At 45.6% G+C, this 57,104-nt stretch carries 55 protein-coding genes (2 of these 55 cut by a window edge); 34 read left to right on the plus strand and 21 right to left on the minus strand.

Annotation, left to right across the window (positions count from 1 at the left end; genetic code table 11):
• The 7 genes from LEP1GSC052_RS03480 to groES form a co-directional block, all read right to left on the minus strand.
• Positions 1-243: the start of a class I SAM-dependent methyltransferase gene (locus LEP1GSC052_RS03480; protein WP_010574446.1), read on the minus strand. 414 nt of this gene lie to the left of the window's left edge; 243 of the gene's 657 nt are visible here — the first part of the coding sequence; it begins with the start codon at positions 241-243; its stop codon lies beyond the left edge, outside the window.
• A complete protein-coding gene (locus tag LEP1GSC052_RS03485) occupies positions 230-1,489 on the minus strand; it encodes an ATP-grasp domain-containing protein (protein ID WP_020986794.1) in 1,260 nt (419 codons plus the stop codon). Before LEP1GSC052_RS03485 ends, LEP1GSC052_RS03480 begins: the two co-directional genes overlap by 14 nt.
• A gap of 45 nt (positions 1,490-1,534) precedes the next feature.
• Positions 1,535-1,996, minus strand: coding sequence for a hypothetical protein (locus LEP1GSC052_RS03490; protein WP_010574447.1), 462 nt, complete (start codon positions 1,994-1,996; stop codon positions 1,535-1,537).
• 127 nt (positions 1,997-2,123) lie between these two features.
• Entirely contained in the window at positions 2,124-2,621 is a 498-nt protein-coding gene (locus tag LEP1GSC052_RS03495; protein ID WP_010574448.1) for a DUF1579 family protein, read from the minus strand.
• An 88-nt stretch (positions 2,622-2,709) separates the two neighbouring features.
• Complete coding sequence (locus LEP1GSC052_RS03500; RefSeq protein WP_010574449.1) at positions 2,710-3,381, minus strand: SIMPL domain-containing protein; 672 nt, start codon at positions 3,379-3,381, stop codon at positions 2,710-2,712.
• A gap of 103 nt (positions 3,382-3,484) precedes the next feature.
• Complete coding sequence (gene groL / locus LEP1GSC052_RS03505; RefSeq protein ID WP_010574450.1) at positions 3,485-5,122, minus strand: chaperonin GroEL; 1,638 nt, start codon at positions 5,120-5,122, stop codon at positions 3,485-3,487.
• Between the two features lie 14 nt (positions 5,123-5,136).
• On the minus strand, positions 5,137-5,427 hold the full coding sequence (groES, locus tag LEP1GSC052_RS03510; protein WP_010574451.1) for a co-chaperone GroES: 291 nt from the start codon (positions 5,425-5,427) through the stop codon (positions 5,137-5,139).
• Positions 5,428-5,635: 208 nt separating this feature from the next.
• Here groES and LEP1GSC052_RS03515 point away from each other — a divergent pair, with 208 nt between their 5' ends.
• From LEP1GSC052_RS03515 to LEP1GSC052_RS03525, 3 genes are all read left to right on the plus strand, one after another.
• Complete coding sequence (locus tag LEP1GSC052_RS03515) at positions 5,636-7,171, plus strand: cryptochrome/DNA photolyase family protein (protein ID WP_010574452.1); 1,536 nt, start codon at positions 5,636-5,638, stop codon at positions 7,169-7,171.
• 124 nt (positions 7,172-7,295) lie between these two features.
• Positions 7,296-9,020 carry a TPR end-of-group domain-containing protein gene (locus LEP1GSC052_RS21185; RefSeq protein ID WP_020985793.1) on the plus strand — a complete coding sequence of 575 codons (1,725 nt, stop codon included), beginning with the start codon at positions 7,296-7,298 and terminating at the stop codon, positions 9,018-9,020.
• An 81-nt stretch (positions 9,021-9,101) separates the two neighbouring features.
• Positions 9,102-9,446 carry an Mpo1-like protein gene (locus LEP1GSC052_RS03525; RefSeq protein WP_010574454.1) on the plus strand — a complete coding sequence of 115 codons (345 nt, stop codon included), beginning with the start codon at positions 9,102-9,104 and terminating at the stop codon, positions 9,444-9,446.
• 891 nt (positions 9,447-10,337) lie between these two features.
• On the opposite strand, the gene LEP1GSC052_RS03535 is transcribed toward LEP1GSC052_RS03525, so the two are convergent.
• Positions 10,338-11,675: an adenylate/guanylate cyclase domain-containing protein gene (locus tag LEP1GSC052_RS03535; RefSeq protein WP_010574456.1), complete on the minus strand. Its 1,338-nt coding sequence runs from the start codon at positions 11,673-11,675 to the stop codon at positions 10,338-10,340.
• 132 nt (positions 11,676-11,807) lie between these two features.
• On the opposite strand from LEP1GSC052_RS03535, the gene LEP1GSC052_RS03540 reads away from it, so the two are divergent.
• Entirely contained in the window at positions 11,808-12,467 is a 660-nt protein-coding gene (locus tag LEP1GSC052_RS03540) for an oxidoreductase (RefSeq protein ID WP_010574457.1), read from the plus strand.
• Here LEP1GSC052_RS03540 and LEP1GSC052_RS03545 read toward each other — a convergent pair.
• From LEP1GSC052_RS03545 to LEP1GSC052_RS03560, 4 genes are all read right to left on the minus strand, one after another.
• The gene (locus tag LEP1GSC052_RS03545) at positions 12,435-14,753 is read right to left on the minus strand and encodes a SpoIIE family protein phosphatase (protein ID WP_020986812.1); all 2,319 of its coding nucleotides are present in this window, start codon (positions 14,751-14,753) and stop codon (positions 12,435-12,437) included. The two genes, LEP1GSC052_RS03540 and LEP1GSC052_RS03545, sit on opposite strands and share 33 nt — an antisense overlap.
• Positions 14,754-15,023: 270 nt before the next feature.
• Entirely contained in the window at positions 15,024-16,784 is a 1,761-nt protein-coding gene (locus LEP1GSC052_RS03550) for an acyl-CoA dehydrogenase family protein (RefSeq protein WP_010574458.1), read from the minus strand.
• Positions 16,785-17,197: 413 nt separating this feature from the next.
• Positions 17,198-18,016: a major surface lipoprotein LipL32 gene (gene lipL32, locus LEP1GSC052_RS03555; RefSeq protein WP_010574460.1), complete on the minus strand. Its 819-nt coding sequence runs from the start codon at positions 18,014-18,016 to the stop codon at positions 17,198-17,200.
• 222 nt (positions 18,017-18,238) lie between these two features.
• Entirely contained in the window at positions 18,239-18,637 is a 399-nt protein-coding gene (locus tag LEP1GSC052_RS03560) for a ParB N-terminal domain-containing protein (protein WP_010574461.1), read from the minus strand.
• A 188-nt stretch (positions 18,638-18,825) separates the two neighbouring features.
• On the opposite strand from LEP1GSC052_RS03560, the gene metK reads away from it, so the two are divergent.
• From metK to LEP1GSC052_RS03575, 3 genes are all read left to right on the plus strand, one after another.
• Complete coding sequence (metK, locus tag LEP1GSC052_RS03565; protein WP_010574462.1) at positions 18,826-19,986, plus strand: methionine adenosyltransferase; 1,161 nt, start codon at positions 18,826-18,828, stop codon at positions 19,984-19,986.
• Positions 19,987-19,993: 7 nt separating this feature from the next.
• A complete protein-coding gene (locus tag LEP1GSC052_RS03570) occupies positions 19,994-20,956 on the plus strand; it encodes a transketolase family protein (protein ID WP_010574463.1) in 963 nt (320 codons plus the stop codon).
• A 116-nt stretch (positions 20,957-21,072) separates the two neighbouring features.
• The gene (locus LEP1GSC052_RS03575) at positions 21,073-21,393 is read left to right on the plus strand and encodes an ATP-dependent Clp protease adaptor ClpS (RefSeq protein WP_020986708.1); all 321 of its coding nucleotides are present in this window, start codon (positions 21,073-21,075) and stop codon (positions 21,391-21,393) included.
• Between the two features lie 208 nt (positions 21,394-21,601).
• Here the strand turns inward: LEP1GSC052_RS03575 and LEP1GSC052_RS21190 are convergent, their stop codons facing one another.
• The 3 genes from LEP1GSC052_RS21190 to LEP1GSC052_RS03595 form a co-directional block, all read right to left on the minus strand.
• Positions 21,602-21,898, minus strand: coding sequence for a hypothetical protein (locus LEP1GSC052_RS21190; protein WP_135653279.1), 297 nt, complete (start codon positions 21,896-21,898; stop codon positions 21,602-21,604).
• 826 nt (positions 21,899-22,724) lie between these two features.
• Positions 22,725-23,753, minus strand: a complete 1,029-nt coding sequence (locus LEP1GSC052_RS03590) for a zinc-dependent alcohol dehydrogenase (RefSeq protein WP_010574467.1) — start codon at positions 23,751-23,753, stop codon at positions 22,725-22,727.
• 94 nt (positions 23,754-23,847) lie between these two features.
• Positions 23,848-24,630 carry a crotonase/enoyl-CoA hydratase family protein gene (locus tag LEP1GSC052_RS03595; protein WP_020986488.1) on the minus strand — a complete coding sequence of 261 codons (783 nt, stop codon included), beginning with the start codon at positions 24,628-24,630 and terminating at the stop codon, positions 23,848-23,850.
• A gap of 121 nt (positions 24,631-24,751) precedes the next feature.
• Between LEP1GSC052_RS03595 and LEP1GSC052_RS03600 the strand changes: the two genes are divergently transcribed.
• Positions 24,752-25,351 carry a TetR/AcrR family transcriptional regulator gene (locus LEP1GSC052_RS03600; RefSeq protein WP_020986228.1) on the plus strand — a complete coding sequence of 200 codons (600 nt, stop codon included), beginning with the start codon at positions 24,752-24,754 and terminating at the stop codon, positions 25,349-25,351.
• Positions 25,352-25,587: 236 nt separating this feature from the next.
• Here LEP1GSC052_RS03600 and LEP1GSC052_RS03605 read toward each other — a convergent pair whose 3' ends face one another.
• Positions 25,588-26,766 (minus strand): MaoC family dehydratase, encoded by a 1,179-nt coding sequence (locus LEP1GSC052_RS03605; protein WP_010572101.1) that lies wholly within the window; start codon positions 26,764-26,766, stop codon positions 25,588-25,590.
• Between the two features lie 62 nt (positions 26,767-26,828).
• On the minus strand, positions 26,829-27,542 hold the full coding sequence (gene lsa23, locus LEP1GSC052_RS03610) for a surface adhesion protein Lsa23 (RefSeq protein WP_040912811.1): 714 nt from the start codon (positions 27,540-27,542) through the stop codon (positions 26,829-26,831).
• Here lsa23 and LEP1GSC052_RS03615 point away from each other — a divergent pair.
• Entirely contained in the window at positions 27,526-29,481 is a 1,956-nt protein-coding gene (locus LEP1GSC052_RS03615; RefSeq protein ID WP_040912813.1) for a M3 family metallopeptidase, read from the plus strand. The two genes, lsa23 and LEP1GSC052_RS03615, sit on opposite strands and share 17 nt — an antisense overlap.
• A gap of 11 nt (positions 29,482-29,492) precedes the next feature.
• Here LEP1GSC052_RS03615 and LEP1GSC052_RS03620 read toward each other — a convergent pair whose 3' ends face one another.
• Positions 29,493-29,729 carry a hypothetical protein gene (locus tag LEP1GSC052_RS03620; protein ID WP_010572103.1) on the minus strand — a complete coding sequence of 79 codons (237 nt, stop codon included), beginning with the start codon at positions 29,727-29,729 and terminating at the stop codon, positions 29,493-29,495.
• 76 nt (positions 29,730-29,805) lie between these two features.
• Positions 29,806-30,471: a glutathione S-transferase family protein gene (locus LEP1GSC052_RS03625; protein ID WP_010572104.1), complete on the minus strand. Its 666-nt coding sequence runs from the start codon at positions 30,469-30,471 to the stop codon at positions 29,806-29,808.
• Between the two features lie 263 nt (positions 30,472-30,734).
• Between LEP1GSC052_RS03625 and LEP1GSC052_RS03630 the strand changes: the two genes are divergently transcribed.
• From LEP1GSC052_RS03630 to LEP1GSC052_RS03655, 6 genes are all read left to right on the plus strand, one after another.
• The gene (locus LEP1GSC052_RS03630) at positions 30,735-31,376 is read left to right on the plus strand and encodes a hypothetical protein (protein WP_040913265.1); all 642 of its coding nucleotides are present in this window, start codon (positions 30,735-30,737) and stop codon (positions 31,374-31,376) included.
• A 1-nt stretch (position 31,377) separates the two neighbouring features.
• Positions 31,378-32,139, plus strand: a complete 762-nt coding sequence (locus LEP1GSC052_RS03635) for a hypothetical protein (protein WP_020986467.1) — start codon at positions 31,378-31,380, stop codon at positions 32,137-32,139.
• 1 nt (position 32,140) lies between these two features.
• Positions 32,141-32,941 carry a hypothetical protein gene (locus LEP1GSC052_RS03640; protein ID WP_010574472.1) on the plus strand — a complete coding sequence of 267 codons (801 nt, stop codon included), beginning with the start codon at positions 32,141-32,143 and terminating at the stop codon, positions 32,939-32,941.
• Between the two features lie 166 nt (positions 32,942-33,107).
• Positions 33,108-33,893, plus strand: coding sequence for an SDR family NAD(P)-dependent oxidoreductase (locus LEP1GSC052_RS03645; protein ID WP_020986013.1), 786 nt, complete (start codon positions 33,108-33,110; stop codon positions 33,891-33,893).
• A gap of 6 nt (positions 33,894-33,899) precedes the next feature.
• Positions 33,900-35,096 carry a sterol desaturase family protein gene (locus LEP1GSC052_RS03650; protein ID WP_020986198.1) on the plus strand — a complete coding sequence of 399 codons (1,197 nt, stop codon included), beginning with the start codon at positions 33,900-33,902 and terminating at the stop codon, positions 35,094-35,096.
• Between the two features lie 62 nt (positions 35,097-35,158).
• Positions 35,159-37,303, plus strand: coding sequence for a 7TM diverse intracellular signaling domain-containing protein (locus tag LEP1GSC052_RS03655; RefSeq protein WP_010574475.1), 2,145 nt, complete (start codon positions 35,159-35,161; stop codon positions 37,301-37,303).
• Positions 37,304-37,379: 76 nt separating this feature from the next.
• Here the strand turns inward: LEP1GSC052_RS03655 and LEP1GSC052_RS03660 are convergent, their stop codons facing one another.
• Positions 37,380-38,261 (minus strand): LIC_11366 family protein, encoded by an 882-nt coding sequence (locus LEP1GSC052_RS03660; RefSeq protein ID WP_010574476.1) that lies wholly within the window; start codon positions 38,259-38,261, stop codon positions 37,380-37,382.
• A 63-nt stretch (positions 38,262-38,324) separates the two neighbouring features.
• On the opposite strand from LEP1GSC052_RS03660, the gene asd reads away from it, so the two are divergent.
• The 19 genes from asd to LEP1GSC052_RS20850 all read left to right on the plus strand — a co-directional run bounded on the left by asd (position 38,325) and on the right by LEP1GSC052_RS20850 (position 56,915).
• Positions 38,325-40,556, plus strand: a complete 2,232-nt coding sequence (gene asd, locus LEP1GSC052_RS03665; RefSeq protein WP_010574477.1) for an archaetidylserine decarboxylase — start codon at positions 38,325-38,327, stop codon at positions 40,554-40,556.
• 102 nt (positions 40,557-40,658) lie between these two features.
• Positions 40,659-40,988 (plus strand): DUF971 domain-containing protein, encoded by a 330-nt coding sequence (locus LEP1GSC052_RS03670; protein ID WP_010574478.1) that lies wholly within the window; start codon positions 40,659-40,661, stop codon positions 40,986-40,988.
• Between the two features lie 158 nt (positions 40,989-41,146).
• On the plus strand, positions 41,147-41,290 hold the full coding sequence (locus LEP1GSC052_RS21195; protein WP_020986120.1) for a hypothetical protein: 144 nt from the start codon (positions 41,147-41,149) through the stop codon (positions 41,288-41,290).
• A 262-nt stretch (positions 41,291-41,552) separates the two neighbouring features.
• The gene (gene fliN / locus LEP1GSC052_RS03675) at positions 41,553-42,617 is read left to right on the plus strand and encodes a flagellar motor switch protein FliN (protein WP_020986134.1); all 1,065 of its coding nucleotides are present in this window, start codon (positions 41,553-41,555) and stop codon (positions 42,615-42,617) included.
• A 2-nt stretch (positions 42,618-42,619) separates the two neighbouring features.
• Entirely contained in the window at positions 42,620-43,432 is an 813-nt protein-coding gene (gene fliO / locus LEP1GSC052_RS03680) for a flagellar biosynthetic protein FliO (RefSeq protein ID WP_423789954.1), read from the plus strand.
• Positions 43,433-43,471: 39 nt separating this feature from the next.
• Complete coding sequence (gene fliP / locus LEP1GSC052_RS03685; protein WP_207764992.1) at positions 43,472-44,269, plus strand: flagellar type III secretion system pore protein FliP; 798 nt, start codon at positions 43,472-43,474, stop codon at positions 44,267-44,269.
• On the plus strand, positions 44,266-44,529 hold the full coding sequence (gene fliQ / locus LEP1GSC052_RS03690; protein ID WP_010574483.1) for a flagellar biosynthesis protein FliQ: 264 nt from the start codon (positions 44,266-44,268) through the stop codon (positions 44,527-44,529). The genes fliP and fliQ overlap by 4 nt, the downstream gene beginning before the upstream one ends.
• A gap of 6 nt (positions 44,530-44,535) precedes the next feature.
• Complete coding sequence (gene fliR, locus LEP1GSC052_RS03695) at positions 44,536-45,315, plus strand: flagellar biosynthetic protein FliR (protein ID WP_020985928.1); 780 nt, start codon at positions 44,536-44,538, stop codon at positions 45,313-45,315.
• A complete protein-coding gene (locus LEP1GSC052_RS03700; protein WP_020986314.1) occupies positions 45,312-46,619 on the plus strand; it encodes an EscU/YscU/HrcU family type III secretion system export apparatus switch protein in 1,308 nt (435 codons plus the stop codon). The genes fliR and LEP1GSC052_RS03700 overlap by 4 nt, the downstream gene beginning before the upstream one ends.
• 9 nt (positions 46,620-46,628) lie before the next feature.
• On the plus strand, positions 46,629-48,752 hold the full coding sequence (gene flhA, locus LEP1GSC052_RS03705; protein ID WP_010574485.1) for a flagellar biosynthesis protein FlhA: 2,124 nt from the start codon (positions 46,629-46,631) through the stop codon (positions 48,750-48,752).
• A gap of 51 nt (positions 48,753-48,803) precedes the next feature.
• Positions 48,804-50,105, plus strand: coding sequence for a flagellar biosynthesis GTPase FlhF (flhF, locus tag LEP1GSC052_RS03710; protein ID WP_010574486.1), 1,302 nt, complete (start codon positions 48,804-48,806; stop codon positions 50,103-50,105).
• A gap of 28 nt (positions 50,106-50,133) precedes the next feature.
• Complete coding sequence (locus tag LEP1GSC052_RS03715) at positions 50,134-51,045, plus strand: MinD/ParA family protein (protein ID WP_010574487.1); 912 nt, start codon at positions 50,134-50,136, stop codon at positions 51,043-51,045.
• Between the two features lie 3 nt (positions 51,046-51,048).
• The gene (locus tag LEP1GSC052_RS03720; RefSeq protein WP_010574488.1) at positions 51,049-51,528 is read left to right on the plus strand and encodes a hypothetical protein; all 480 of its coding nucleotides are present in this window, start codon (positions 51,049-51,051) and stop codon (positions 51,526-51,528) included.
• A 156-nt stretch (positions 51,529-51,684) separates the two neighbouring features.
• Complete coding sequence (whiG, locus tag LEP1GSC052_RS03725; protein ID WP_010574489.1) at positions 51,685-52,485, plus strand: RNA polymerase sigma factor WhiG; 801 nt, start codon at positions 51,685-51,687, stop codon at positions 52,483-52,485.
• A gap of 32 nt (positions 52,486-52,517) precedes the next feature.
• On the plus strand, positions 52,518-54,503 hold the full coding sequence (locus LEP1GSC052_RS03730; RefSeq protein ID WP_010574490.1) for a FapA family protein: 1,986 nt from the start codon (positions 52,518-52,520) through the stop codon (positions 54,501-54,503).
• An 8-nt stretch (positions 54,504-54,511) separates the two neighbouring features.
• Positions 54,512-54,871, plus strand: a complete 360-nt coding sequence (locus tag LEP1GSC052_RS03735) for a hypothetical protein (RefSeq protein WP_010574491.1) — start codon at positions 54,512-54,514, stop codon at positions 54,869-54,871.
• 45 nt (positions 54,872-54,916) lie between these two features.
• Complete coding sequence (locus tag LEP1GSC052_RS03740) at positions 54,917-56,056, plus strand: hypothetical protein (RefSeq protein ID WP_020985899.1); 1,140 nt, start codon at positions 54,917-54,919, stop codon at positions 56,054-56,056.
• The gene (locus LEP1GSC052_RS03745; RefSeq protein ID WP_004458206.1) at positions 56,056-56,337 is read left to right on the plus strand and encodes a DUF370 domain-containing protein; all 282 of its coding nucleotides are present in this window, start codon (positions 56,056-56,058) and stop codon (positions 56,335-56,337) included. The genes LEP1GSC052_RS03740 and LEP1GSC052_RS03745 overlap by 1 nt, the downstream gene beginning before the upstream one ends.
• Complete coding sequence (locus tag LEP1GSC052_RS20850; protein ID WP_084492192.1) at positions 56,334-56,915, plus strand: guanylate kinase; 582 nt, start codon at positions 56,334-56,336, stop codon at positions 56,913-56,915. Before LEP1GSC052_RS03745 ends, LEP1GSC052_RS20850 begins: the two co-directional genes overlap by 4 nt.
• Before the next feature lie 163 nt (positions 56,916-57,078).
• On the opposite strand, the gene LEP1GSC052_RS03755 is transcribed toward LEP1GSC052_RS20850, so the two are convergent.
• On the minus strand, positions 57,079-57,104 hold the 3' portion of the coding sequence (locus tag LEP1GSC052_RS03755) for a TOBE domain-containing protein (protein ID WP_010574494.1). Its footprint extends 367 nt past the window's final position; the window shows 26 of its 393 coding nt (coding positions 368-393); its start codon lies beyond the right edge, outside the window; its stop codon occupies positions 57,079-57,081.

Here is a 57,104-nt window from a genome sequence, read left to right on the forward strand (position 1 = left end):
TTCGGTGTAATCGGTCGCGTAGGTTTGATAACCGAATTCGTTTAACAAAATGCAGTGTCTTCCCGAACCCGCTCCGAAGTCCAAGGCTCTACGTTCGTTCGTATTTGGAGATTGTTCGGAGAATACGTTTCCGATCTTGGAAAGCATCCGCACCAGATTCTCGTCCGGATATCCGAGTCTGGATTTGTTTCTCGTATAATGAACGTTCCAGGCGGATTGAGAGGAAGGTTCAGACGGATTCAAACGTACCTTCCATTCTTTGAAGGACCGATTCTTTCCATTGTTCCAAGGTCTGATTGTTTTGTTCGGGTCCAAGGATTCCGACGCTGCGAGCGCGAACTCCGTTTCCTTCGTTCGTTTTTAAAACCTCTCCGTGTTGTTTCAGCTTACGATCGAAAAGAATTTTTTCCTTTCCGATAGGAACGAACTCGGAGTGATTCGCGAGTTTGGATTTTCCTTCGGGCGGCGCCGTGAAAAAAATTCCCGCGTATTTTTTGGGAACGGAAGAATAGTTTGCGAACGGTTTGATCGTTTCGCCTACGAGAAGTTTGACTAAGTTTTCGAAGTAAGACGAGCCGAAGTAATTCGGAATTAGAGTGTCCGCCAAAAATTCTCCGCCGACTTCGGGAACCGCTTCGATGAGATAAATTTCGCCTTCGGGATTGATTCTGAATTCAGCGACGAACGGGCAGTCGTTCATCCGGGTTGCGGCGATTAAGGCCCTGCAATTCAGAAGAATTTCTCCGATCAATTCGGAATGTAAAAAGGGAAGCGTATGAGCGATTTCTAAATAAGGCGCGTATTTCGTAACGTCCTTGTGCGAGATGGACGCGGGGAAAAATTCTCGATTTTGAACCAGACCGCAAACCGTGATCTCGAAACCGGGAATATATTCCTCGGCGATCCATTCTTCCCGTTCCGCGTTATGCGCGCTTGTCTTTTTTTTCGCGGAAGAAGTTTTGGGTTTTACGGTTTTCTTTTTGGATTTTAGGAACTGTTCCCATTCTTCCGGATCGTGAAAGGTTCTGATTCCTTCCTTTCCGTTTCCTCGGGACGGTTTATACACGAACGGAAATTGGTTTTTGGCGATCGGGGATTTTGGATCGTAACTTTCGGGCGTGAGGATTCCGACCTTGTTGGCTATTTCTTTGAGTAGATTCTTATCCGAACAGATTTCCACACAGTCAAGACTAGCATAACGTAGTTTTAATTTTTCGGCGATATAGGACGCGGTGTAAGTCGCTTTTCCGTAGGAGCGGGTGCCGACTCCGAGGATTCTTCCTTGAAGAGGGATTTCGGAAACGGTCTTTAGAATTTTACGATATTCTGTTACGGATTCCATGATTCGGAGCGCGGCGATGCCCAGACCCGGCGCGCGATCGTTTTGATCCACCGCGATCACGGAATAACCCAAATCGATCGCGGCGGAAATCAAAGGAACCTGATTGGTTCCCGCGCCGATGGAAAGAAAATATCCCTTTTGTTTCATCCTCCGTAGATTTCTTTTCGGAGGGCCTTGAAAGTCAAAGGATTTTTAAGAGGTGATCTGATACGATTCGATCCATTCCGAGGCACGGGCCGGATCGGTGTAAAAGTGTTCGTTTTCCTTTCCGAATTTTTCCTCGTAAGAATCGATCTTAGTCGCGTCTTGATGAACGTGAACCGCCGCCACACAACGAATGCCTCTTCGATTTTGAAAGCTCATCTGTTTGGATTCTTCGAAGAGATCCACGTAACCGACCTTCCATCCGTAATCGGAAAGGGTCCGGGGAATGATCGTACGAAATCGTTTGTGCGCGTTTAAGTCCGCGGCTTCGAATCCGTGCAGGTTTACGAATATCTTAAACGCTCCGTTGTCCTCTATCTTCGCCAAAGAATCCATCAAGGATTTTTCCCAAATCTCGACGTCTTCGGTTTCCACTTTGCCGCCGATTCTCGTGGAAATTAATTTTTGCTCGGGGAACCATTCGGTTTTCGTAATTTTTACGGTTTCCATCCGTCTCCTTTTGCGCTCATTGCGCGTGTGAGTTTGACGGAAAACGGATGGACGAAGGTCTTCAAAAATCAAGATCGGGAAAGAATTTGTTTCTCTCTTTTATAAAGAGGAACCGCGTTTGTGAAAGTTACGAAACGCGTTCGTAAAGGATTCGAACGCCGCCGGCCTTTTCTCCGTTCGGTCTGAGGTTTTGGGAAAAGATGATCAACTTATCGTCTCCGTCTTTTTCCAAACTCGTTCTCCAACCCCAACTCGTTTCCGGAGTTTCTCCACCGTAGTGTCCCGTAACGGACCATTCTTTCGCGCCGGGAACGCCTTCGGAAAATAAAATTCCGCTTCCCATTCCGAAACTTTCTACCCACGCGGATTCGTATCTTCGTTTGTCGATATGATATCCGTAGATCGCGATTCCTTCGAAAGGTTCTCCGCCGTAACTTCCCTTGTATTCGTGGAGAAGAAATCTTCCACCTAATATGAGTTTGATGGTTCCCGCAATCGGAGATTCGTCGGTGACCTCTCCCTCTTTGAACATCATCTGGTTGACGCCTTTCCAATTCCCCGTATAGGATTCGAATTCTTTGTGGACGCCTTCTCGTTTTGAAGTTTCAAACTTTTCTTTACTCATGGCGAAAGAGTGGGACCGATTTCGGGAAAACGGTCAAGAAGAATTGAGCGAAAAATTTCCGGATATTTGCCCGAAAGAGTCTTAGGATTTATTTCACTTCGAATTCCACCGTGACGCGGGCCTGGATCTTCCGTTCTCCCACGGAGATCGGGGAAGAATCTTCGACTCTGCCTTTCATCTGATACACTACCGTCGGGTTTACGGAAGAATCGGATTCTACGATCTTGACGGCGCCGACTTCTTTTTTGCCGAGGGAATTTGCGAGAATCAAAGCCTTCTCCCTTGCGTCCTGATAAGCGGCGACTAACGCTTCTTGTTCCTGTTTGGTTGTCGAGTCCGATTTGAATTCGATTCCGCTGACGTTGTTGACTCCCAGCTTTTGAATTTCCAAAAGCAGATCCTTATAGAGTTTGAGGTTTCTCAACTTCAAAAGAATTCCGGAAGATGCGAGATACGGTCTTTGTTTTCCTTCCTCCAAATATTGTCTTTGCAACGTGTAATCGGTGGTATAAATGTCCTTGGAGGCGATCTTAAATTCTTTGGAAAGAGTTTGGATCACGTTAGCCGCTCTTTGAAGGTTTTTTTCCTGCGCGGTTTTCGCTTCCTTGTCTTCGACCTCGACGGCGAAACTCATTTGTAAGTAATCGGTTTCCACAAGCGCGATTCCGCTTCCGGAAACGGTTATGGTTTGTTTGGATTCTGAAAAAATTCCCAGCACGGGAAAGAAAAGAAGTAGGGTTGCTATTTTGGTTCGGATCATGGGAGAAAGGTTTTCCGCGATCCGCGCGTTTGAAAACAAAAAAAGGCGGAAGAGGAGAACCTCTACCGCCTTCTTCGATTTGAAAAAGAATCGGAAGAATGAATTACATCATTCCGCCCATTCCTCCCATACCGCCGCCCATTCCCGCCATCGGGTTTGGAGCGTCTTTGTCAGGCTTATCGGTGATCGTAACTTCGGTAGTCAGGATCATGGAACCGATGGAAGCCGCGTTTTGGAGAGCGGAACGAACCACTTTCGCGGGGTCAACGACTCCGGCTTGGATCATATCTTCCCAAACCATCGTAAGAGCGTTGAAACCTTCGTTTCCTTTTTTCGCCTTCGCGTGTTCTACGATTACGGAACCTTCCAGACCTGCGTTGGAAGTGATCATACGAATCGGTTCTTCCAAAGCTCTGAAGATGATTTTCGCACCGGTAGCTTCGTCGCCTTCGAGTTTCAGACCGCCGACCGCTTCTTGCGCTTTGAGAAGAGTCAAGCCGCCGCCGGGAACGATTCCTTCTTCCACCGCCGCGCGAGTTGCGGAAAGAGCGTCTTCCACACGGGCTTTTTTCTCTTTCATTTCGACTTCGGTAGCCGCACCGACGTGAATCACCGCAACACCGCCCGCGAGTTTCGCGAGTCTTTCTTGAAGTTTTTCTCTGTCGTATTCGGAAGTAGTGTCTTCGATTTGTTTTTTGATCTGACCGATTCTTCCTTGAATGTCTTTTGTTTGGCCTTTGCCTTCGATGATCGTAGTGTTTTCTTTGTCTACGGTCACTTTGTTAGCGCGTCCCAACATTTGAAGAGTGGTGTTCTCGAGTTTCATTCCGAGGTCTTCGGAGATCACTTGACCGCCGGTAAGAATCGCGATGTCTTCGAGCATGGACTTTCTTCTATCGCCGAAACCCGGAGCCTTAACGGCAACACAGGAGATGGTTTTTCTAAGAGTGTTTACCACGATCGTAGCGAGCGCTTCGCCTTCCACTTCTTCGGAGATGATCACGAGGGGTTTGCCCGCTTGCGCCACTTTTTCAAGAACGTGGATCAGGTCTTTCATAGAAGCGATCTTTTTGTCGTAGATCAGGATGAAAGGATCGTTCAGAGTCGCAGTCATCGCTTCCGGATCGGTCACCATGTAAGGAGAAATGTATCCTCTATCGAACTGCATCCCTTCCACGACGTCTAAAGTCGTTTCGATGGACTTCGCTTCTTCCACGGTGATAACGCCGTCTTTACCGACTTTGTCCATCGCGTCCGCGATCAGGTTACCGATCGTAGTATCGTTGTTCGCGGAGATCGTCGCAACGTTTGCGATGTCTTTTTTGTTTTCGATCTTAACCGCTCTTTTTTGAATGCTTTCGACCGCTGCGGAAACCGCTTTGTCGATTCCTCTTTTGAGGGACATAGGGTTTGCGCCCGCGGTTACGTTTTTCAAACCTTCGTTAATGATGGATTGAGCAAGAATGGTTGCAGTGGTGGTTCCGTCTCCTGCGACGTCGTTCGTCTTAGTGGAAACTTCTTTTACCATTTGCGCGCCCATGTTTTCCAATGGATCCTCGAGTTCGATTTCTTTCGCAACGGTAACGCCGTCTTTTGTGATGGTCGGCGCGCCGAATTTTTTATCGATCACTACGTTACGACCCTTAGGCCCGAGGGTAACTTTCACCGCGTTTGCGAGTTTGTTAACGCCTTCGAGGAGCTTACGTCTTGCTGTTTCGTTGTATTCTATATCTTTAGCCATGATTCACTCCCAAATTATTTTTTAACAACGGCGAGAATATCGCTCTCACGGATGATGAGGTATTCTTTGCCTTCGGATTTAATTTCAGTTCCGGAATATTTTCCGTAAAGGACGGTATCGCCTACTTTCACTTCGAGAGGAACGAGTTTCCCGTCTTCATATTTGCCGCTTCCGACTTCGACGACTTTTCCTTCTTGAGGTTTTTCTTTTGCCGTATCAGGAACGAAAATGCTACCGATCTTTTCCTCGGCTTCCTGTCTTGGTTCTACGAGGACTCTGTCACCCAGAGGTTTAATCGATGCCATAGACTAACTCCTTGCAATAATGTGATTTAGCACTTTGTGAGGAAGAGTGCTTGTATAGTTTTTCATTAGAAAAATTCGGTTCCAAAGCGTCAAGCACTTTGCTGGCGAGAGTGCTAAAATCCAAGCCTCAGAAAAAACGGAAAACGGAAGAATTTTCAAAACCGATCGTATTCGAACGCGTCTAAGAAAAATTCGTCCCTAGGAAAACATGTTTTCGAAAGAAAATCTCATTCGAGTCAAAGACCTCAATCAAAAGCCGATTCTCGAGGAAAAACCGTATCTTCTCTACTGGATGTCCATGGCGAGAAGGCTCGCCTGGAATCATTCTTTGGATTATGCGATTCATCTTTCTAAAAAATACAAAAAAGAACTTCTGATCTACGAACCCGTAAAGATGGATTATCCCTGGAGTTCTCCGAGGTTTCACAAGTTCATCTTGGAAGGAATGGCTTCCAATGCGAAGGAAGCGAAAAAGCTCGGGCTGATCTACCGCGCCTTTGTCGAAACGCCGGACAATCCGATTTCGGAAGTTTTGGGAAAAATCGCGTCGAACGCATCGTTGATCGTTACGGACGATTATCCGGCCTATATCATTCCCGAAATGTTGGAACGCGTATCGGAAATCGTAGAATGTAAACTTCTCGCGGTCGATTCCAATTCCATCATACCGCTTTCGCTTTACGGAGAATTCGCGTCCGCGGCGAGAATCTTAAGACCGAGAGTTCATAAACTTTTTCCCGAGGCTTGGAAGTTCAGATCCTCTTCAAAACCCGAAAAGCCGCATCGGGAAAAGGAGAATTCCTGGCTTCTGGAGAATCCGAATTCTCCCTTGAAAAAAATTTCCTGGTTCGACGGGAATCCGGATTCGATCGATCCTATATGCAAAAAATGTAATTTTATTTTTTCGGATGTTCTTCCCGTCGAGGGAAAGATCGGAGGAAGGGAAGAGGGTCTCAAACTTCTCGGAAATTTTTTGAAACGCGGGCTTGCGGGTTACGCGGAACTGAGAAGCCAACCGAAATCTCCAAAGGATTCGTATTCTTCCCTTTTATCTCCGTATTTGCATTTCGGTCATATTTCTCAAGAAGAAGTCGTAAGCGCGGTTTTGGATTGGGAATTGGAGGAACCTTGGAATCCGGGTGTGATCGTTCCCGAAAACAAAAACAGAAAGGAAGGTTATTTCCATCCGAACGATAACGTGAATTCTTTTTTGGACGAGCTCGTCACTTGGAGGGACGTGGGATTTTTGATGTTTTGGAAGAATCCTTCGTTTCGCAAGGATTTGCGGATTCTTCCGGATTGGATTCAAAAGAATTTGGATTTTCACGGAAGAGATTCTCGTCCGTATCTTTACACAAAGGATCAACTGGAGAATGCGGTGACGCATGACGCGGTTTGGAACGCGGCTCAAAAGGAACTCGTTTTGACCGGTTCCATGCACAATTATTTAAGAATGCTCTGGGGAAAAAAAGTGATCGAGTGGAGCGCCGATTACGAAACCGCGTTTGAAATTCTCGAGGACTTCAACAACAAATACGCATACGACGGAAGAGATCCGAATTCGTATACGGGAATTTTATGGTGTTTCGGTTTGTTTGATCGGCCTTGGTTTCCGGAGCGCGCAGTATTCGGAAACATCCGTTATATGTCTTCGGATTCCACGAAGAAAAAATTCAAACTGCAATCCTACTTTGATTATATAAAATCCTTGGAGGAACCGAACCTCGGATCGATTCAGAAATAAAACGAAAGAATCATCTTATAGTATGATTGCTTGTTTCCCTCCACAAATTCACATTCAAGATCGATAATTCTTTTAAGACGTCGCCGAACGTTTTTTAACCTCGGGCCGTTTCAAGGAAATATCTATGTCCCCCTTTACGGCCGAAGAACTGAAAAGTCGATTTCAACTTCCCGAGGACGCGATCAAAGGGCTTCTTACCGAGACGTTCTTCGATTCTAAGATTGCCGGTCGTCTGCGTCTGGGCGGAGAAAGTCTTTGTCCGATTCAACTTACCTTTTTAAACGAAACGAAAGATCGCGAAAAATTAAGGAAGGAACCGAAACAGAAACACAGAGGAAGATATGTTTGCGAGGCCTTGAGTTTGGCCGATTGCGATTACAACGATGAAGGAATTTTCGACGGACAAATTTTTGTATGGATTCCTTCGCTTCGATCTTTTGCAAGTTGGGACGCCGAGCACGAACAATCGTTTCTTTTTCCCGGAATCGGTTGGGCGGAAATTTCCAAAGATCCGGTTCGATATTTATGTTCTCAATGGCAACCGATCGAAGAAGGAAAAAATATTTGGGACTTGTTTGAGTTGTGGAACGAGTTCCCTTATGTGATCTACGCGAACGAATTTTTTGGGGAAAGATTGCCGCATATAAAAAAGAATTTCGAATCCGCTCGTTATGGGGAAGTTGTTCGATTGAGCGCGGAGACTTTGCGCGACGCCGAACGTCCGTTACTCGATTCCTATTCCGTGATTTGCGGAAAGATAGAATGTCTGTCTTATAAAAGTGTGAGCGGGTTTTTGTTAAACGAAGTGGAATCCTTTCTCGTCGATTTTGAAACTCTGATCTCCATCGCCAAACAAGGCGATACGCAGGAACAAGTCTCCGCAAATCATCCGAATTGGTATTTGGAACACGCGCGGCAAATTTTTTCGGTCGTTTCCTCTTCTTCGAAAGAAGGAAACTTTGAATTGTTGAAGGTTTTGATTTCCGGTTTGATCCGAAGAAACAACGAAGAATCGTTTCACTGGATCGAATCTTTTTGTACTTCGTATCCTTCGAGGTTAAAGGATCTTTTGAAGATTCTTCATTCTTCCCTGGAACTTGAAAATAAAGGCAACGAAGAAGGTGAGGGAGACAACAAAGGAAACGGAGATACGAGAGCCAACCGCTACAAAGCGGGTGAAGAAGATCACAATTTCAATTCTCAGGTTCGATCCAAAATCGTTTCGATCGAAGAAAGATTGGAAGCGTTAGTCGACTTTCAACACACGATCGAACGTATGAAGACCGCGATCGCATCCGATGACTTTCATCGTTTTCATCTTGAATTTCAAAAGATCCACAAAGCAGGTTACGCGTTGGATACTTATAAAAGTAATATTCTCGCGGTGATGAACGACGCGCTTCTCGCCTTGTTGAAAAAAAGAGAAATCGAATCGGGCAGGGCGTTGATTCACGTTTATTCCGAACGATTGGATCTGCTCAAACCTTCTTGGGGTTACCTGGATCGCAAAGCCTACGAGGAATTATTCGCGAACGCTCTTTGTTTGATTCATTCGGACGATGAGATCAATCGTGAATTTTTAAAACTTCTCGAGAAAAAATTTCTTCCGATTGTTCGAGAGAACGGGGCCGTTCGGATTCTGGCCGAACGATTGGCTCGAAATCTCGCGTGTATCTATACAACGATGCATAACTTTGAATCCGCTTATTTTTTTCTCAAACTCGCGATGGAAAGAGGCGCGAAAAAAGAAGACATCCTAAACGAAACCGATTTTGATCCGCTTCGAAGGGAAGAACGGTTCGTTGCCTTGTTCCAAAAATATTACCGAGAGAGTCCTAATCGAGGTTAGACGTCTCTGTGCACTCGATTCAAATGGCTTGATTTTTAAAACAGGAATCGGTAAAATCGGAGAAAAAGAGGATGAACGATTATGACTACCGACGCCGCTCCCAAAACATATACGACTTTTAAGGAATTCTGGCCCTTCTATCTGGGCGAACATTCTCATCCGGTAAACCGCGCGCTTCACTTCGTGGGCACTTCGATTGCGATCGGTTGGATTTTGACCGCGATCGTAAATCTCAATCCGTTTTATATTTTAGCGGCTTTGTTTTCCGGTTATTTCTTCGCTTGGATCGGTCATTTCTTCGTGGAGAAAAATCGCCCCGCGACTTTCACTTATCCCTTTAAATCCTTTATGGGGGATTGGTTGATGTATTTTTATATCCTCACCGGACAAATCAGTAAGGAACTGGAAAAGATCGGTAAGAAGTGAGGTCTTTTGTCGTAGTTCCTACGATTTTGCAGTGATTCAAAGGCCGCCCCCGCCCGAATTTGGGTGGAGGTGGCGGGCCTTGTGGGAAATTTCGGACAGTTTTCCTCTATCAGAGAAATCTAATATTCTCAATCAAAAAACGACAATCTTGTCGGAACATTTCCGTTTTTTCGGTTCAAACTCATTGCGTATTCGAGTAGAAGTTTAAATTTCCAAAACACAAGAATAAGCGTTTCTATTTTCATATTTTGCAAAAAGAATCTCCGTATCGAACCGAAAGAGAGCCGGGAATCTTTAGAAGAAGGTTCGGATTAGGAACTCGATCCGAAATACGAATGGAATCTTTCCCCATCCGGCCCTTTGATCTGGAAATTTTTTATAAACCGAAAAGGAAACCGTTTCTCCTTTCCTTTTATCCGCACAATCATAAAGTTTTACGGAAACAAAGCGGGAAATTTTAGAGGTTCTCGATGTGGAGCCGACAAGCGCACCCGTAAAGAAAGTGTTGGATCGAATTCTTAAATCCGCTGCGATGTTTGTGGATTGAGTCGATCCGGTCAGTATAAAAGAAGAGGATTGATAGGTCGTCGATTCTTTGGAAGCACATCTCGCAAAAATTTCAGACCTTTGGACGTTTTCTTCAGGAGAATTTTTCGAAGTAAAAAACCTGATTCGAAAAATTTATTCTCTGAAAAGCGATCCATAGGAAGCTTTTCACTGAGTTGGGTTGTTCTTTCTTTGCTTCGCAAAGAGCTGTCCCTTCGCTTTAGCCTGATTCACTTCCTGAAAAGTGACTCGTAGAAAGCCTTTCATCGAGTTGGTTGTTTTTTCTTTGCTTTGCAAAGAGCTATCGCTTCGCTTTAGCTTAATTTGCTCTCTACGGATCGCAAATTAACCCCACATCACCTCATATACTTGCAAAGGTTCTTCTTTGCCTTTGACTTTAACGCGGGGCATTCGATTGAGAGTGTATTTGCCTCCGAGAAGTTCCATCGTTTCCTTCGAAATCAAAAAGGATTTTTTCAAAACCTTGCAAAGAGATTCGATACGGGACGCGGTATTTACGGCGTCACCGATTACGGAATATTCTCTGTGAAGATCGCTTCCTATGTTACCCGCGAAAACCTCTCCGGTATGAATTCCGATTCCGATTGCGATCGGAGTTTTCCCTTCGGACTTGCGTAAGAGATTCCATTCGGCGAGACGTTTCTGCATGATGACCCCGCAACCGACCGCGTTACGCGCATCGACTTCCGCGGAAGGAGAAGGATGTGGAGTTCCGAAAGTCGCCATCACCGCGTCTCCGATGTATTTGTCCAAGGTTCCGTTGTTTTCAAAAACGCATTCCATCATAATTTTACGAAATTCTGATAGAAGTTCTCCGAGTTCCTTGGGGTCCATGTTCTCGGACATGGCCGTAAAGTTTCTGATATCCAAAAAAAGAATGCTGACAATCTGCCTGTTCCCGCTCTGAAGTGTTCCGGGATTTTCCATCATTTCGTTTACGATCTTAGGAGAAAAGTAACGGGACAGTTCCGTTTTTTGACCTTCCGCGATTCCGATTCTCCGCACCATGGAAACCGTACGAAAGATTCCCATCGAAATCATAACCGCAAAACAAAAATACAAACCGGGTTTGCCCGCGACGACGTCCGCGATCAGAACTTCCGGTCCGCTGATGTAACGACCCCAGTCGTTGGTATACGTAAGTTGGTTCGTGGAAACCGCGATCCAGAGAATCGTATAATAGATCGCATAAAACAGAAATAGAGCGATAAAAACGAAGCGAATTCTAAACTGTAAAAGGGAATAGATGATCGGAAAAAGAAAGAACAGATTCAACGTGTTTTTTAAAGCGAAACCGAGATCTATGTTTTGAACCGTGAACGTATAAAACAGAAGAACTCCCAAAATTAAAGCGAATTCGGCGAACAAAGTGATGTAATTGAAAACCTGAATGACCGAATCGGGACAAACTCGAATGATGATCGTATGCGCCAACGTTAGAATCAGATAGATCGAAAACGCGATCAGGTTAAACTCGTTGTCTCCGTTGTGGACGTTTACGATGATCTGAACCAAAAAGAACAAAGCGATCAGATATCGAAAGTAATTGGTGATGATGATTCCGTTTCTTTCCTCCGCTTTGAGAACCTCCAAAACGGAATCGGGCATGGATTTTCTATCCAACGTTTGAAACGCCTTTTTGATCGATCGAAAAAGATTCACAGGGGTTAGAATAGAAATTTACGGATCTTAGATCAATTCTTTCCGGGAAGTCGGAGCCGTTTTGAAAAAAATTCTTTCATAAATAAGGGATGCGGACATTCTTTTCGCAAATCTCGGGGAGAAAAATAAGTTATGGCCGAAAAAGTTGCGTTGGTCGCCGGAGCGACAGGGCTCATCGGGAAATATCTTTTGGAAGAATTGAAGTCTTCCGGCAATTATAATAAAGTGTATGCCCTGGTTCGAAGACCCGGAAGCGTTCAAGGCGCGGAGGAAATCGTCTGCGATTATGACGCGTTATCCGCTTCTTCTCTTCCGAAAGGAATCACCGATGTCTATTGCAGTTTGGGAACCACGATCTCCAAAGCGGGAAGTCAGGAGAATTTCAAAAAAGTGGATTACGAATACGTGTTGAAGGTCGCGAAGCTGAGTAAGGAAAAAGGCGCGCGTTCTTTTCTCGTTGTGACCGCGCTCGGTGCGGATGAAAAATCGTTCGTGTTTTATAATCGGGTCAAGGGAGAAACCGAAAGGGATTTGGAAGCAATCGGTTTTACCTTTCTCGGAATTTTCAGACCTTCTCTGCTCGAAGGGGAAAGGGAAGAATCCCGCACCGGCGAAGCAGTTGGTCAATTTTTTGCAAAAATGATAAATCCGTTTTTACTCGGAGGAATCCGAAAATACAGATCGATTCACGGAAGAACCGTCGCAAAGGCGATGATTCGGATCGCACAAAAGGAACCGGCCGGAGTTCGTATTTTAGAATCAGACCGAATCGAATCCGTTGGGGGAAACTGATTTTTCTTTTTCTAAGAATTCGGTGACATTGGACAAACCTTTCGAGTTCGGATCCACGCTTTTCGCAAAGGAAAGAATTTTCTCGGACTTGGAAACGTTTCCGACCTTTAGATACAGTTCCGCGAGTTGAACGAGATTGGAAGGATGTCCCGGGTTTCGAAGACGAATTCTTTCCGCCATATCGATCGCCTTACCGAGTTCCTGATTCTTCTTAAAACAATAAGACGCGAGATAAATCATATCGCTGTCGCCCGGATAATCCTCGATGTATTCGTTTAGAATCGCGGACGCGTTTTTATAATCCTTGTTTCTAAAATGAAGTCGGATTAAATCCCTTCGGATCTCCGCCGAGTCCGGATGAATCTTTAACGCTTCTTCCAAAGAGGAGATCGCGGAGTTGAAATTCTTTTCCTTAACGAAAGTCTTCGCCTTTCGTAAAAGATCCAAGGATTCTTTTCGGATCGCTCTGGAAACGGAGGCCTCGTTTTCTTTATAAGAAAGTCTTAATAAAGAAAAATCGTCCGTGAGTTTTCCTTTGGTGAGAATGGAGTCATAGATACTTTCCAGTTTTCCTTTTCCATTCTCCACGTGTTTTAAGAATAGGGATTCGTCCTCGTTTAAAATCCGGTGGCCGTTTTCGGAATCGATTTCAATATCGTCCCTTCCATCCGAACCTAAAATGAGAACGTCTCCGGTCTTTAACTGAAACGTTCGGATCTGAAACGCTTCGTCCGAAAACGGAGTTCCGAGTTTTCTGAAAAGCCCCGAGTTTTCGATGAATTCCGCGTTTCCGTCCCGGTAAAGAACGGACCAAGGATGTTCCGCGTTGATGTAATACACGAGTCCTGTTTTGTCGTCGATCAATCCCATCACAAGGGAAACGAGCATGGAACAATCGAAACCTTCGAAAAGTCGATGCAATTCTAAAAATGCGTTTTTGAGCCAACGTTCCGCGTAGAGTTGTTTTACGGATTCGACCACGATCGTCCTTTCCAAGATCGATTGAACCGCCGCTCCCAAAACGAGAGCTCCTCCCGCTCCTTGTAAGGATTTTCCCATCGCGTCCGCGTTTAAGAAAACCGTATAATCCCGGTTTCGTAAAGAAATACTTTTCGCGATACAAATATCCCCGCCGATATCGTTTTCCTTTCCGTGAAAGAGGAATGTCTTTTTTTGCTTCATTAGAAAATCGACATGTACTTTATTCCCGTTGGATTTGTTCAGGCTCAAGGGTTGGATCAAAAGAGAAGTGAGAAAATAATCCCCGTCCTGTTGCGATTTGAGTTTTTCAACGACGTCCAACGAGTTTCTGAGTTCGGAAGTTTTTTCGTCCACGAGTTGTTGCAGATTGTCCCGAATCTTTCCGACCTCGGACGCCGCCTTCTCGAAGTTCTCCGCAAAACGGATAAATTCCTTGTCGATGGAAAGAAGAGGAAGGGACCCCGTTCCGCCTAACGCGAGATTGTTTGCAGAAAGATTGATCTGATCCAAGGTGAGATTGATCGATTGAAAATACAAAAACGTCAAAAGGGAACTTTCCAAAAACGTCATAAAGATAAAAACGCCGATCTTGAACGGAGTGGAATTCCCGAAGGAGATAAAAACGGAAAGAATGGTGAGGGAAAGAAGAATCAAGGTCAGAAGAAAAACGAACTTTCCTTTTAAGCTGAGAATTCCGTGTTCCCTGTTGATTCTAACGTTTTTTTTCGCGAGAATGATCTTGATCTCCACGCGTTTGGGTCCCGTGAAATAATCCGTGATGATATAAGAAAAACCACAATAAACGAAAACGGCGACGCTCCATCCGAGAAAAATGTAAGTCAATTCCCAAGCGGGTTTTTTGCTCAAGAGATGGGTAAGCAGAACGCTTAGAAAAACGAAACTCGCGTAACCGAAGGAAACGAGCATATTGTGTTTCGGAAGTTGGATCAAAAAACGCAAAAGGGATTCGAGTTCGAGCGTGTTTTTATGACGCAGGGTCACGTTCGGATGGATGAACGTGTTGATTTTTTGGATCGATCGTTCGATTCCGGGAGAAACGATCTTCGCCAAAAGTCCGTATTGAATGCTGTGTCCGAGAGAAGCCGTTAAGGTCGCGACGATAAAAACGAAAAAGACTTCTTTGTGATTGTCCGCGGTAAAATCGGGAATCACGGACGAACCGAAGATATACGCATAAAACGCGCCGAAGTAAGCCCCCGTTAATGCGAACACGGCGACCGCAAACGTATAGGATACTTTTTTATAAATCAGTTCAAAAAGAAAGCTGAACGTTTTGTAAACCATTGTTCATTTTATCCGGATCGAAGAGAGTTCTTAGCGACGATGCAACACGGATACGATTTGTTTCCAACTTCTTTTTTTGCCGAAAAGAAGTTTAGGAAATAAAAAAATGAGACGATCGAACGGATCGAATCCTTCGAAAGCGGAGTTTTGATTTTGGGGAATTTACGAAAAAAGAAGCCGAATCATGAAACGCTCCCGGCCTAAAAAAATTCTCCGAACCCGAACAAAATCGAATCCGGAGAATTTTCCGATCGAAACGGTAAAAAGATCTTACGCGAAAGTCAACTGAGACTGACGATTTTCGATCGTAACGATATTGGAAAGAAGAATCGCCTTGGATTCCAGGTTGTATTCTTTTGCGAGAATCTCCCGTTTATCCTTCTTCTCTCCTTTCTGACGGGAAGCTCCTCTTTCCAAAAGCAGACCGATCAGAACTCTTGCTGTGGATTGAACCACTTCAAAAGCGACCTCGTCTCTCAAAGAAGAATTTTCGATCGCGGAGTAAGCTTCCACGATCTTTTCCAGCGCATCCTTGTTTTCGTTTAACAACGAAGAACCTCCGCCGATTTTGGAGAATTCTTCCTCGAAGTATTGACGCAGATGTCCTTTTGCGGACATTCCGGAAACGATTCCTCCGATCGCCGCCACAACCTGAAGTTGTGTGGTTCCTTCGTAGATGTTCGTGATTCTTACGTCTCTGTAGATCCGGGAGATGTCGTAGTCGTATGTGAATCCGGCTCCACCGTGGATCTGAAGACCGTCGTAAGCGATCTTATTTGCAAGTTCCGTAATATAATACTTTGATAATGGAGTAAAGAGGTTGGCCAGTTTTTCCCATTTTTTGATCGTTTCGTCCTTGCGGATTTCCTTTTCGTCGACTCCGTGTTCTTTCAATCTTTCCGATTTCCAGTGGTAAAGATCGATCGAACGGGACGCTTCCATAAGAACGGCTCTCATTCCGGCGATTTCGCGATCCATCGCGGAAAGCATTTTGCGGACCGCGGGAATATTCTGAATCGTTTTACCGAACTGTTCCCTTTCGGAAGCGTATTTTTTCGCCTCCATATAAGCGGCGGTCGCGATTCCCATCGCCTGAGCCGCGATCGAAAGTCTCGCGCCGTTCATCATCGCCATAGAATAACGAACCAAACCGTATCCTTCTTCCCCTATCAGAATTCCGGGACTGTTTTCATACACGACTTCGCAGGTGGGAGAACAATGAAGTCCCATCTTCTTTTCGATTCCAGCGATAAACACGTCCGAACTTTTTACCAAAAAGAAGGAAAGACCTCGCGCGCCGCTTGTGGGCGTTCCGGTTCTTGCGAGGGTTAGAATGACCGCCGGAATTTCTCCGAACCCGCAACCGTGTGTGATGAATCGTTTAGCGCCCGTTAGACGCCAAACCCCGTTTGCGTCTTTGACCGCTTTGGTTTGAAGATTCGGAAGATCCGATCCGTAGTTCGGTTCGGTCAAAGCCATCGCGCCGAAAATTTCTCCGTTGGCCATTTTGGGAACGTATTCTTCGATCATTTCTTTGGAACCGAATCGTTCGATCGTTTCCGCGAGGTTCAAACAACCGAGCGTAATCGCAAAGGAACCGTCCGCTCTGGAGAATAATTCCATCATCATCGTTTGAACGGTCGCCGGGATTCCGAGTCCGCCGTGTTTTCTACCGATGCTGTAAGGAAGAATTCCCGCGTCCTTTACTTGGTTTACCGCTTTGATCATGGACTCGGGGAAAGTCACTTTTCCGGAAGAATACTTCAAACCTTCCACGTCCATATCCTTTGCGAGGGGTGCGATTTGTTTTCCGGCGATATCTCCTCCGGACTCCAATATAGATTTATAATATTCTAATGCGTCTTCGTAGGAGCCGGGCGCCATCGCCAGGGATTCCTTTCCGTTTTTTTGATATTCCTTATGATCTTCAAAATCGCCTTCGAAACCGTCTATGATCTCTTTCCAATCCACGATGGACTGAAAGTTTTCCTGCAAGTCTTGATTTTCTAAAAAGTAATTATTCTCGATCATTTCAATTCCTTTGTGAACTTTTGTTCAGGTTGGTTTTAGTTTCTTTACCACAGAGAACGCGCGTAGAATCCGTGAAAACCGAAATTCTTCGTATCGAACAGCGTTTAGACGATCGGTTCCGATTTCCACGATTCTCCATTCTCGCAAGAATCTAAAAAGGAAATCTCGTTCTGTTCGCGGTTTGAAACTAGGTTTCGATTTTATCCTAGGAAACGGTGGCTTTGCAAGTAGAATCGAGCCGCGGTTTTATCTCGTTTTGTTTCTTTGTTCCGTTCGGCTTTCTTTTGCGGATCGGATCTCGGGAGAATGAACCGAATTTGAGAGGAGGAAAAATTCTCAAGAAGGAAGTAAAAATAAAAAAGCCACCTTTCGGTGGCTTTTCACCTAAGTGAACTGTTTAAGCTCTAAGTAGATTACTTAGTTGCGTCAGCTGCGGCTTTTTTCAAAGACTCTTCAGCTGCTACTGCTTGTTTTTGCAGTTCTTCAGGATTTGAGTGAATCAGTGGGCTCACACCTGGAATACCTGGTGGGAAGAGCAGACCAACCGATGCAACGAAAGATCCTTTCACTTCACCTGGTTTGTAGGTAGTGAAAGCGATTCTGTAAAGACCTCTTACTAAAAGTTTTTTAGTATCGATACTTTTCAGTTCGTCAAAAGATTTTGGAGGATTAGGGATGGTGATTCTTGTAAGAGAGTTATACTTTGCGTGTCTCTCTTCTTTGTAAGTATCGTCCCCGTCATCATCGTCATCGAGCTTTTGAAGAGGTTTTCCTTTCGCAGCTTTAGCAATTTGGTCAGGCATAATAGCTGACATTCTTTCAACGCGAATCCAGGTATCAAACCAACTTGGCATTGATTTTTCTTCTGGAGTTGCAGCTTTGAAAGCGTCACTTACTAAATCTCCGTCGCCTGGTTCACCGATTTCGCCTGTTGGGGAAATCATACGAACTCCCATTTCAGCGATAACAGCAGGTACCCAAACGTAGAGATAGTATGCTTTTTTGCTTCCATCGACTAAACCGTCCGGCGCTTGTCCTGGCTTGATATATCCATAGTAATGGATTACAGTCCCGTAGGGAAGAAGTGTTTTCACAGTTTCATTTGTCCCTGGGATTGTACTCTCGCTCAGTACAAAAGAGCTTTTTAGGCTTGGCAGACCACCGAAAGCACCACAAGCTGTAATGCTTGCAAAGAGTGCAACGGAGACAGCCAAAATCGAAAGTTTTTTCATAGACTCTCCTTAGTTAGGAAAATCACGGTATGAACTCATGAACTTTTTGTAAATCAATATTGGATAATTTTTTGCCTGAAAGTGAGCGTTTTGAGTTCTATTTGATAATTAGGGAGGAATATCAGGCATGAATTTTCGTCGTTTGTTCGCAAACTCGGATCTCTTCGATTTTAGACTGAGCAAGAGTTTGAAAAAAGAATCCGCTCCGTTTCTAGTAAGATTCTATTTTTTCTGAAAAAACCGCTTCAACCAATCGAGCAGATCTAAAATCCAAGCAAAGATTCTTCCAAAGATGGTTGTGTAGGAATATCTTTTTAAGAGCTCTTGGACTCGATCCTGTTCCTCGGAAGTAAATTCTAAACGAATATTGTTTTCTTCGGCTTCCATCTGAACTCTTTCTTTTTTATTCCGAATATCCACGATCCGAACATCCACGTATTCCCACCCGAGAATCTTTACGCTTTCGAGTCTTCTTTCCCCGGAGATCAAGGTGTTGTCTAGATCGATCAAGATAGGATGCAAAAGTCCCAATTTCTGTATGGATTCTTTGAGAGGGCGGAGATCCCCGAGGTCTTTGCGGATGCGATTCTTAACTTTGATGTCCGAAACTCGAATTTTCATTGTTTCTCAAAAATATTCGGTAGGTCTCTGCTTCAATTCAATTCTGATCTAAATCGTTCAATTTGTTCTAGAACGTGTAGGGAACATAGTTTGGATCTTCTTGACACTGAAGGAATCCGCAGGTTTTTGGGATCAGAGCGGGTTTCCTTTGGACCTTCCCGTCAATTTTCACCCATCAGGAAGAACAGATGTCTTTAAAAGATTTTATTTTTACTTCGGAATCGGTCGGCGAAGGCCACCCGGACAAGGTCTGTGACCAAATTTCCGACGCAATTCTAGATGCTTATCTGGAGCAGGATCCAAAATCTCGAGTCGCTTGCGAAACCTTAGTGACTACCAATTTGGTCGTGATCGCAGGTGAAATTACAAGTAAGGGGAAGGTAGACGCTCAGGAAATCGCAAGAAACGTAATCCGTGATATCGGTTATAACGATATTACCATGGGATTCGACGCGGACTTCGCGGTCGTTTCTGCTCACGTTCACGCGCAAAGCCCGGACATCTCTCAAGGGGTGACCGAGGGAGAAGGCCTTTTCAAAGAGCAAGGAGCCGGAGACCAGGGGCTTATGTTCGGTTTCGCGATCAACGAAACTCCGGAACTGATGCCGATGCCGATCTATTATTCTCACGAATTGGTGAAATACTTAGCGGGTCTTAGACACGGGAACAAGCTGAAATTCTTAAGACCGGATGCAAAATCCCAGGTCACTGTGGAATACAAGGACGGAAAACCGGTTCGGATCGACACCGTGGTCATTTCCACACAACATTCTCCCGATGCGACTCATAAACAAATCGAAGAAGCTCTCATCGAAGAATGTATCAAGAAGGTGATTCCCGCCAATCTTCTCGTAAATACGAAATATTTTATCAACCCGACCGGTCAGTTCATCGTCGGCGGACCGCACGGCGACGCGGGTCTTACCGGAAGAAAGATCATCGTAGACACATACGGTGGATACGGAAGACACGGAGGAGGAGCATTCTCCGGTAAGGATCCTTCCAAAGTGGACCGTTCTGCGGCTTATATGGGACGTTATATTGCGAAAAACGTCGTGGCTTCCGGTCTTGCGGACAAGTGTGAAGTGCAGCTTGCCTACGCGATCGGTGTTGCGGAACCGGTTTCCGTTCACGTCGACACGTTCGGAACGGGAAAAATTTCCGAAGACGAATTGGTAAAAAGAATCCGCGCGAACTTCAAACTGACTCCGAGAGGAATCATCGAATCTCTAAAACTTCTCGAAAAAGGAAGAAAGTATAGAGAAACCGCTTCTTACGGTCACTTCGGAAGAAAAGGTTCCACGTTCACTTGGGAAGAAACCAACAAAGCCGCGGCGTTAAAAGGGTAAAATAAGAATGGGAGCTCCGAGCACATCCACTGCTACCGAAAAAGCAACCCGTGACGGATACGGGGATGCATTGCATGAACTGGGAGCTTCCCGCCAGGACGTAGTCGTCTTGGATGCGGATCTTTCCGGCTCCACAAAAACCAATAAGTTTGCAAAGGCTTTTCCCGATCGTTTTTTCAACGTGGGCGTCGCCGAACAGAACTTAGTCGGTCACGCGGCCGGTTTGGCTCTTTCCGGTTTGGTTCCGTTCGCTTCTTCCTTTGCGATGTTTCTTTCGGGAAGAGCTTGGGAAGTGGTTCGTAACAGCGTCGTTTATCCGTTTTTAAACGTAAAACTTGTTGCTTCTCACGGAGGAGTTACCGTCGGAGAAGACGGAGCTTCCCACCAATGTATCGAAGATTTCGCCATTATGAGAGCGATTCCCGAGATGACCGTGATCTGTCCTTCGGATTACAACGAATGCAAACAGATCATTCACGCGATCGCGGATTACAAAGGTCCGGTTTATGTGCGGGTGGGTCGTCCGAATGTTCCGGTGATCGAAAGGGAGAATTACAAGTTTACGATCGGTAAGGCCGAAGTAATGCGGGAAGGAAAAGACGTTCTCGTGATTGCGAACGGAGTTCTCGTAAACGAAGCGATGAAAGCCGTTGAAGAATTGGCGAAAGAAGGAATCAACGCGACTCTTTTGAACATGGCGACGATCAAACCGATCGACAAGGAAGCGATTCTAAAATACGCGAAAGAATGTAAGGCCGTTGTTACCTGCGAAGAACACAACGTAATCGGCGGACTCGGTTCTGCCGTGAGCGAGTTTCTTTCGGAAGAATATCCGGTTCACGTTCTCAAAGTAGGAATGAAGGATCAGTTCGGAAAATCCGGAACTTGGAAAGAACTTTTGGATTATTTCGGTCTTCGTTCTAAGAACATCGTGGAAACCGCAAAAAAGGCGATCTCACTCAAAAAATAAAATTCTTGATAACGGATCTAAAATTTCGCATAATCTTTTCTCTTTCTGAGGAAATGATTTTTGCGAAAGATCCGCTTGGAAAGAAATTCCCGATTCAATTTTCCTGGTAAGACAAGATGGCGAGCACACAAACTCCTGACCTAAACGAGATTACCGAGGAATCCACAAAGTCAACCGGAGGACCCTGGAGAGTGGTTCTTTGGGACGACAACGAACACACTTACGAATACGTAATCGAAATGCTGATGGAAATCTGCACCATGACCGTGGAGAAAGCGTTCTTACACGCGGTGCAAGTCGATCAGGAAAAAAGAACCGTCGTTTTTTCGGGAGAATTCGAACACGCGGAACACGTTCAGGAAAGAATTCTTACCTATGGAGCCGACCCGAGAATGTCCAATTCGAAAGGTTCCATGAGCGCTACTTTAGAAAAGTAAGACTTGTCGTAGCTCCGACGATTTTTTAGTGATCGCCGCGCCCCCACCCGAGTTAGGGTGGTGGAGGTGGGCCTTGTGGGAAAATTTCGGCGAATTTCTTATATCAGAAAAATCTAATTTTGTAAAGTAGAAATCATCGGCGATAAACCGTCGGAACTCCGACAATTTTTTAGCGCACCTTTTGTTCGCCGCAGTCAATTGACTGAATTTATTTTTTGAGAACGACGGCACGATCGTACTTAAACCAGATTTGGGTCAAAAACGTGAACTCTTCACAATTTTCTCCTCTGTACCATTCGTAACCGGGGATCATCCAACGCCCATCTCGATCTCGAAGCATCGAACCGAAGAAAAAGAAACGAGTGTTTTCTTTTCTGAATAAATCGGGAACAAGATTTGGATTTTCACATAACCACATCCAATAGTCGATCCCGGCAATCCAATGAGAATCGGAATATTCCTCGCAGACTTGTTGAGCGACGAAACCGAAGACGTTATTCGTCATTTCAGGCTTGTTAACAATGAGTGGAGAAAACGAGATCGGATCGAAACTTTCCGTTTCTTGGATCCTATATTCTCCGAATTTTTCCGGCGATACGTCATCGAGTAAATCGTGCGGAGAACGGGACCAGAGTTCCGCGGGATCGATTGCGACGGGTGTAAATTGCGACGGGTGTAAATTGCGACGGGTGTAAATTGCGACGGGTGTAAATTGCGACGGGTGTAAATTGCGGGGCTTTTTCATCCGGCTTTATCCACTGCCATTTTTTATAAACTTTCGTTAGGAACGCTTCCGTTTCTGAATTTGTTTTTAGCAAGAATGACTCCTGGGTCGGTAATTGAATTCTTCCGAATCAAATTTTACCAGACTAAAATTGCGCAAGGGATCGCGATTGTATGGATTTATATTCGCGAAGGTTGTCAACGAAAAATAAAACTCGTTGGAGGTTTGCAAGAAAAAGAATTCAATTCTTTGAATATATGCAATCCGTTAGAGACTTTAACGGATTGCATATACACAATCGAGTTCTTTGTCGACGTTTGGATTTTTGAGTTTTGCTTTTAAAATTAAATTTCAAGAATACGAATCAGAATGTAGTTCTTTGCTATTTATGAATCAAAGGTGGAATATTATAAAAAGTGATTTGTTTCGTTTGAGGAAGTGGATTCTTTAAAAACTTGTCGTTGCTCCGACAAAAAAAACGGGACCCGCGAAGGGGTCCCTAAATTGGGTAAAGTGTTTCTGAATGAGAGGGAATGCAAAAAAAATGCGGACCATGGTCGGACACGGTCCGCTCAGTAGAGATCAATCTAAGATAAAGGATCAAAATTCAATTCATCTTCACCACCAACTTGATCGCCGGTTCGAGCCATGCGTCGATCGCTTCGTCGAAGGAACAGGTTTTGGTGACGATTTTTTCGGGTTCTATCTTTTTTTCCACAATCTTGTTCAGGATCTGCGGGATATGTTCCCTCGAATCCACGCGCCCGATCTTGAGAGTCGCGCCCGTATTATATAAATCTAAATAAGGAATTTCTAATTTATTACTCCAGAATATGGAAGCGGTTCCGTAGATTCCTTCCGTGGAAAGCGACTTGAACGAGAAATCCATTCCTTCCTTCTGTCCGTGACAATCGGCGATCAGAGGAAATTTTTTCTCCCAGGCTTTGGGAAGAACGTTGTATGGCACAGCGGTCGCTCCTAAATTCTCCGCAATTTTCAAACGTTCCGGATTGTCGTCCAGATACAGAACCTCGGACGCGCCCATTCCGACCGCGAGGGAAGCCGAATACAAACCGATGCTCGAAGCCGCTCCGCCCAAAATCATCGCGGGAGAATTCGGTTTTTTCTCCAGCCATTGTCCGATCAGTTTCCAGGCCTCGACGATATTGTCGCTGATCGAAGCGAGAGCGATCGCGTCGAGGGAAGAGGGCATAGGAATTAACATTTGTTTGGCGAACGGAATCCAGATTTTTTCGGACAAGGCTCCGCCGAATTCTTTTGCGGAAGATCCCATCCCGTAATGACTCGCATACGGAATGGAAGTGCAGGCCTTGGAACGACCTCCGATACAATCCGGACAAAGTCCGCAGGAAATCTGAAACGGAATGATCACCTTGGTTCCTTTCGGAAAATCGTCGGCAATCTCGGGACTTGTCTCCTCGATTTCTCCCACGAATTCGTGACCGATCGGAATTCCAGGACGAAATAAGGTGAAACCCTTTACGATCGGAAGATCCAGATCACAACGGGAAACCGCGAGAGGTTTTACTATGGCCTGATTCTGTCCTTGGATTTTCGGTTCGGGAACGTTTTCCCATTCCAATACATTCTTTTTTTTGAATACGATTCGTTTCATAATTTCTTCCTTGCTCTAACGTAAAATTGAAATTGTTTAAAAGCGTTCGCGTTTGGATTGCCCCGTTTTCGAATTTAAAATAAAATTAGAATATTCATTTTCCATGAAATACCGCGGCGCGTTTTTCCAGAAAGGAATTCAGACCTTCTTTCGCGTCTTCGGATTCCATGAGTTCCAAAAGTTGAGGAAACAGATTTTCGGCCGCTTTCGATTCTCCATATGCGACCGATTTCATGGACGATTTTAAGGTCGCGCGCACTCCGAGCGGGGCCTGAGCCGCGATCTTTTCCGCGAGTTGAATTGCTCTGGAAACGAGTTCGTTTTTTTCCACGACTTCCTGAACGAGTCCGATGCGGAGCGCTTCGTCCGCTTCGAACGGTTCTCCCGTAAGAATGTATTTCATCGCGTTTCCCCAACCGCACTGAGAGGGCCAACGCATGGTTCCTCCTGCGAATGGAAAAATTCCACGTTGGACTTCCATCTGCGCGAAGACGGTGCGTTTGGCTGCGATTCGAATATCGCTCGCGAGCGCGAGTTCGATTCCGAGAGTGATGCACATTCCGTGAACTGCGACGACCACGGGTTTGGTTCTCGTTTTTCCGAAAGTTCCCCAGGGATTGATTCCATCTTGAGGAAGAGGGAATCTTTTTTCCTTTTGTAAGAAATCGACGATGTTGTTCAATTCTAAGCCGAGAGTAAAGTGTTTGCCGTTTGCGTAAACGAGACCGACTCGAACTTCCGGGTCCGCTTCCATTTGGTCGTAGGCGCCGCTTAAGGCGTAGAGCATTTCTACGTTGAACGCGTTTCTTTCCTCGGGTCGATTGATGATGATATGGAGAATAGGACCTTTTTTTTCGGTGAGTATGAGTTCGGACATGGTCGATTTCCTTTATAGACTAGTTGGTCTATCCTTTAAAAGATCGGGATAGACTTAATAGTCTATCATTTTTTCAGTTTTTGTTGAACTTTTTTCGGGTCTGTGGATTCTGATTCTTAGAATGTCTCCGAATCTCGACAAACAAACCAATCCGTATGATCGCCTGATGACTTCGGCTTTGGATCTTTTTTATCGCAGGGGTTATTCGGGAACTTCCACAAATCAGTTGATCGCGGATTCCGGCACGCATAAGGCCAGTTTTTATCGTTACTTTCAATCCAAGGAAGAGATCGCCCTCGAATATTTAAAACTCCAAGGGGAGAATTTTGAAAACGGTCTGCAAAGAATGATGGAACGTTCTCCTTCTTGGAAAGAATTCATTCATACCTGGACGTCCGTTCTTTTGAAACAGGTCAAAAGCGGTAAGTTTATTGGTTGTCCGATCGCGCGTTTTTTAAACAGCGTAGAGGAAAGAAACGAGGACTTCGAACTCGTCGCGGATAAAATTCTACACGGATGGATTCAAATTTTCGAATCTTATTTCGAATCCGAAAAGAAAAAGGGACATCTGGATTCTTCTTTGAATTCTCTCGCCGCTTCTCGCAAAATTCTTAAATTGTTTCAAGGCAGTTCTCAACTTTTTAGAATCACCGGTAAAACCGATTACTTTCTCGAACTCGAAGGAGAAATGATCGAAGCACTCGGTGGAAAAAGAAAATAATTTCGATTTCGTCGATTCTTTTTTTGTGATCGTTTGTCGGACCAAGTTTCGCATTTCGCATTGACAAAACGAAATTCTTACATTCAAAAAACTGAATTCTTATTCCGCGCCAGGGTAAAATAAAAAACGCCTCCGTTTTACCGGAAGCGTTTCGGTTTTTTAGTCGGACGCGCTCGTAATTTTTTACAAACGAATGCGCTCTTTATTTCGCGCGCGCCTTAAAAACTTTTTAGGAATTAACCTTTTTTCTTAACGAGAATCTTTCTTTCGATTTCGAAAATTTTCTCGGGAAGTTTTTCCTTTCCGTGTTTTTTCTTATCGTTTTCTTTTAAGAATAGATCTTCGCCGAATTTATCGAATGCGTCGTTTGCCTTGATGTTTTTCAAGCCGATGATCTGAAGATGAACCGCTCCCGCAGGAATTCCGAAATCGTTTCCGCGATCCTCCACGGAAAGAACTCGTGTGATCGCAGTCACGGTATCCCCGCTGAAAGAAGGTTGAGTGTGATATCCTTCGGTGAATCCGAGATCCCAGATCATGTTTTCCGTGATGTCTCGGGAAGCCATTCCGCATAACCACGCGAAGACGAGACCGCCGTAAACGACCGGTTCCCCGCCCATCGGACCGGAAATACCCGCGGAATAAAGTTTGTCGTAGTGAAGCGGGTGCGTGTTTCCGACTCTGTACGTCCAAGGGAAATGTTCGTCAGTGATCGTTCTTCCGTTTTGGTGGATGTAGATCTGACCCGGTTTGAAACTTTCGAAATACGTATCGGACCAAGTCGCGGACTTAAACTCGGTTGGGAATTTAAGCGCAGGAAGTTCGATTACGGGAGAATCTGTTTCCGGAAAGAACGCTTCCTTGACGACCGGTTTCGGATTTCCTTTCGGTTTTCCGTTGGATTGATAGATCATGATCTTTCTTTCATACTGAAGAACCAATTCTTTCTTTTGGTTTAAGCAGATCGTACGAACGCTTACGATTCCCGGTTTGTCCGGTCCTTTGTCGTCCACTTTGAGAATTTTGGTTTTCGCGGAAAGAGTGTCTCCGGGATAAACGGGTTTTAAGAATTGAACGTTGTAATAACCTAAGTTGGCGAGCGCCTTTTCGGAATCGTTTTGAACTCCGAGAGAAAGAGCGATGTTAAAAACTTGCAGAGAAGAAACCAACATGTCTTGAAAACCGTGCGCTTGCGCGTACGCGGAGGATAAGAAGAGTGGGTTCGCGTCCATAAACGTGGTTGCGAATTCCTGAGCGAACGCTCTGTCGATCGTGATCTCTCTCGGGTGTTCGAAAATTTCCCCTTCCGTGAATTCTTCCAGATATCTTCCGTAAATATTCCGTTTTACCTGATCTTTGGAAACTGCAGTGCTCGGAGCCAGCTCCGCAAACGGTTTGTTTGGAACTTGAGTCATATAAGGCCTCTTGGTGTTTTCGGTTTTTTCCAGTGTTTTGTTTCGAATCGTATGGAAAAGTTTTATTTTCCAGAATAAAACGCGTCGAGTTCTTCTCTGCTTCCGGTGCGGAGTTCGACGTTGTTGAATTTCTTTTTGGAAAGTTCCGGATTTTGATCCTTTTCGGAAAACATATGATTCCAAGTGTTGATGTAAAGAATCGGTTTCTTTTCCTCCTTCGAGAATGCTTCGGCTTTCAGAACGGAATCGAAATGTTGAACCGGATCTTGCGAAAATTTTTGATCTCCTGAATAAACGTTCTTGAGATGAACCGTGGACAATTCTCCCGTATTCGAAAATTGCAAACGAAGACTTTCGATGTCCTTGTGTCTTCCGTATTTAAAACCCCGATAGATTCTATATACGGCGTCCTTCCAAAAAGAAGGATGTCTTTCGTCCCGAAATACCAGACTGAGTTCGATCCGTTTTCCGTTCGGAGTTTCCCTTTTATTGCAATAAATGATTTCCAAATCGTTTCCGTCTTTTACGTCGTCCGAAGGTTGAATCCAAATCGGAATTTCCTCGTTCGAACATTCCAACTCGGATGAGAAGCGGGGGAGTTCTTTTTTTGCGGGGGAACAACCGGTTAACAGAAGAATGGTAAACCCGAATCGGATCAGTTTAGAATCGAACATAGATTCGTGTTTTATCGCGCGGACGCTCGGAGTCAAATCGGAAAAAGTGGATGAAGTTTCGAAGGGAGGGAAGAAATTGACGGTGATGTTACCAGAATTCAAAACCGATTCTCCCGAACTTACCAAAGATTCGATCTTGGAAAAGATCAAAACGATTCGGAAAGAACTTCCGATCCTTCTTTCCCAAAAGGAAAGAACATACGAGAACGTCATACGTCCATTGAACGATCTCGTTCAGGAAATGCAGGTGGAATCCACGGTTCTTTCGCATTTGAACAGCGTAAAAAATTCCAAGGAAATCCAGGCGCTTTATACGGAAGTTCTTCCGGAGATCACGGCTTTTTATTCCGATCTCGGTCAAAACGAGGAACTGAATTCCGTATATCAGGAAATTCTAAAGAACGAAGAAACCTCGTTGAACGTTCCGCAAAAAAAAGTATTAACGGATTCCATTCTTCAATTTAAACTCAGCGGGATCGGTTTGGATCCTCAGATCAAAAAAAGAATCCAAGAAATTCAGATCCGACTGGCGGACGTGGACAATCAATTCTCCCAAAATCTTTTGGACGCGACGAACTCGTTCGAACTCGTTCTCGACGATCCGAAGGACGTGGAAGGAATTCCCGAATCCGATTTGAACGCCGCGAAAACCGAAGACGGCAAATATCGTTTTACGCTTCAAATGCCGAGTTACATCGCGTATATGACTCACGGTCCGAATCGGTCCATTCGAGAAACGTTATATAAGGCTTATACCACAAAGGCTCCACAAAACGGAAAGTTGATCGAGGAGATTCTCGCGCTTCGAAACGAATTGGCGAAACTTCTCGGTTATTCGAACTACGTCGAACTTTCCCTTGCTACCAAGGTCGCGGATTCCGGTAAAACGGTTTTGAATTTTTTAAGAGATCTTGCAAAACAAGCAAAGCCGATCGCCGAAAAAGAATTTTTGGATCTTTCCACTTTCGCAAAAACTCTTTCGATCGATTCTCTGCAAGCCTATGACACAGCGTTCGTAAGCGAGAAGTTGATGAAATCTAGATTCGATTTCGACGAGGAACAAACCCGTCCTTATTTCGAGAAGGAGAGGGTGGTTTCGGGTACATTCCAATTTTTGAATGAGCTTTTGGGTCTGGAATTCAGAAAAACTACGGCGCAGATTTGGGAAGAAAAGGTTCAGGTTTACGACCTCTATAAGGACGGAAAACTTCTTTCTCGTTTGTATCTGGATCTCGAAGCGCGTAAGGACAAACAGGGCGGGGCTTGGATGCACAACTGGTATTCCAGAAATCGTATCGCGGGAAAGGAAGTCCATCCGACTGCGTTCGTAGTCTGCAATTTTCCGATTTCGACAAAGGATTCTCCCTCGCTTTTGAAACACAGCGACGTGGTCACTTTCTTTCACGAGATGGGTCACGCGCTTCATCATCTTTGTACGAAGATCGAAGAACCTCCCGTGAGCGGAATCAACGGTGTGGAATGGGACGCCGTAGAATTCCCTTCTCAGTTTCTGGAGAATTTCGCATATACTCCGAGCGTTCTTAAAATATTCGGAAAACATCATAGATCCGGAGAAACCATTCCGGATTCTATGATCGCCAAACTCAACGAAACGAAGAATTTTCTTTCCGCGATGGGGATCGTAAGACAACTCGAGTTTTCCCTTTTTGATATTCTCATCCATGAAAAAAAACACACCGAAGAAGAGGTGCATTTGATTCTTCAGAATGTTCGCAAGGAAGTTTCGGTCGTCATTCCTCCGGAATACAACCGTTTTCAGAACGGATTCTCCCATATCTTTTCGGGCGGTTACGCCGCGGGTTATTACAGTTACAAATGGGCGGAAGTGATGAGCGCGGACGCCTTCTTTGCGTTTGTCGATCGGGGAGTTTTTGATCCGAACTTGAGCAAGGCGTATTTCGGCGAAATTTTGGAAAAGGGCGGAAGCGAAAACGCGATGGTTCTTTTCAAAAGATTTTTGGGAAGAGATCCGGATGTGGGTTCCCTTCTCAAATTGTACGGTTTAAAAAATGCGGCTTGATCGAGGAAAGATTAGGAAAGGCTTTTTCTGAAATTTTGGAGCAGAGATTCCTTTCCGGCCAAAAGCACTTCCACCTGATCCTGGTCGATATTGTAAACGACGTTGCTGCGTAGTGCGTCTTTGAATTCGTTCTGGTTGATCAGTTTTTGATCGTAACTTTCTTTTAGAAAATTATACCAGCCGGCCAAGAGAACTTTGAGATGTGGAAGTTCCCGGATCGGGATCGAAATTACTTTTTCTGGTTCCATAAAGACCAGAGCAGGCTATTTCCCGTACCGGGAGAGTCAAATCAATTTTGGAAGCTCGGTTAAGAATTTCAGGCGACTATTCGATTTTTGCCTTCGCTCTCGCAATGATTTTTCGAAGCGTTTGTTTTTCCTTTTCCACCAAGGCCGGTCCTTGTTTGGATTTCATAAATTCGAAATATTCTTTCCAACCTTTGAGTTGGTCCAAGGGATGATTGTCCGGATAAATCGTTCGAAGCTCCTCGTCGATCACGGATAAATTCGCAAAGCCGGAACAATCCGCCATGGTGAATTTTTCTCCGGCGATATAAGGGGAGAATTTCACGACTCTTTGTAAAGCCTTTACGCCTTTGATCAACGACGAATGAATCTCTTCCACGAGTTCGGGTGAAACTTCCTTTCCTCTCGACGCGGGTAAATAAACTCTTCTCGCGGGAATGTCCAAATACATTTCTATGATCGTCGTAATCTCTCTGACTCTCGCGGCTTCCCAAGGTTCTTCGGGAATCAGTTTCGGTTCCTGCGGATAAATCGTATCTAAGAATTCTAAAATAGCCCCCGATTCGAAGAGAAACCTCCCGTCGATTTCCAACACGGGTATTTTTCCCATAGGACTGATCTTTAAAAATTCCTCTTCTTGAGAAGGCGCCACCCTGAGTTGTTCGTATTCCAATCCCTTCTCTAAGATCCCTAGTTTTACTTTGTTTACGTAATTGCTGATGCTTGCGCCGTGCAGTTTGATCATGAGGAGGAATCCTATACGGATCGGATCTTTGGGAAAGTGTTTTTTGTTTTGTTATAATTCCGAATCTAATGGTTTCGGATCGGATTCGATTGAAATTCGAAAAAGGGCCTATTTACTCAAGTAAGTAGGTTTTATTCTCCAAGGTATATTTTCTTTTAGAAAGTGTCTAATTCGCAATTGTTATGTTAAAAAGTAGTATTCAATTTATAGAATCTTGGGATTTGTAAACAAAAACTCATAACTGATTTCAAAAGGATCCGATGATGAAAAATACATTCTCATTGTTGGTTCTCGTCGTTATTGTGCTGGCATTTTCCGGTAATTGTCATCGCTATTCGGTCGGGAAACAATATAAGTCACAACCATCCGTTGTTGTAGAAGGAAAAATCGCTTTGATTCACGAAAACCATATCGTTAAACGTTTTGGTTTCGTCGATGAAAGGGCGTTCTTAAATAAATTCGAAGATAAGTTCAAAGATCTTCCAGGAATCGAAATGATTTCCTTTCGCGAGAGTCGTAAGAAAATTCAAGACGCGAAGTTGGATACGGAACTTACTAAGATCAATTTTCACGATCCGATTGCGGTTAAAGCGAACTCCGCATTGCTCGCAAAACTTTCTTCCACTTTAGGTACCGATAAGATTTTAGTGGTTTATTCGGACGAGGATGCGTTTCCTCTTTCCTCTACGATTCTTATGATCGGAAGCGGTTTTTTTTACGAAACCACAAATGGAAACGGTCGTGGGATTTTTCATTCCGCTTCTTTGGTCGATCTTAAAAATTCCAATCTTCTTTTTCAAGAATTCACTTCTCGTGAAGTTTCTCCTCAAGCGGGACCGGCGAGAGGAAAAGGATTGGGTTCAGTTTTAATCAATGGATTGGCAAATGCTAAGGATGCGAATTAATATGAAAAAAACATTAAGTTCATTGGTGCTTTTGATGTTTGCGGTTGTTTTGAACGCCGCTTGTAGCGGCGGATATTATACCGCGCGATTGTATTCCTCCAATCCGAAACCGAAACTTTCGGAACTCAAAACGAAAAAATGGGCGATCCTTCCGACACTGAACGTTTATCCTACCGCTGCGGTAAGTCAGGAAATCGATTCTCGTTTGGACGCTTTGAAAACTAGAAATCCGAGTTACGTTCAATCAACTCCTTCGGATATTAAGAAATCGTTAAGCGACGCCGGATTTACGAAATCGATTTCCAAAATCTACACTGCGGTTTGGGAAAAAGAAAAGGCTGAGAGAGTTTCTTTATTAGTCGGAAGCGAACTTACGACTTCCATCGCAGTTCAAGCTATGGGTACTCCGGGGGCACAACAACTTCAAGTTTTGGGACAATCTTCGAATTCGAACGATGATTTTTTTGTGGCCGATTTGAAAGGTTTAGAAGGCGATTTTAAAGCACTAAAACTTAAGGAAGACTATGCGATCCTTCCCGTTCTTGTGGATTATCGTCCCGCGATCAACACTACGGATATTTGGTTCTTGCTTCCCGTTTACTTTGGAAAATCCGTTTATGAAAATTATACGATGTCTTACTTCGTCGTCGACTTGAAGACAGGTAAGAACATTCGCACGATCCGTACAGTACAAGGAACGGGCGGCGTGGAAGAATCAAGCGCTCAGATTGATACAATGATCGGGCAGGTATTGGAGCATTAAGATGAAGTTACAAAGAATTTTAAACCTAACGATTGCGTTCGCAATTCTAATTTTGGCAAATTGTATTTCTTTTGCTCATTACGAAGCGAATTATTTACCCGAAGATAAGGATATTAGAAGTTCGAAAGTTCTTTTGATCCTGCCAAGCTACAGCGATCATATCGCTGAGGAAATCTATTACAATCCTTTCGCTGAAAACCAGAGAAAGAATGCGCTGAGCAAACCGAAACAAAAGGGCGGTATCGTCGAAATTACCGTCGATCCTAGAAAACAATTTCAAGATTCGGCCGCTCGAAAAAGTTTTAAATTGTTTTTAGAAGGAACCCTTTACTCTTCTTTGAAAACGGCGATCTCTACGGAAAATCCTTCCGTACAATACCTGGATGAAAAGGATGAAAAAAGATTAGCTACTGAAATTCAAAAAACTTTTAAAAATCCTTTCGCTCCGATTAGTCCGGCTCTAAGAGACGAATTAAAAAAGAAGAATATCGAGTATGTTCTTGCTCCGTTGGCGTTCAGTACTCCGGGAAATGAGTTGTTTACGAAAGCGATTTCAGCGCAGCAAAATAACAACAATAACAATAACAACAATTCCGGCGGAAACGTTCAAACGAAAACTTCGGAGATACGCCAAGGCGGATCGATCGTAGGAGTTAGGCTTCAGTTAATAGATTTGCAAAGCGGAGAAAACGAAAAAATTTCCACGATCTATATTCAGTGGAATTTTGCGGATTCGGCTAAATCAAAGTTTCAAGAAAGTATTCTAAAATTGGTTCAAGGAATTTTTCCTCCTAAATCTTAAGAAGTTTTAGAATCTATATTTCCTTAAAGCCGCTTCGGAAAGTTACTTTCCCGAGCGGCTTTTTTATTTTATTCGGAAAACGATTCGGTCTTTTAAAATGGATCCTAAAAAAGTCTTTCTCTCTTTTTTCAAGAGAATAATTTCGACCGTCAAAAGGAATCTTCAAATGGCAAAAACGGCAATCATCACCGGCGGAACGGTCGGCATCGGATACGAACTCAGTAAACTCATCGCGGCGGACGGATACGATCTTATACTCGTGGCAAGAAACGAAAAGACTTTGAAAAAGGTGAAGAAGGAAATCGAATCCTCAAACAAGGTAAAGGTGGATATTCTTTCCGTGGATCTCGCGGATCCGAAAGCGCCCAAGAAAATTTTCGACTTCGCAAAAAAATCGAAAGCGGTCGTGGAGATTCTCGTCAACAACGCGGGTTTCGGAACGAGCGGAAGATTCGATCGAATGGAACTCAAAAAAGAACTCGATATGATCCAAGTCAACGTGACTTCTTTGACGGAGTTGACGCATCTGTTTCTGCAAGGTATGGTGGAACGGAAGAATGGAAAGATCTTGAACGTCGCTTCGACCGCGGCGTTTCAACCCGGACCGAACATGGCCAATTATTATGCGACAAAGGCGTATGTGCTTTCCCTATCGGAAGCGATCCACGAGGACGTTTACAAGGACGGAGTCACCGTAACCACGCTTTGTCCCGGACCGACCAAAACTGAATTTTTTGAAAGAGCCGAAATCACGAAGTCGAAACTTCTCAACAACCCGATGGCTCCGATCATGAGCGCAAAAGAAGTCGCGGAAATCGGATACAAGGCTTTGAAAAAAGGAAAGCCGGTCGTGATCTCCGGCGTTCTGAATTGGATTCTCGCCCAAAGCGTACGAATCACTCCGCGTTTTATCATCCGAAAGATCGCCAAGTTTTTGAATCAAAACGGATAAGAAAGAATGCAAGGCTCCATCATCGATTTAGCGGTTCCGTTTTTTATAGTACTGATCGGACTGGAGGTTTTTTACTCCCGAGTTTCCGGTAAAAAAGTATATCGATGGAACGATACGGTCGCGGATCTAAGCACCGGAATCCTATTTTCGCTGACGGGAGTTCTCGTAACGATCGGCTCCCTTTGGGTGTATGAGAAATTTAGAATATTCTATTCTTTGCAAACTCTTTTCGGAGTTCCGCCAATTCCGCTCGGGTCTCCGATCTGGGCGGATCATTTGGGTTGGCACGCGGATTTTAAGAATCTTGCGGGTTGGGTTTTCGTGTTTTTGGCCGTGGACTTCGTTTATTACTGGTTTCATAGGGCCACGCACGAAATCAACTTTCTCTGGGCCTGTCACGTTACGCACCATTCCAGCGAAGAATTCAATCTTTCCGTGGCGTTGCGTCAATCCAGCTTCCAGAGAATTTTCGAATACGGGTTCAATCTTACGATCGCGTTCTGCGGGGTTCCCTGGCAGGCGTTTTTGCTCGCTCACGGAATTCTAAAGATCTATCAATTCTGGGTTCACACAAGATTGATCGGCAAACTCGGTTTTTTGGAAGAAATCCTCGTAACACCGGCGCATCATCGAGTGCATCACGGAAGAGATCCGAAATACATCGACAAAAATCACGGTGGAATTCTGATCATTTGGGATCGGATTTTCGGTTCGTTTGCGAGGGAAGAAGAGGAGCCCGTTTACGGACTTACAAAACCGGTGACGACCTTTGATCCCGTTTATACGAACCTGCACGTGTATGAGGAAATTCTTTCCTTGATACAAAAGACCAAAAGTTTTAAGGAAAAGATTCTGATTCTTTTAAAACCTCCGGGTTGGAGACCGGCCAGCATCGGGCCTTCGCTTCTCCCCCAGGAAATCGATCGAAAGAAATATCTGAAGTTCGATCCGATCGTAACCAAACAAAGAACCGTTTGGGGAGTTTTGGAATTTCTTCTTTGGACCGTTGTTTCCCTGGCGCTCGTTCGATATTTTAAATCGGGGAATCTCGCGCTTTGGAAAATTCTTCCCGTGATCCTTTACGTCTTTTACGGATTCAGACATACCGGAATCGTTTTGGACGGAGGGCCTCTGGGAAAAATACAACACGGTTTGCTTCTGCTCGGAGGAGCGATTCTTCTTTGGATTCTGTTTTTCGTCTGAACCCGAGTTGTAACGAAAGAAGAATTTGAAATCATGACCGGAAACGGGATCGGCAAGTCGTGTTGAAACAACAAAAAGCAATCGGGACATTCGCGCTTTGTCTTTATCTTTTGGCCCGGCCCGTATTCGGAATCGATCTCGTAAATCTGGACGATTCTTCCTCCGGATTCGAGGATTCCTACGAATACTACGAGGATTTTACGGGGAATTTGAGTTTTGCCCAGGTCCGGGAATTGGCCGAAGCCGGTAAATTCAATTCTTCGAATATTCATTCATTAGGATATACGAATGCTTCCGTTTGGGTCCGTTTGAACGTGGAGAATTCCTCCGATAAACCGATCCGATGGATCGTGGAATATCGTTTTCCGGACGTGGATCTCGTCGAATACTACGATTTAAAAAAGGGAGAATCCCCGTTTTACAGGGCGGGGGACGTGCTTCCGTTTGGGGTTCGTCCGATTCAGTATCGAAACCCAGCCTTTCCTTCGGTGGGTCTTGCTAAAACGAACAAGTCCGTGTATCTGAAAATCAAATCCGATTCCAGAATCCAACTTTCGCTTCGTTATTATTCCGCGCTCGGGTTCTATCAGAAGGTCATCTTCGAACAGTTTTTGTTCGGATTGTTTTTCGGCTCGATGTTGATATTAGCGCTTTATAATCTTCTTTTATACGCGTATACGAAAGAATGGAATTATTTCTACTTCGCGCTTTATATCTCCGGTTTTTCTTTCTTTCAATTCGTATTGGAAGGTTTCGGGTTTCAGGTTCTCTGGCCGAACGCGGTTCTTTGGACCAATTCGAGCGTTCCGTTTTTTCTGATGGTTTCCCTTTCCTTGATGTCCCTTTTTGTCGCGGTTTATCTGGATTTGGAGAACCGTTCGAAACTTTCCTTTCGAATATTCAAATATTATCAAGTTCTACTATTGTTTTTCGCGCTCGGCTCCCTGTTGATTCCCGAGCGTTTCGGGATTTGGATCGGTTTGATCTTATCCTTTTGTTTTGTGATTCTTCTTTTTATCAACGGAATCCGAAGCATCGCGTGGAATCAGGGAAGCGCATTCTACTTTCTTTCCGCTTGGACGGTTTTGCTTTCGGGCGCGGTTTTGTTTTTATTTTTGCAAAGCGGATGGATGAAGGATTGGAGTCTTCGGTTGTGGATCATCGAAATCTCCTCCTTGTTCCACGTCGTTTTTATGGGAATCGGTCTTGCGGATCGTGTGAAGGTTTTATCCAAGGTTTTGTCCGCTAAGATCAAGGAACTCGGAAGCACGAAACTCGTCGCGGAACGTTCCGAAAAACGATTTAAGAATTTGTTCGAAGAATCGGAAGAATTTCTCTTTACGATGGATACGAACGGAAAGATCCGAAACGCGAATAAATCCCTCGGAAGACTGCTCGGTTTCGATCCGGAAGAAGTGATCGGCTGGGATTTTTTGGATCTCATCTTCGTTCCCACGGGAGGAGACGCATCCTACGCGAAAATTCTGGCCCGGGATAAGATCGAGGAACTTTTAAAACGGGGAAAAAGCTCGGAGTTCGCCGTAGAATTCAGGCAGAAGTTCGTTCTGGAACCGAGACAGATTCGGGTTCGTCTTCAGCTTTTGGATCTCGGGGACCGCAAAGGTATATTAGGAAAGGCTTATGAACTGAACGAGGATATTCTTTCCAAGTTCATCGTAAGCGAATCCATGCACTTCACTTTGAACAATTATCTCCGAAACGCGGATCTTTTGAGCAGGCTTCTGACCGTAAACCTTTCGAGTTTTGTGGGAACCGAAATCGTGATCGCGATCCGCACTTGTATTCGGGAGATCGTAATCAATTCCATAGAACACGGAAATCTCGCGATCAGTTTTGACGAAAAAACCGAGGCCTTGAACCAAGGACGTTATCTCGAATTTATCCAAGAACGTCAGAAAGAAACGTTCTACAACTATAGAACCGTAAAGGTTTCGTATTCCCTAAACGCGAGAAGGATCGGATTTCTCATCACGGACGAGGGAGAAGGTTTCGATTATAAGAAAATTCTAAACTTAGACATCGAAAAGCTGAACGAAACGAGTTTGACCCACGGAAGAGGGATCGTGATGACCCGCCGTGTTTTCGATATCGTTCGGTTTAACGAAAAAGGAAACCGGGTTCTTCTGATTAAGTATTTGAAAAAGCCGCTTCGTTACAAACGGGAAAAAACATCTTTCGACGTTTGAAATTTTTCGGGTTTGCGGATCGTTCGATCAAAGCAGAGCCGTTCGATATAAATCGTTCGACCGCTTCCGCTTCGTCTTAAAACTTCTGAGCGACTCCTAGGAAAAGAGTCGTCGTCAAAACCTGAAATTCCAATTTACGCGAGAATTGATTCGTGACTAAGATCGCGGCCTGATTCGTGGATTCGGTCAGAGGAGTTACGCTTCCGTCCTCTCTCAGATAAAAACTCGCCGTTTGTCCGTTGAAGGTTCCGGTTAAGGAAGGAATGTTGATCCAAGAAAGAGCGATTCCCAGTTGAAGACTTGTGGACTCGGTGATTCTTCGGTTGACCGTTCCTTCCAAACGAAACTCGATTCCGGTTCCGGTCAAAGAACCTTCCTGACGAAACGTTTCTCTTCCCGAGGTCGCATAACCCTTGGAATCCCAATATACCTGGGACATCCCGGCGCCGAGCCCGCCTTGAAAGATCCAACGTTTGTAATTCCATTCATACCAATACATCAAAAGAAAATACGGATTGGAAAGTTTGAAACTGAGATCCGTATAAAACGGCTCGGAAGAAACCTGTTTCAATCCGAACTTCTGCCATTCTCGATAACCGCCAATAAAACCGACCCGGCTTTCGGTGCTGATCTTTCTGCGGAGAAACAATTCTCCCTGAGACACATGGCTCGGAGGATCGAGTTTGGTTTTGGAGGCGACTCTCGGATCATACGTGTCCGTAAAACCCCGAAGGAAAGAATTGAGTCTATCTTCGCCCTTGTAACCGATTCCGGCGCGAAGCCCGAGTTCCCAGTAGAGTTCTTCCTCGGTGGGGATTTCCAGCGCGGGTTTAGTGGAATGGGCTTTGGTTTTGGGAAATTCTCCCTCGGCGTTCAAAGCGGATTCAGGAAAAGGGAAGAATGGGAAAAAAAAGAGAACACAGAATGAGATCCCGAAAATTTTGCTGGTAGCCCTCATAATTACAGGATTTCTAGCAAGGACTTCCAAAAAAAGCGGATTTTCGTTTCGATCGGGTGGGCCATGTTGCAATTTCATTTTTTTCAGTTTTTCGATTGGGATTTACTCAAACCCTTCTTTTACTTCCTGAGTTTTATCGGGATCTATCTGACCTTCAGACTCCGGTTTCCCCAACTTAGGTTCCTCTTTCTTGCGGTAAAAATTTTCTCGGGCAACATGGACTACAAGGGTTCCCGGGGAAGACTCGTTCATTCTCAGGCGTTCTTTTCGGGAACCGCGTCTTCTCTCGTTCCGGGGGCGGTGATCGGTTCGGCTCTGGCCTTGATGATCGGAGGACCGGGGGTTTTGTTTTGGATTTGGATCTCTTCCTTTTTTATCATGCCTCTTCGATTCGTTTCTTCCACGCTCGCGATTCGTTTTAGAACCAAAACCGCTTCGGGAAGATATCTTTCCGGTCCTATGTATTTTATAGAAAGCGCTCTCAAAGCGAGATGGCTCGCCGTGAGTTTTGCCATCGCCGGACTTTTGACCGTTCTCGTGATGGGCGGCGCGGTTCCTATGTTGTATGTGACCCATATCGCCAATCGCGCGTTCGACGTGACCGGTATGACGGTTCCGTTTTTGTTGGCTGTGATTCTCGTATTCATCGTGTTAGGCGGGGTGAGAAGGGTGGGAAAAATTTCCGCTTATCTGGCTCCGATCGCGATCCTATTGTTTTTTGCGGGTTATTTTTTCTTATTTAAGAATTCTCTCATGAACTTTAAGGACTTTCTCTGGCTTTCGTTTCAAGAAGCGTTTCAGCCTTTGACCGCCGTCGCGGGCGGAAGTTTTGTTCTTGCTCGAACCTTTAGCATGGCATCGGGAATCTTTTTCGTTTCCACCGAAACCGGGATCGGAAAAAGCGCGGGTTTGTCCGGAGTTGTAAGAACGGATTTTCCTGCGAAACAAGGTTTGGTGAGTATGCTCGCCACCTTCTTTGAAGGTTTTATCATATCGACGCTTGTGATCTACGCGCTTTCTTCTTACGGCGCGTTTAAGATGGAAGAACAGATGTTGTTCGTAAACGCGCTTTTTCAAGGAAGCACCAATCCGATCCATCTCGCGTTCTTCGGTTCGTTTTTGTTGTTGGGTGTGGTTTCGATCACGGGTTGGTTTTATACGGGAGAACAAAACGCTCTCTATGTGTTCGGTGAAAAGTTTGCGAACTTTTTTAGAATGCTCTTCTTGATCACCATTCTCGCCGTCGCTTATCTGTACGTAAAAAACGGAGAACAGATTCTTTTCGAGGCGTTCGGTCTCGGATATTCTCTTTCGATTATAACAGCGGTTCCGGTTTTGATTTCTTTGGTTCTTTTGGAAAAGATAGCAAGAACCGAACTCAAACGATTCTTAACCGAAAGCGGGGCGAGATACGAAGTCTTGAAGGATTTTTATCTTCTCGTTCTTTCCATCGTTCCTAAGAATTTACTTTCGAGACTGTTCGGACTTTTGGCTTCTTCCAGACTTCCTCGTTTTCTTTTGATTCCGATTTTGAAAGCGTTTGCAAGGGCTTACAAGATCAACGTCGACGAAGCCGAGCTTGAGATTCAGGAATACAATTCTCTCAACGCATTCTTTACAAGAGCCTTAAAGGCAGAAGCGAGAATCATCGACTCCGCGGACAACGAAATGGTTTCTCCCGTCGACGCGAGGATCACCGGTTACGGAGACATCAACCAGAGAATCATCATCCAAGCGAAGGGTGTGGATTACAATCTCAAGGAACTTTTGGGAGGAGGTGCTTCCAAGTTCATCGACGATTTTACGAACGGAAAATACATCACCTTCTATCTTTCCCCACAGGATTATCATAGAATTCACTCGCCCGCGTATGGTAAAATTTTAGGGTATTACTACGAGCCCGGAAAATTATTTCCGGTGAACGAACTTGCCGTGTTCGGGATTCGAGGTCTTTTTCCGAAAAACGAAAGATTGATTACGTATCTGCAAACCGAGTATGGAAAGGTCGCGGTGATTAAAGTCGGCGCTTCGAATGTCGGAAGAATTCGAGTAACCTACGACAATAAGATCGTTACGAACACGCTCATCCGGACCGCAAGGACGGTCGAATACAAGGACGTTTCGATTATGATCGACAAGGGCGCGGAGCTTGGTCGTTTTGAGATGGGATCGACCGTGATTCTTTTGATGGAAAAGGATACGTTTCAGTTTGAATCCTTGGCGGTGAACGAAAAGATTCTCTACGGGACGACGATCGGTAAGTTTTTGGCGAAGAAGTGCAAACTTCCGAAATGATTTTTTTGAAATCGCGGAACGTGTGGGAACTCATACAAGTTCGGGAAATGTAGGAACTCACACGGAAACTCGCGATCTTCGAAATGTAGGAACTCTTACAAAATGGCTCAACTCAGTTTAAAAGCGACGACCCCCGATCAGATCGACTTTGACGACAATCATCTAAAAATCACCTGGAAGGACGGAGTTACGTCCACGTTCGAACTTCTCGATCTGAGAAAACGTTGTCCCTGTGTCGTATGCAAGGGAGGACACGGCGGAAAAGTAGGAACTACCACCGGAGGAATTCAGTCGATCCGACTCTATTCGGTCAACAAGGTAGGAAGATACGCGATCAATCCGGTTTGGAGCGACAATCATCTCACGGGAATTTATTCTTTCGACGCACTTCGAATGCTCGCGGACGGCTTGGGCGGGGATTTAACTCTTTAGATTTTTGGAGTTGGCTACTCCGGGACAAAACATTGTCGAATTTCGAGAGACTATGAAGAATCTTTATTCGGAACTGAGATCTCGATTGTTTACCGAAGATTTTTCGGAGTTGATCGAAGCCTTACGAGATTTTAAAGAGGGCGGGCGGTCGGAAGAATTTGGCTTACGCAGTTTTGAAGGAACTTCGAGAAGATCCCGAACTTGCAAAATACGAAGATCGATTGTTGGAACTTATGGATCTTCTGGAAGATTTTTGTCCGCCTCATTTGAGAATTTGGAAAATCGAAGAATCGCCCGATTGAAACGGTCGGGTTTCTGCGAAGTTTTAGATTCAAGATAAAATGTGGGAACTCATACATTTCTAAAGTTGAAGGACAAGTTCCAATCGGATCGATTGAATTGTCCTGAATCGTTGCATCGGTCCGCGCATCTTTTGGTTTTTTTCCGAAAAAAGGTTGTTTTACCCCGAAAATTGGGTGGAATCAAGTTGGGAAGAAAAAAATGAGGTGACAAAAACTCTTTTCTTATGTCCCATTAACTAAAATTCCCGGGAGAGTTCCCAAAATGGGCGAAGGTTCCCTTTCACAGGAAGAGATAGACGCATTATTAGCCGGAGCGAGCGATTCGTTTGATCCGGGGGCGGTAGCATCTGCGGCCGCACAAAAAGACGTTCCGGGAATGTCCCCCGTGGACCGGGATATCCTGTCGGATCTTTTATCTTCTTGTTTTCAAGTTGCCGGGAACACGTTAGGCGCCGTTCTCTCCCGATCCTCCGCATTCTTAAATCCGAACGTGGAAACAAAATCCCGTAAGGACGTCGAATCCGAACTCAAGTCGGGTTCATTTCTTTTATATTCCACGTTATCCGGAAGCGTAAACGGAAGAGTCGTACTCGCTATGTCCGCGGAAAACGCGGTGAAGATCGCAAACTCCATGATGGGCGGTTTTGATTCTGGAGAATTGGACGAGGCTCAGATGCAGACTCTTCGAGATTCTCTCACACCCGTTATGGGGGCTTTGATCTCTCAGATCAGCACCAAAACCGGAGGCGGGGTCAACGGATCTCCTTCCGAAACGAGAAACGTAACTTCTCCGGCGGCCTTGGTTTTGCCGGACGGAGAAAGTGTGGTTCGCGTATTTTTCAATCTTACGATCGAAAGCATCCCTTCTTTTCGGGTTCAATTCTTACTTTCTCTTTCCACTGCCGCCGATCTTTTAAACCTGTATCGTCGTTCCGGCAGCGCGGGCGGGGATATGGGTGGAATGGGAATGGGGGGTATGGGCGGAATGGGAATGTCCGCGGGCTCCATGTCCGTAAAGTCCGTCGCGTTTCCGAATCTGGGAACCGCAAGCGGCGCTTCCAACACTCCGAACTTAAATCTTCTCATGGACGTTCAGATGAGCGTCACCGTGGAACTCGGAAGAACCAAAATGTATATCAAAGACATTCTGGGTTTGGGAGAAGGCTCGATCATCGAGTTGGACAAACTCGCGGGTGAACCGGTGGATCTTTTGGTAAACGGAAAGCTGATCGCCAAAGGCGAGGTTGTGGTCATCGACGAAAACTTTGGTGTGCGTGTAACGGATATCGTAAGCCCCACCGATCGGATCAAGCCGGAGGGCAAGTGAGAATTTTCGGGGCCTTCCGAGCGGACGGGAGAATTCTCGGTTCCGTTGTTGCCATATTTCTTATATTCAATTTTGCTTTTGTTTCCTTATCGGCTCAATCCGAACGAGAGCTTATGGACGAAGCCCTCAAAAAAGAATTGGGTCAATCTTCTTCTTCCAAGGACGAAAAGAAGAATTCCGATTCCGGAGAAAAGAAGGCGGATTCTTCCTCGACTTCCGGAACGGCGGGAAACACGGGAGAAAAAACTTCCAACGCGGAAACCCAAACCGCGCCGAATCCGGTGGAAGAAAGATATCGTCCGAGCGACGAGGGGCCGGGGATTGCGGGAACACTCTTTCGAGTCGTATTTATATTAGGACTTCTTTGTGCGGCACTTTATTATATTCTAAAATACGTATCTAAGAATCGGGAAGGAAGACTTCCGGTTCGAGGCGAGATGAATATTCTTTCGAGTCTGATGCTCGGGCCGAACAAACAACTTCAGATCGTCGAGATCTCGGGAAGATTGTTGGTTCTCGGTGTTGCGGACAACGGAATCAATCTGATCACGGAGATCGAGGATCCGGAAGTAAAACATAGGATTCTTCAGAAGAAAGAAAGTTTTCAACCGCCCGAGGGCGGATTTTTAGTAACTGTTCTTGAACAGATCAAGGACTTGAATTCTCGGATTTCCGGAACCCAAGAGGGACCGCCGGATACGAGCGAGAAGGGCGGGGCCAATCGGGAAGAAAAACGAAGGCAGGCCCGAAAGAAATTGGACGAACTCAAAGAAAAAACAAGCTCGCTCGAAAGCGGGCTTTTCGATTTGAGATAGGCCTGTAACGAATTGAGTAGGATTGTTTTTCAAGTGAGAATGAGACATAAAAAATTTATAAAGAACATAACCTGGATACTCTTGCTCGCCGCAGGTTTGTCCGTAGGTTCCTCATTCTTTTCTCTGGACGCGCAATCGGCGGGAACTCGGATTCCGATTCCCAACCTGAACATCAACGTAAACGAGGCGAAGGGTCCGAGAGAAACCAGTTTGTCTCTGATGGTTCTCTTTCTGGTCACGATTCTTTCCTTGGCTCCCGCGATCGTGATGTCTTTGACTTCTTTTACGAAGATCGTGATCGTTTTGGACTTCGTGAGAAGGGCTCTTTCGATCCAGAACCTTCCGCCGAACCAGGTGATGATGGGGCTCGCACTCTTTATGACCTTCTTCATTATGGCTCCGACTTTGAATACGGTAAACGAGCGCGCTCTAACTCCGTATCTCGAAGGTAAGATCGACACGAACGCGTTCTTTGACAAAGGAATGGTTCCCATCCGGGAATTTATGATGCGTCAGATCGGAACCTCGGGTGCGAAGGATGTCGCATTATTTTTAAAAATCGGAAAGGTCGAAAAGGTGGAATCCTTCGACGACGTTCCTTCCTATGTTTTGATTCCCGCGTTTATGTTAAGCGAAATCAAAAAGGCCTTTTGGATCGGGATCATCATCTTCATTCCTTTTATCGTGATCGATCTCGTGGTCGCTTCCGCTCTTCTTTCCATGGGTCTTATGATGCTTCCTCCGGTTATGGTGAGTTTGCCGTTTAAGCTGATTCTATTCGTTCTTGTGGACGGATGGAACCTGATCGTCTACGAGTTGGTGAGGAGTTATAAATGACGGAACTCGACGCGATGACTTTGATCCGGGACGCGCTTTATATCACGTTGAAGATTTCGTCTCCGATTCTTTTGACGGCCCTGGTCGTTGGGCTTATCATAGGAATTTTACAGACCACAACTTCGATCCAGGAACCGACGATCGCGTTCGTTCCCAAGTTGGTCGCGATTTTTATCGTGATCGTGATCTTTTCCTCGTGGATGATCCAGACGATGACGGATTATACGCGGAATCTGTTTTTGATGATCGAGAAATTTTAGAATATTATGGAATACTTTATCAATCATTTTCAGGTGTTTCTTCTGATCCTTTCGAGATTGATGGGGTTGTTGTCCGTCGCGCCCGTCTTTTCGTATCCGTCGATCAGCGTTCCGCAGAAGATGATTTTTTCCTTTTTGGTCGCCGTGATTCTTTTTCCGGTTACTGCGGGTTTTCTTCCTCCGGTTCCGGGGGACATGGGAAGTTACGGTCTTGTCGTGATGGCCGAGGCATTGATCGGAATGCTACTCGGTTTCTTGATCAGTTTGATCTTTGCCGCGTTTCAGATGGCCGGAGAATTTTTCAACGTCCAGCTTGGTTTCGGTTACGCCGAAATTTTGGACCCGGTGACTCAGACCAGTTTGCCCGTCATCAGCACTCTCAAAAATCTTTTGGGTATGTTGCTCTTTCTCACGTTAGGCGCTTATCGGATCATGTTCGAAAGTCTCGCATATTCTTTTGAGAAGATTCAGGTTCTTCGTTTTACTCCGGAAATTCAAAACGGAATTTATAAGGCGATGGAAGACGCGGTGGGAGCGATGTTTCTCGTCGCGTTTAAGTTGTCTCTTCCCGTTCTCGGGATCATTTTGCTCGTCACCGTTTCCGAGGCGCTCATGGGGAAAGCGGCTCCGCAGCTCAATATTTTGCAGTTATCCTTTCCGATTAAGGTTTCGATCGGTTTGATCGTGATGATCTTTATCACTCCGTATTTGGTGTCTCAGATGGGAGCGGCGTTTGATCTTTCTTTTGATAAGGTCAATCTTATGCTGCGGGAGTGGCCTAAGTGAAAGGGAAGAATCTACTCGAAAAAATTGTCGCAGTTCCGACAAACTCCGTGAATCAAAGCGCGCCCCACCCACACTTAGGGTGGTGGGGTGAGGTGGTGGGAAGGATCGGGGAATTTTTCTCTATCACGAAACGCCTTTTTCATCCACTCAAATTTTTCTCGGCGATTTTTGTCGTACCTCCGACAAACGAACTCGCAGTTTCGTCTAACGCGGCCGATTTCCGGATCGACCTTCAACTTTTTGCGGCGGAAGACGAAGGCCGAACCGAGCCCGGGTCCGAACGAAGAAGAAGGGAAGAACGTGAAAAAGGAAACGTTCCAAAATCTCCCGAACTTCCGGCCGCGGTCGTGCTTCTTGCCGGAGTTATTCTCGTGTATCTCATGGGAGAATATTTTTTCATGAGAACGTTTTACATTCTTCGCAAGTATATTCACGGCGTAGGACAAAGAACCGATATCAGTTCCGAATCCGTGACCGAACTTTTAAAAACCGCGTCCACGGATTTGTTCACCTTACTTTGGCCTTTGCTCGGAATCACTCTCGTGGGGGCCATCATCGGAAACGTGGCGCAGGTGGGATTTATCTTCGCACCCCGCGCGCTCAGTTTTAACTTCAGTAGAATTCAACCGAACTTCAAGAAGGTTTTGCCCACACGTCAGACGCTCTTTAACCTCGGAAAGTCCCTTGCGAAGGTTGCTCTCATCGGTTGGGTTTCCTACATCATCATCAGTAAGGATTTTTTTCCGATTCTTCTTTCGGGAGAAATGGGACTCGAACAAGCGGTCGCTCTCGTTATGAGCAGTTCGTTCAAAATCTTTTTATTCGTGGGGATCATTCTTCTCGCGATCAGCATCGTGGACTACTTGTATCAAAGATACGAATATGAAGAATCCTTAAAGATGACTCCTTCCGAAGCGAAGAGAGAAGCTAAGGAATCGGACGGGGACCGTTCTCTCCAGGCGAGAAGAAGACAACTCGCGCGGGACATGATGAACAAACGCAAGATGCTCGCAAAGGTTCCCGAAGCGGACGTGGTCATCACGAACCCGACGCACTTCGCGGTCGCTCTCGAATACAAACCGGGAATTCACAAGGCTCCGATCGTGATCGCAAAAGGTGTGGACGATTTCGCATTATTGATTATCAGAATCGCAAGAGAAAACGGGGTTCCCACCGTGGAAGACCGTCTTCAAGCGAGAGGTCTTTACGAAGAAGTGGAACTCGGCGCGGAAGTTCCACAGCAATTCTATCGCGCGATCGCGACGATTCTCTCTCGTTTGGAATCTTTCCGGAGAGCCGTGTAAGAGGAAACTATGGAAAAGAAGTGGTGGAATCAGTCTGACGTAATTTTGGGAGTGGGAGCCGTGGCGATCGTCGCGATGCTCGTCATTCCTTTGCCCGGATTCATATTAGATATTTTGATTATTGTGAGTTTGGCGATCGGGCTTCTGGTTCTTTTGACCTCGCTTTCGGTCAACGAACCCGCCGACTTTTCGATCTTTCCGAGTTTATTGTTGATCACTACGTTATATCGACTCGCGCTCAACGTTTCGACCACGAGACAGATTCTTTCCAAAGGTCCGGCGATGAACAGCCACGTCATCGACGCGTTCGGTTCGTTTATCATCGGAAGCGAGTCCGGTCTTTCCAAGTATGTGGTGGGATTTATCATCTTCATCATTCTCGTGTTGGTGCAAATTCTCGTGATCACCAAAGGTGCGACTCGGATCTCGGAAGTTGCGGCTCGATTCACGTTGGACGCGTTGCCCGGTAAACAGATGGCGATCGATATGGAACTTTCTTCCGGAAACATCAACGAGGAAGAGGCCAAAAAAAGAAGAAAGAAGATCGAAGCCGAAGTCGACTTTTACGGTTCCATGGATGGAGCGAGTAAGTTCGTACAAGGGGACGTTCGAGCGGGGCTCATCATCACCGCCATCAACCTATTAGGCGGCGTTGTGATCGGAGCTTCCATTCGGGGAGAATCCTTTACGCAAGCCATCGAAACCTACGGCAAGTTCACGATCGGGGACGGACTCGTTTCCCAGATTCCCGCGTTATTGACAACGGTTGCGACCGGTATCATCGTTACCCGTTCCGGTTCCGAATCGGATCTTGCGACCCAGTTCAAAAGTCAGCTCTTCAGCAATTCTAAGGTTCTCTATGTGGTCGCGGGAAGTTTGGGTTTTGCCGCGTTCATTCCGGGACTTCCTTTCATTCCGCTGGTTCTTCTTTCCGCGGGGATCGCTTATCTCGGATATTCTCTCGAACAAACGGTCAAAGAACAACTCGAGTCGATCGAGAAAAAGGAAAAAGAATCCGGTCAAGACCGCAAGCCGAAGGACTTCTACGAAGAACTCAGAACCGATCCGATCGAAATCGAAGTCGGTTATCATCTCATTCCGTTAGTCGACGCTTCCCAAGGCGGAGCTCTGCTCGATCAGATCAGCAACCTGCGTAAAAAGTTCGCTCAGGACAACGGGGTCGTCATTCCTCCGGTAAGAATATTAGATAATCTTGATTTGAATCCGGATACGTATTCGATCAAAATCAACGGAACCGAAGTCGGTGCCTCTACCGTAAAACCGGATAAGCTCATGGCGCTCAACACAAGTCCGGGAACCGCGGAAGCGATTCAAGGAGAGGATTTCCTCGAACCTTCCTTCGGTCAAAAGGCGAAGTGGATTTCTTCCGAAGATAAGTCGGAAGCGGAAGCGAAAGGTTATACGGTCGTCGACGCGTCCACCGTAGTCGTCACTCACTTAAAAGAACTTCTTGCCACACACGCGTCCACCTTACTCGGAAGGGAAGAAGTCAAAAAACTTCTGGATCATTACAAGGCGAGTTATCCGACTCTCATCGGTGAACTCGATGCGGACAAACCGGGCAACTTGGGAATCATTCAACAGGTTCTTCAAAATCTTCTGCGAGAAGGTTTGGGAATCCGCAACCTCGTTCCGATTTTGGAATCGATCGCGAACAATCTTCAGAAGTATCAGAATCCGTACATTCTAACCGAGCTTGTGCGTCAGTCGATTTCCAGAACCGTCGTTCGGGATTATCTTTCCATGGACGGTAAGCTCCGAGTCATCACTCTGGAAAGTAGAATTCTCGACCGACTCAACAAGTCGATCACTCAGGATCGGATCGAAAACCGGGACGTTCTTTCTTTGGCTCCCGATTTTTACAGAAGGCTGATCGACAGCGTGGCCGAGCTCTATCGCAATTTTAGAACGGAAGGAAAGTTCCCGATCTTCGTCGTGAACCGGGAAGTGCGTCTGCCTTTCTCTTATCTTCTCGCAAAAGAATTTCCTCCTCGAAACTTCGGGGTTCTGGCGTACGAGGAGATTCATTCTTCCGTGGATTCGGTGATCGAGGCCGAACTCAAACTTCCTCAGGCTCAAACCGCGGCGGCGGGAGTCGGGGAAGAAGCATGAACTATTTAGAATATTCGATCTTGCTAATAAATCAGGATCAGGGAGTTGAAAATGGAATTCGCTAAAATTCGCGGTAAAAGTTACCAAGACTGTTTGATGGAAATGAAGATGAAATACGGATCGGAAGCGACCGTGATTTCGCAAACCGTGGTGACCGAAGGCGGTGTGATGGGAACCGGTCTTCTTGCAAAGAAGATGATCGAGATCCAGATCGGAATTCCCGAAAAACAGGCGTCCCGAGAAAAGATAGAACGCAAACTTCAGGATCTAAAGGATCTTTTAAAACAAAAGTCTTACGCGGCTCCGGAAAGAAAGAAAACTCTTCAGACCTTAAAACCTCTTTCCAGAACCTTGGAAGAAAAAGAATCCGCGACCGCGGTCGCGGAAGATTCCTGGGAGATCGAAGACATCACGACCGAGCCCGAAAGAGTCGGTCTTTCCTTCGAGAAAGAACTTTTTGACAAGAGCGTTCAGAGCCGCAGGGAAAATTCCCCCGTTCGCGGGAGGAAGGATTCTCCGTTAACCCGACTCGGTGAAAAGTGGGTTCGGGAAGGAATGAGCCAGGCCTATGTGGACGAGATTCTTTCCAAGGTCGAGGAAAGACTTTCCCCGATCGATCAAGGTCGCAATCACGCCGTGTCCGAAAGGGCGATCGAAATTCTGAAAGAAAGAGTGAGCGTCGACTCGGATCTTTTTCGAGGCACGGGAAAAAATCAGAGGAAGGTTGTCTTTCTTGTAGGGCCTACGGGTTCCGGTAAAACGACAAGCGTCGCGAAACTTGCGGCGAAGTACTTCCTACATATGGGAAGATCCGTGTCGCTTTATACGACAGATAACTATAGAATCGCGGCGATCGAACAACTCAAACGTTACGCAGACACAATGGGAATGCCGTTTTATCCGGTTAAAGACATAAAAAAATTCAAGGAAACTCTGGCCCGAGACGGGTCGGAACTGATCCTCATCGACACCGCGGGTTACAGTCATCGCAATCTCGAACAACTCGAAAGAATGAATTCTCTATTGTCTTGTTTCGGAGAAAAAGACTCGGTGGAAAATCTTCTTGTCCTTTCCGCCACTTCTTCCTACCATCATACAAGTACGGTATTGAAAGCCTATGAGTCTTTAAATTACCGAAGAATTCTCCTCACGAAACTCGACGAGGCAGATTTTTTAGGTGGTTTTCTCGAACTGGCCGATACATACTCTAAGAGTTTCACATACTACAGCGTGGGTCAGGAGGTTCCTTTCGATATTCTTCCTGCTGATAAAAACCTGATGGCCGAATGTGTGGTGACTCCGGAGAAAATTGCAGAGCTGAGAGGAGAGGTTTTCACCGTCGCAGGTGGCTGATTCCTATCGGCTTTTGAAGAGGTAAAGAATGGACCAGGCGACTCATTTACGGAAACTCACCGAGGGGAACACGAGTCTAAAAGTTCTGTCATCCAGAAAGCCCACGACAAAGATCATCGCGATCGCGTCCGGGAAGGGAGGAGTTGGAAAGAGTACCATCTCCGTGAACCTCGCCATATCTATGGCCCGCGCTGGTCAAAAAGTCCTCGTGTTCGACGGGGACTTGGGGCTCGCCAACGTAAACGTCATTCTCGGGATCATTCCCAAATACAATCTCTATCACGTCGTGAAGGGCCATAAAAGCCTCAAAGACATCATCATCCAAACCCCGGAAGGCGTGGACATCATCGCCGGAGCCTCGGGATATTCTCAGCTTGCCAACCTAAACGACACGCAGAGAAATTCCCTCATCAAGGGTTTTTCCGAATTAGACAATTATGATATTATGATCATCGATACCGGAGCCGGAATCAGCTCCAACGTGATCGGTTTGACCCTTCCTGCGGACGACGTCATCGTCATCACCACGCCGGAGCCGACCGCGATCACCGATTCGTACGGACTCATCAAGGCGATCGTTTCCCAAAGCAGAGATAAGAATCTCAAGATGGTCGTGAACCGGGTTCGAAGCGCGATCGAAGGGAAGAAGGTCGCGGACCGAGTCATCGACATCAGCGGTCAGTTCCTCGAAGTAAAGGTGGAAAATCTAGGTTTTATCTTTCAAGACGAGGAAGTGGAAAAGAGTATCCGGGAACAAAAACCGTATATCATCAATTCTCCCAAAAGTAAGGCGGCGGCCTGTCTGAATCGCATAACGTATTCTCTTTTAAATCAGGAAATGGAACCCTTGGAAGACGCCGGTATCAGCGGGTTCTTCAAAAAGTTTTTCAACTTTATGGACGTCCGGGACAAAGAGCTCGATCAGAGCGACGAAGAATAAACCTTGAACCTTCAGGTCGCATTCATCGGCGTTTTTGCCGTTATCGCGTTGGTATTGAGTCCGATCTGCGGATTCGTCACCGGTAATTCCATAGGTCATATCCTTCTCGTCACGGTTCTATCCGTCGTTGCCTTTGCCGTTCTCGGATTCGGAGTGCACGCGATTTTGGAAATGAAGGTTCCCGAGTTTTTGGATTTCTTAGCCAACGCCGCGGGAGAATATGTTCCGGCCGCGTCCGATGCGGACGGAGCGGGTGCGGGTGGCGGACACGACTATACAAGTCATGCAAGCGATACGGAATTCTCTTCGGGGGACGGTCCTTCCAACTCGGAAGTCTTCGCTTCGGCCACTCCGAAACGACAGAAAAGCGGAAACTTTGGGGATCACATCATGGTCGAAAATATAGCGATCAAAAACGAACCCAAACTCATGGCGGAAGCGATCCGCACTATGTTGGCTCGCGACGACATGGGCGAAAAGTAAGAATTTCTTTCCAAATTCTTTCCGTTTAGCTCTAGAAAGTTAATGAGACAAAAAACTGCTTGATTTCCCTGTTTTTGCCCCAAAAAATGCTATTGCAATTTTCTGAGAAGCTCGACACTTTAGAATGAAGGTCAAGGTTTTTCCAGATCCGAGCTTATGTCCAAAAAATATGAGAAATATAACCAGCAGGATGAGACGGAACTATGGAAATCCTATCGGGATACCAAAGATCAGGACATCCGATCCTACCTTGTGGAGAAATATTCTCCGTTAGTCAAACACGTCGCCGGTAGAATCGCGATCGGAATGCCTCAAAATGTGGAATTCGACGATCTCGTATCGTACGGAGTTTTCGGTTTGTTAGACGCGATCGAAAAATTCGATCCGGAAAGACTGATTAAATTCAAAACCTACGCGATGACTCGGATCCGAGGAAGTATCTTCGACGAACTTCGCTCGATCGACTGGATTCCAAGATCGATCCGTCAAAAGGCGAAACAACTCGAACAGATTATCGGAATGCTGGAAAACAAAGAAGGCCAGCAAGTCGACGACGACGCGATCGCGAAAGAACTCGGAATCTCCATGGAAGAGTACAATTCTCTTCTTACCAAAATCAGCGGAACCTCTCTCGTATCGTTAAACGACATCTGGTTTCTCGGAGACGAAAACGACGAAGTGTCCTTTATGGAAACTCTCGAATCTCCGATGAACATGAACCCGGACACGATCATCGAGAAGGAAGAGATCAAAAACGTGATCGTAGAAGCGATCAAAACCCTTCCCGAAAAGGAAAAGAAAGTAATCGTATTATATTATTATGAAGATCTAACGTTAAAGGAAATCGGAGAAGTTTTGGAAGTAACAGAATCCAGAATTTCACAACTCCACACGAGAGCGGTTTCCAGACTGAGAAGTAAACTCGGTAAAGTAAAGTCCGTCATTTCTCGCAAGTAAGCATTCATTGATTTACTACTAGGACGGAGAATATGGGTTCCCTAATACCATTCTTAGAAGACCAAGGCCGGGAACTGGATCGAATCCAGAAAGAACAGGTCGAAGTGTACGGAGACACTCTGGAGAATTCCCTCCGTCTCGCCGCCAAACATCTCAAAAAACAGATCCACGAACTGGACTACGTAGTTTTAAAACGCGGAAAGAAAAAACTTTTCGGTCACGAACCTTGGCATATCCGAGTTTCCATTCTCCCCGAAGATAACTTTCTCGACGAACTCACCGAACTCGATCAAAAACTTACCGGCGGTTCGGGCAAACTCGTTTCCAAGGACCTCAAAGATTTCATTCAACCCAAGGACAAAAACGGAAGAAGTCTCGTTCAAATTCTCCGGAACGGAGTTTATCTCACCGTCTTTCCGCCGTTAGGCGAAGGTCATCCCGTGGAAATGGACGAGGTTTCCAAAAAACTCGTTCTTCGAGGAATCTCCGGTGAAGACGACAAACTCGTCCGCAAAATCGTAAAGGACGCAAAGGGAGAACCCATTCTCATCTCGGAACAAAAACCGAGACCGGGTATGGAGGCAAAACTCATTCTCGACATTACCTCGGATAAGATGAAGGCCAAAGTCACCATTCTTCCCCCAAGACCGGGCGGAAGAGATTTGGACGTAAGAGATATCGTCAATCATCTCAAAAACGCCGGAGTCAAATACGGATTCAAAGAGGAAGAGATCCAAAGAAAACTCGAAGACGAGTTCTACAACCAACCCTTTCTCGCGGCGGAAGGGGATTATCCGATCAACGGGAAAAACGCGCAGATCATCTATCACGTTCGTACTTCCAAGAACGTTTCTTTCCGGGAAGACGAAACCGGAAGAGTGGATTTCAAGGATTTGGATCTGATCGAGAACGTAGTGGTCGGTCAGTTGCTCGCGGAAAAAATTCCCGCGGAAAAAGGAAAATACGGTCGTACTCTTTTTAACGAACTTCTTCCCGCCAAAGACGGAATCGATACGGATTTGAAACAGGGAAAGGGAACCATTCTTTCCGAAGACAGAAGCAAACTCACCGCCGAAGTCAACGGTCAGGTCGTGTTTGCGACGGGAAGACTTTCCGTGGAAACCGTATATCGCGTCAACGGTGACGTCGGTATCAAAACCGGGAACGTGACCTTTCTCGGTTCGATCGTGATTACGGGTAACGTGGAAGACAACTACTCGGTCAAAGCCGCGGGAAACATCGAAATCTACGGAACGGTTCAAAAGGCGAGAGTGGAAGCCGACGGAGACATCATCATTCGTCAGGGAATTTCCGGAAGGGAAGAAGCTCATATCGAATCCACCGGCGGAAACGTGATCGCCAAGTTTATCCAGAGCGCGACCGTGATTACGGAAAAAGACGTTCTCGTTCAGGAAGGTATTCTCCATTCTTTCGTAAGCGCGGGCGGTAAAATTCTCTGCAACGGAAAACGCGGTCAGATCGTGGGCGGAACGGTGCGTGCGTCCGAACTGATCGGCGCAAGGAGCATCGGTTCTTCCGCAAACCCCGCGACCGAACTCGTGGTCGGGATCGATCCGAAGGTTCTCAAGCAGATCGCGGACTACGAAGCGAAGATGCACGAGAGTCAGACCAAACACGAACAGGTTTTTAAAAGTCTCAAGACGCTTCAGGCCAGAAAAGAATCCGATCCGGCTTCGTTTACGGAAGATCACGAGAATCAGCTTATCAAGATGCAGAAGGCGGTTGAAAAACTGGATTCCCGGATCAAGGAATTCGAAACCGAAATCAACAATCTCAAAAACTACATGGAAGAAAAGTCTTCTCACGGGAAGATCAGCATCGAAAAGGTTCTCTACGGGGGCGTAACGATGAAGATCCGAAACTCGGACTACAAAACTCGGAACGAAATCAAGAACAAGACCTTCGTGGAAGAGAACGGAATGATTCGCCAAGTTCCCTACGAGGATCCCGAACCGGACAAAAAAGACTGGAGAAAAAAACGAAACCGTGGTAATTAAACCATAGGATGAGGCTGAGCGATACTTTTTTAGGTTACGGTCAAGCTCCCGATCTAATTCGGAAGCAACAGGTGGAAAATCCTTTCACCATGCCTCATATGATCTCCGAAACCGCTCGGATGGTCAAAGAATACAACGATACGCGCAAGTATGCGGTGGAATTGTATACGGACGTTTTTTCTCTTTCTCCGGAATCCAGGGAAAGAATGGCTTCGGCCCGAAATCAAAAAATCGACCAGATCAAGGACCGGTTAAAAACATACAAACCGGCCGTGGAAGGCAGGACCGAGTCCGTGACTTATTCCGCACTGGGTCAAAAGACGTCTAACGCGCCCGCCAATCGGGGTAGAATCGAATTCTTCGCTTAATCTTATCCGAAGGAATGTTGTTGGAGACGGCCCGGAGGAAAAGGTATGGAGTTATTTGCAGTTTTAGCGATCAACGCGGTTATTTCCGTGGTTTTATACTATACGATCACTTCGAAAGTAACGGAAAGAATTCGCACTCATATGCTGGGAAAGATCAACGAAGAAATCCGGGATTTCGTGGACGAGTTGGAAACGGAATCTCTGAGACAGGTCGATCTGATCGGTTCGAGAATTCTTACCTTCAAGGAAATGACGGCCAAAGTGGAAGAACTCGTCAAAAGAATCGAACAGGCTACGACCCCCGATATTCTCGGGAAGATAAAAATCGATTCACCGGCTTCCGAGATCGGAAACGTGGAAACGCAGGCTCCGAGTCGGCTTCAAGATTCTTCTTACGGTAAAATTCCGGGATCGGTTCAACAAGGAATCGGTCATATCTATAAGGAGAATTTGGATCTCTTTCGAGAAGAAGGAGAAGTCCGTTCCGCCGCACAATCGACTCCGCTTCAAAATCCGTTGACCGCGAACGCTTTTTCGAACGAAACCGCCGCCCCGAAGAACACGCGCGTTTCTTCATCAGAGAATTCTTATATTCAAAAACCAAAAACTACCGCATCGGGTCAAAAGCCGAAAACCCAAAATCCGAGCGCGGCACAAACACAATCGCGCAATCCGAACCAAACGCAGACGAGTCAGGGTTCCACTTCCAATCTGGTTTTGGAAACGATCGGCAAGGGTGTTCGCAAGTTTTTCGGAATCCAGGAAATCAAAGCGGTTCGGGACGAAGACGACGCGACTTCCGGAAACGATTTTTTTCCGGGAACGAGAAATTCCACTTTGGATATTTCCTTGGACGAGGATCCGTTCGCACCCGAACCGGTTTTCGGCTCCACGTTAGGCGGAACACCCGTTTTTAAGGACAATCTGAAGTCGAAGGACGCGGATTTCGGAAGAATTCTCCAGGACAACGTAAACGGTTACGAACCCCCTAAACCGGATTCCGCGAGAATTTCCGCCGAAGCCGCGCTTCTGGAGATCGGAGAAGATTCGACAAAAATCGAGAAAGTTGTTTTCCTTTTAAAAAGAAAATATACTCATGAAGAAATTTCGGAAGTTCTCGACCTTGCCTTGGGTGAAGTCGACATCATCGAAAGATTCAGGTTGGACAGAAATAGGAGGCTCTGATGTCCCAGTTTAGCGTATTGAACGTAGGATTCGGGAATATCGTTCTGGTTTCTAAGATCGTTAGCATCATCCATTCGGATTCCGCTTCGGCCAAAAGAATCCGCAACGAGGCTAAGAGCAACAACAGTTTGATCGACGCGACTCAGGGTAAAAAGACGCGTTCGATCATCGTGACCGACAGCAATCATCTCATTCTTTCCAACTTAAGAGTGGAATCACTCACCAAAAGAATCGAATCCAGCGACAACTCGATCGCTTCCGAAGAGGAAGACTTAGACTGAATTCTCCCAAACTTTTCGTTCTTTCCTCCGTTGCAGGAGGAGGGAAGTCCACACTCATTCAAAAACTTAGGGAAAAACATCCCGAGATTCTTTTTTCGATTTCGTGCACGACCCGCGCGCCTCGTCCGGGGGACAAAGAGGGCGTAACGTATTTTTTTCTTTCCAAAGAGGAATTCGAAAAGGGAATTTCCGATTCCGCGTTTTTGGAATGGGCCTTGGTTCACGATCAATACTACGGAACTCCTTTGAAGTTTATCGAAGAGGCCTTTGCAAAAGGTTCATCCGTGATCATGGACATAGACGTTCAAGGCGCTAAGATCATCAAAGAAAAACTTCCCGGTAAGATCGTGACGATTTTTATCCTTCCTCCGAGCGAAGAAGAATGGGAAAGACGTCTTCGGGGAAGGGGAACCGATTCGGAGGAGAATATTCTCAAAAGAATCCGAAACGGAAAGGCCGAACTCGAACGTCAGAACGAGTTCGATTATAAAATCGTAAACGATCGTTTGGAAAAAGCTCTCGAAGAGTTGGAAGCTATTATTTTGGGCGGTTCGACATCGAAGGGAAAAGAATCGTAGGAGTTCCTACAAAATTCTTTCGTAGAACAAATTGCCCCCGCCCTGATTTGGGTGGGGGGTGAGGTAGTGGGAAGAAACGGACGAATTTTCCATATCAGAAAATTCTACTTTTTGCAAGCGCGATTTTCGTTCACCGAATTGTTGGAACTCCGACAATTCTCCCTTATCTACAATCCGGAGAATCCACCA

The organism is Leptospira kmetyi serovar Malaysia str. Bejo-Iso9, from assembly GCF_000243735.2.
Lineage (GTDB): Bacteria > Spirochaetota > Leptospiria > Leptospirales > Leptospiraceae > Leptospira > Leptospira kmetyi.

What these genes read in the sequence shown, in the direction of transcription:
- LEP1GSC052_RS03560 (WP_010574461.1), bottom strand. Translation starts at nt 18,637, where the DNA reads ATGAAAATTCGAGTTTCGGACATCAAAGTTAAGAATCGCATCCGCAAA.
- LEP1GSC052_RS03515 (WP_010574452.1), top strand. Translation starts at nt 5,636, where the DNA reads ATGTTTTCGAAAGAAAATCTCATTCGAGTCAAAGACCTCAATCAAAAG.
- LEP1GSC052_RS03485 (WP_020986794.1), bottom strand. Translation starts at nt 1,489, where the DNA reads ATGAAACAAAAGGGATATTTTCTTTCCATCGGCGCGGGAACCAATCAG.
- fliN (WP_020986134.1), top strand. Translation starts at nt 41,553, where the DNA reads ATGGGCGAAGGTTCCCTTTCACAGGAAGAGATAGACGCATTATTAGCC.
- LEP1GSC052_RS03650 (WP_020986198.1), top strand. Translation starts at nt 33,900, where the DNA reads ATGCAAGGCTCCATCATCGATTTAGCGGTTCCGTTTTTTATAGTACTG.
- LEP1GSC052_RS03600 (WP_020986228.1), top strand. Translation starts at nt 24,752, where the DNA reads ATGTCTCCGAATCTCGACAAACAAACCAATCCGTATGATCGCCTGATG.
- lipL32 (WP_010574460.1), bottom strand. Translation starts at nt 18,016, where the DNA reads ATGAAAAAACTTTCGATTTTGGCTGTCTCCGTTGCACTCTTTGCAAGC.
- metK (WP_010574462.1), top strand. Translation starts at nt 18,826, where the DNA reads ATGTCTTTAAAAGATTTTATTTTTACTTCGGAATCGGTCGGCGAAGGC.
- LEP1GSC052_RS03735 (WP_010574491.1), top strand. Translation starts at nt 54,512, where the DNA reads ATGAGGCTGAGCGATACTTTTTTAGGTTACGGTCAAGCTCCCGATCTA.
- LEP1GSC052_RS21185 (WP_020985793.1), top strand. Translation starts at nt 7,296, where the DNA reads ATGTCCCCCTTTACGGCCGAAGAACTGAAAAGTCGATTTCAACTTCCC.
- LEP1GSC052_RS03550 (WP_010574458.1), bottom strand. Translation starts at nt 16,784, where the DNA reads ATGATCGAGAATAATTACTTTTTAGAAAATCAAGACTTGCAGGAAAAC.
- LEP1GSC052_RS03640 (WP_010574472.1), top strand. Translation starts at nt 32,141, where the DNA reads ATGAAGTTACAAAGAATTTTAAACCTAACGATTGCGTTCGCAATTCTA.
- LEP1GSC052_RS03590 (WP_010574467.1), bottom strand. Translation starts at nt 23,753, where the DNA reads ATGAAACGAATCGTATTCAAAAAAAAGAATGTATTGGAATGGGAAAAC.
- LEP1GSC052_RS03715 (WP_010574487.1), top strand. Translation starts at nt 50,134, where the DNA reads ATGGACCAGGCGACTCATTTACGGAAACTCACCGAGGGGAACACGAGT.
- LEP1GSC052_RS03500 (WP_010574449.1), bottom strand. Translation starts at nt 3,381, where the DNA reads ATGATCCGAACCAAAATAGCAACCCTACTTCTTTTCTTTCCCGTGCTG.
- LEP1GSC052_RS03745 (WP_004458206.1), top strand. Translation starts at nt 56,056, where the DNA reads ATGTCCCAGTTTAGCGTATTGAACGTAGGATTCGGGAATATCGTTCTG.
- LEP1GSC052_RS03630 (WP_040913265.1), top strand. Translation starts at nt 30,735, where the DNA reads ATGAAAAATACATTCTCATTGTTGGTTCTCGTCGTTATTGTGCTGGCA.
- fliQ (WP_010574483.1), top strand. Translation starts at nt 44,266, where the DNA reads ATGACGGAACTCGACGCGATGACTTTGATCCGGGACGCGCTTTATATC.
- LEP1GSC052_RS03495 (WP_010574448.1), bottom strand. Translation starts at nt 2,621, where the DNA reads ATGAGTAAAGAAAAGTTTGAAACTTCAAAACGAGAAGGCGTCCACAAA.
- fliP (WP_207764992.1), top strand. Translation starts at nt 43,472, where the DNA reads ATGAGACATAAAAAATTTATAAAGAACATAACCTGGATACTCTTGCTC.
- LEP1GSC052_RS21190 (WP_135653279.1), bottom strand. Translation starts at nt 21,898, where the DNA reads ATGACGAATAACGTCTTCGGTTTCGTCGCTCAACAAGTCTGCGAGGAA.
- asd (WP_010574477.1), top strand. Translation starts at nt 38,325, where the DNA reads ATGTTGCAATTTCATTTTTTTCAGTTTTTCGATTGGGATTTACTCAAA.
- whiG (WP_010574489.1), top strand. Translation starts at nt 51,685, where the DNA reads ATGTCCAAAAAATATGAGAAATATAACCAGCAGGATGAGACGGAACTA.
- LEP1GSC052_RS03635 (WP_020986467.1), top strand. Translation starts at nt 31,378, where the DNA reads ATGAAAAAAACATTAAGTTCATTGGTGCTTTTGATGTTTGCGGTTGTT.
- fliR (WP_020985928.1), top strand. Translation starts at nt 44,536, where the DNA reads ATGGAATACTTTATCAATCATTTTCAGGTGTTTCTTCTGATCCTTTCG.
- groES (WP_010574451.1), bottom strand. Translation starts at nt 5,427, where the DNA reads ATGGCATCGATTAAACCTCTGGGTGACAGAGTCCTCGTAGAACCAAGA.
- LEP1GSC052_RS03540 (WP_010574457.1), top strand. Translation starts at nt 11,808, where the DNA reads ATGGCCGAAAAAGTTGCGTTGGTCGCCGGAGCGACAGGGCTCATCGGG.
- LEP1GSC052_RS03605 (WP_010572101.1), bottom strand. Translation starts at nt 26,766, where the DNA reads ATGACTCAAGTTCCAAACAAACCGTTTGCGGAGCTGGCTCCGAGCACT.
- LEP1GSC052_RS03570 (WP_010574463.1), top strand. Translation starts at nt 19,994, where the DNA reads ATGGGAGCTCCGAGCACATCCACTGCTACCGAAAAAGCAACCCGTGAC.
- LEP1GSC052_RS03490 (WP_010574447.1), bottom strand. Translation starts at nt 1,996, where the DNA reads ATGGAAACCGTAAAAATTACGAAAACCGAATGGTTCCCCGAGCAAAAA.
- LEP1GSC052_RS03670 (WP_010574478.1), top strand. Translation starts at nt 40,659, where the DNA reads ATGGCTCAACTCAGTTTAAAAGCGACGACCCCCGATCAGATCGACTTT.
- LEP1GSC052_RS03740 (WP_020985899.1), top strand. Translation starts at nt 54,917, where the DNA reads ATGGAGTTATTTGCAGTTTTAGCGATCAACGCGGTTATTTCCGTGGTT.
- LEP1GSC052_RS03545 (WP_020986812.1), bottom strand. Translation starts at nt 14,753, where the DNA reads ATGGTTTACAAAACGTTCAGCTTTCTTTTTGAACTGATTTATAAAAAA.
- LEP1GSC052_RS03575 (WP_020986708.1), top strand. Translation starts at nt 21,073, where the DNA reads ATGGCGAGCACACAAACTCCTGACCTAAACGAGATTACCGAGGAATCC.
- LEP1GSC052_RS03620 (WP_010572103.1), bottom strand. Translation starts at nt 29,729, where the DNA reads ATGGAACCAGAAAAAGTAATTTCGATCCCGATCCGGGAACTTCCACAT.
- LEP1GSC052_RS03615 (WP_040912813.1), top strand. Translation starts at nt 27,526, where the DNA reads ATGTTACCAGAATTCAAAACCGATTCTCCCGAACTTACCAAAGATTCG.
- LEP1GSC052_RS03525 (WP_010574454.1), top strand. Translation starts at nt 9,102, where the DNA reads ATGACTACCGACGCCGCTCCCAAAACATATACGACTTTTAAGGAATTC.
- LEP1GSC052_RS03660 (WP_010574476.1), bottom strand. Translation starts at nt 38,261, where the DNA reads ATGAGGGCTACCAGCAAAATTTTCGGGATCTCATTCTGTGTTCTCTTT.
- LEP1GSC052_RS03595 (WP_020986488.1), bottom strand. Translation starts at nt 24,630, where the DNA reads ATGTCCGAACTCATACTCACCGAAAAAAAAGGTCCTATTCTCCATATC.
- LEP1GSC052_RS03645 (WP_020986013.1), top strand. Translation starts at nt 33,108, where the DNA reads ATGGCAAAAACGGCAATCATCACCGGCGGAACGGTCGGCATCGGATAC.
- LEP1GSC052_RS03730 (WP_010574490.1), top strand. Translation starts at nt 52,518, where the DNA reads ATGGGTTCCCTAATACCATTCTTAGAAGACCAAGGCCGGGAACTGGAT.
- LEP1GSC052_RS03625 (WP_010572104.1), bottom strand. Translation starts at nt 30,471, where the DNA reads ATGATCAAACTGCACGGCGCAAGCATCAGCAATTACGTAAACAAAGTA.
- flhF (WP_010574486.1), top strand. Translation starts at nt 48,804, where the DNA reads ATGGAATTCGCTAAAATTCGCGGTAAAAGTTACCAAGACTGTTTGATG.
- flhA (WP_010574485.1), top strand. Translation starts at nt 46,629, where the DNA reads ATGGAAAAGAAGTGGTGGAATCAGTCTGACGTAATTTTGGGAGTGGGA.
- groL (WP_010574450.1), bottom strand. Translation starts at nt 5,122, where the DNA reads ATGGCTAAAGATATAGAATACAACGAAACAGCAAGACGTAAGCTCCTC.